Here is a 54114-nt window from a genome sequence, read left to right on the forward strand (position 1 = left end):
GTTGCACCTTGAAGCTGCTGGCAGGAAATGAATCTGAAGCCCAGCGCGCCGGCCTGCTGGTGGCGGGCATGGACGGGGCAGAGGTGATGCCCCGCATGGATCTGAGTTCGGTGGCCCGCCTGCTGGCGGGTTCGCGCCTGATGGTGGGCCTGGACAGCGGCCTGACCCATTTGTCCGCCGCCCTGGGCCGCCCCACCATTGGCATCTACCGCGCCTCCACTCCCGTGAGAACTCCGCTGGTCGGTTCGAACTACACCGCCAGCCTGGGCGACCGCGGCGCGTCGCCGTCGCGTGAAGCCGTGATGGCGGCGGTGGAGCAGGCATTGGCCGCCCAGTGACATGAACCGCGGCGTCTACTCTCTGGCGCTCAGGGCATTGTCACCGCTGGTCTGGCTGTGGATGGCCCGTCGGGCCAAGCGCGCCGGCGGCGAATGGGGAATCTTCTCGCCAGAACGGTTTGGCCGTGCCGCAGCGCCGTCGCCGGCGGCAGCCGACGCCGTGCCTTTTTCGTCCTGGACGGCGCCCGTGTGGGTGCATGCCGTCAGCCTGGGCGAGACCCGCGCCGCCCAACCGCTGCTGCAGGCGTTGCTGGACCGCGGCCTGCCCGTCTTGTTGACCCACATGACGGCGACTGGCCGCGCCGAGGGCCAGCGCCTGTTTCCCCAGGCCATTGCCTGCGGACAATTGCGCCAGACGTGGCTGCCCTACGACTTTCCCGGTGCGACGCGTCGCTTCATGGATAGCTATCACCCCCGGTGCGGCCTGCTGATCGAACGCGAGATCTGGCCCAACCTGCTGGCGGCGGCCCGGCGCGTGCGCGTGCCGATGGCGCTGGTCAGCGCCCGGTTCTCGGCCTCGTCGCTGCGCCAGGCGAGCCGGATGGGCGGCGTGATGCGCGAAGCGCTGGCCGGCCTGGACCTGGTGCTGGCACAGACTGCCGAAGACGCAGGCAGGCTGGCGCAGGCGGGGGCCGCCGCGCCCATCGTCACGGGCAATCTGAAATTCGATCTGGCCTTGCCGGCACCGCAGGTGCAGGCGGGCCGGGCGTGGCGGGCGCAGTTGGGCAGGCCCGTCCTGGCCGTGGCCAGCACCCGGGAGGGCGAGGACAGCGGTTTCATCGCCGCGATCAAGCGGCATGCCGCCGCGCCGCGGGCGCCGGACGCCCCGTTGTTCCTGTTGATTCCCCGGCATCCGCAGCGTTTTGACGAGGCGGCGCGCCAGTTGGCAGAGGCGGGGCTGGCGTTCGTGCGGCGTTCTGAGGGCACCGAGCCCGATCCGGACACCGTGGTGGTGCTGGGCGATACGCTGGGCGAGATGGCGTTCTATTACGCGGCGTCGGACGTGGCCATCGTTGCGGGCAGTTTTGCGCCGCTGGGCGGCCAGAATCTGATCGAAGCCTGCGCCGCCGGCGTGCCCGTCATCGTTGGGCCGCACACGTTCAATTTCAAGCAGGCGGCGGAAGATGCGATCGCAGCGGGCGCGGTCTTGCGCGCGGCGGATACGGGGCAGGCGGTGGACAGCGCGATGGCCGTGCTTGCCGATGCGACGCGCCGGCAGGCAGCGAGTCAGGCGGCGCGTGCCTGGTTTGATTCGCATGCCGGGGCAACGCGGCGGACCTTGGCCGCGCTTGCGCCCTGGCTGGACCGACCCGGCAGCACCTGATCGGGCTTGCCCCGGGGGCAGGCCTACGGCGCTTTACGGGGAACCAGCGTCACCGCGCCCGGGTTCAGCTCCTGGCTGAAACGGCGGGTGTCGCGGCCTTCGTCTTCGGGCCGTATGCCGATCCAGCCTTGGCCCAGCGCCGCTATCCACAGATTGGCCAGCAGGATCAGGATGAAAAGCACTCGCATGGCGGGCCTCGCTCAGGCGTTGGCGTCCAGGGTGGCGCGCGCCACCGCGGCCAGGCCGTCCAGGACGGGGTGATCCAGGTAGACCGGCACCGGAGCGGCGCCGAACGCGCCGCCGGCATCCGCCAGCAGGCGCTCGATTTCCTGATGCACTTCCGGCCAACCGCCGCCCGCCGCGTAGATCTGTGGGGTCTGGCCATAGCGCTGACGGCCGGCCAACCATTGGCGCACGACGGCGCCGGCCTGGGCCGCGGCGATGCCCGAGGCGATGGCTTCGTGCGTGTCGACGGGGTAGGCCACGACCTGGCCCTCGGCGATGGGCAGGTTGGCGGTGCCGTGGGCGAGCGACGTGCGCATCATGGCCGGGCCGGGCAGGATCAGGCCGCCGGCGAAGACGTTGTCGGGGCCCACCGTATCGATGGTGGTGGCGGTGCCGAAGCTGGCCAGCAGGAAGGGCGGGTGCGCGCCGGGCAGGCGCGACAGCACGCCCAGGAGCGAAGCCCAGCGGTCCGCGCCCAGTTGCGTGGGCACGCGGTAGCTGTTGACGAGTCCCAAGGTGCTGGCCTGTGAAGGCGACCAGGTGACCGCACAGCCGTGTTTTTGCAGGATGGCGGAAATGGCGGTGCCGCGGGCGTCGCCCGCCACGTTCACGCCCACCGCGCGCACCGGGCGGCGCGGCAGGGCGGCCAGCCAGCGGTCCAGCGCATCCAGGTCCAGGCCGTCGAACGCGACCGCCGCCGGTTCGCGCGGCATGTCGGGGTTGCTGGCGTCCAGCCAACCCACCTTGAGACGGCTGTTGCCGGAGTCGATGAGAATAATCATGCTTGGCGTCGAATCGAAATTTCGCCGACCGAAATCGGTGTGGCGCCCTCGGGCGTGCGCACCAGCAGGCGGCCTTGCTCGTCCACACCGCTGGCAGCGCCGCTAAGCAGGATATCGCCTTTCTCCAGCACGTTGACCGTACGGCCCGCCAGGGCGTCCACCTGGTCGAAACGCTGCCGGAATGCCGCGAAACCGCTGCGCTCCAGCGCCTGGACGGCTTCGTGCCAGGCGGTGGCGCTGGCGCAAATCAGGTCGGCGGCGGTGGCCAGCCGGTGCGATTGGGCCTGCACTTGCGTCCAGTCGGCGACCTCGCGGCCCAGCGTCCGGGACAGTTCGGCCGCGTCGATCAGGTTTACGCCCATACCTATGACGACGGTGTAGCCGGCCTCGCGGCCGCCGGGGTTGCGGGTGGTTTCCACCAGCACGCCCGCCAGTTTGGCGTCATGCCATTGGACGTCGTTGGGCCACTTCATGCACAGGCCGCGGGCGTCCGGGCCGGCGACGGCGCGCAGGGCTTCGCAGGCGGCGACGCCGGCCAGCGGGGACAGTGCGGGCAATTGCGCGGCCGGCAGGTGCACGTCGAACGCGCACGAGAACATCAGCGTGGAGCCCGATCGGTTCTGCCAGGGGCGGCCGGCGCGGCCGCGGCCGGTTTCCTGCAGATGGGTGCCCAGCAGCCAGGGCTTGCCGACGCCGGCGCCCGAGCGGGCGCGGGCCAGCAGGTCGGCGTTGGTCGACCCGGTGCTGCCTGTCCAGGCAATGTCTTGGAATACGGGCAGGCGCGAGCCTAGCTCCCGGGCCAGGGCTTCCGGCGCGGGCAGGTCGATAGGGCGGACGTGATCGGACATGGCGGCGATTGTAGGGCACGCGGCCCCCCTCACGCGGCCTTTCGGCCTTCAAGCGTTTATGATTGGCGATACATTTTGCATCGGTCCCCTGCCTACATGCCGCAAACCGCTTCACCCGCGTCCGCCGCCGCACCATTCCGTCAGGACGGGAACGCCTGCCACGTCGCGGGCGACTGGAGCGTCCTGGCCCTGGCCGAGGCGGGCGAAGTCGAACGCCGGCGCTCGGCATTGGCCCGCGCCGTCCAGGACGGCGTGCGTTGGGATCTGCACGGCATCAGCCGGCTGGACACCATCGGCGCCTTGCTCATCTGGCAGGCCTGGGGCGAAAAGCTGCCCGAACGGGTGCGCTGGTCGGCCGGCCAGCAAGACGTTTTCAACGCGCTGGCCATGAACAAGGGCGGCGCCCGGGCGCCCGAGCCCAAAGCCGAATCCTGGGGGTGGGTGCGCGCCCTGGGCGGCGCGATCTTCCGGGGCGCCGAAAACGGCCGGGCGCTCTTGGTCATGCTGGGCCAGCTGGTGCTGGATTTCGGCGCCATGCTGCGCCGTCCGCGGCTGGGCCCCTGGCGCGAGATCTCGGCGCAGGTGTACCGCACCGGCGCGCAGGCGCTGGGCATCACGGCGCTGGTCGGCTTCCTGATCGGGGTGGTGCTGTCCTACCTGTCGGCGCAGCAACTGCAGATGATCGGCGCCGACCGCTTCATCGTGCGGCTGCTGGGTGTCTCCATCGTGCGCGAACTGGGGCCCGTGCTGGCCGCCATCCTGGTGGCAGGGCGATCGGGGTCGGCCATCACAGCCCAGATTGGCGTCATGCGCGTGACGCAGGAACTGGATGCGATGCTGGTCATGGGCATCTCGCACGGCCAGCGGCTGATCCTGCCGCGGGTGCTTGCGCTGGCCGTGACGATGCCGCTGCTGGTGCTGTGGACGGACGCGATGGCGATCCTGGGGGGCATGCTGGCTGCCCAGATGCAGCTGGGCGTATCGGCGCAGTGGTTCCTGACATCGTTGCCGGACGCCATCTCCCTGACCAATTATTGGATCGGCATCCTCAAGGGGGTGACCTTCGGCATCTTGATCGCACTGATCGCGTGCCATTTCGGCCTGCGCATCCAGCCCAACACGGAAAGCCTGGGCCGCGGCACCACCACGTCGGTCGTGACCTCGATCACCGGCGTGATCCTGCTGGATGCGCTGTACGCCATCATCTTCAGCTCGGTGGGCATCTGATGAACGGCGCCGCCCAGCACCGGTTATTCACCGACGATAGCGTCACGGTCGAACCCGTCATCTCGGTGCGCGGATTGCGCACCGCCTTCGGCGACCACGTGGTCCACGACAATCTGGACTTGACCGTGTTTCCGGGTGAAATCCTGGTGCTGGTGGGCGGATCGGGCACGGGCAAGACAGTGCTGCTGCGCCAGATCATCGGCCTGGACCAGCCCGCGGCCGGCATCGTGAAGGTGCTGGGGCATTCGCTTTTCGAGCTGTCGCCCGCCGAACGCAGGCGCCTGTCCTATCGCTGGGGCATGCTGTTCCAGGCGGGGGCGCTGTTCTCGGCGCTGTCGGTGTTCGACAATGTGGCCCTGCCGCTGCGCGAGCTGCGCACGGTGCCGGAAGACCTGGTGCGTGACGTCGTCATGTGCCGGCTGGCGATGGTGGGCCTGTCGGCGCAGGACGCCGGCAAGCGGCCGTCGGACCTGTCCGGCGGCATGGTCAAGCGCGTGGCGCTGGCGCGTGCGCTGTCGCTGGACCCCGAACTGGTGTTCCTGGACGAGCCCACCGCCGGCCTGGACCCGTTGCGGTCGGACGAATTCGTGGACCTGGTGCGCAGCCTGCACCGGCAGTTGGGATTTACCGTCGTCATGGTGACGCACGATCTGGACACGCTGCTGGCGTTGGCCACGCGTGTCGCCGTGCTGGCGGACAAGCGGGTGATCGTGTGCGACACGGTGCCGGAAGTACTGAAGGTCGACCACCCGTTCATTCACACATTTTTCCTGGGCGAACGCGGTTTGCGCGCGCTTGGGGATCTGGCGCCGAAGGGAATGCATCATGGAAAACCGTAGTCATGCGCTCATGGCCGGGATTTTTACGCTGGTCTTGCTTGCCGCCGCCGCGTTGGTGGCCGTCTGGATCGGCCGGGACCGGACCAAGCTGCAAACGTACGAAATCGTGTCGGCCACGGCGGTCAGCGGGCTGAATCCGCAGTCGGCCGTGCGCTATCAGGGCGTGCCGGTGGGCAAGGTGCAGTCGCTGGCGCTGAACCCCGATAAGCCGGGGCAGGTGCGCATCCGCATCGGCGTGGCGCCGAACACGCCCATCACCGAGTCGACCTGGGCCGAGCTGGGCGTGCAGGGCGTGACCGGCATGGCCAACGTGGAACTGCGTGACGACGGCACGTCGCTCAAGCGCCTGGCGTCGTCGGCCGAGCATCCCGCCGCCATTCCGCTGCGTCCGGGTTTCCTGGACCGGATCGAGCAGCGCGGCGGAAAATTGATTTCGAACGTGGAAGAAGCCACCGAGCAGCTGCGCCGCGTGCTGAGCGAACAGAACGTGCAGGCGCTGACTGCCAGCCTGCAAAACGCCACCGACATCACGCAGTCGCTGCGCGATGCCAGTCGTGATCTTGGACCCACGCTGGCCAAGCTGGGGCCGCTGATGGATTCGCTAGGCAATACATCGCGCCAGGCGGACCGCGCCGCGCGGGAGATCGCCGATCTGGCGCAGCAGTCGCGACAGGCGCTGGCGCGGCTGAATGCACCCGACGGCCCCTTGTCGGTAGCCACGCGCAGCCTGAACGACATCGCGCTGGCCGCGGCCCGGCTGGATGGCGAGACCCTGCCCGCCGTCACCAACATGGCCGCCAGCGTCAGCGCAGCTGCGCGTGGCGCCACCAACACCCTGCGCCGTGTGGACAGCACGCCGCAATCGTTTTTGTTCGGCCCGGCGCCCGTTGCGCCCGGACCCGGCGAAGCCGGATTTGCCGGTTTCGGGAGACAGCCCAAATGAAGATGCGCCGCGCCGTACTGATCTTGACCCTGACAATGACCGCGGCCCTGGCCGGCTGCAGCATTGGCCGCGTGGGCGCGCCGCCCTCGGTGTTCGATTTGGGGCTGGACGCCAAGCCCGTGCCTGCGTTGCCGGCACGCGCGCCAATCGCCATGAGCCTGCAAGCCGCGCCTGTTCTGTCGGACACCAGCATGATCTGGCGGGTGGGCGACAGCGCCGCGCCCAAGGCCTACGCGACGTTCCGCTGGGCATCGTCGCCCACGGAGCTGGTGCGCCAGCGCATCACTGACCGTCTGTCGCGCCAGGGGCCGGTGCTGGCTGATCGCGTCAACCTGCAGATGCCGCAATTGCAGCTGTCGTTGATGCAGTTTGAACAGGTGTATGCCGAAGACGGGCAGTCCAGCGAAGGCCGCATCCTGTTGCAGGCGGTGCTGCTGAATGGCCGCGCCGTCGTGGCTCAGAAGCGCATTCAGGTGCAGACGCCCGCGCCCACGCAAGACGCGGCGGGTGGCGTTGCAGCGCTGCGGCAAGCCACGGATGAGGCCGCGGACCAACTGGCGCAATGGCTGGCCGAGGTGGTGCAAGGCGCACCCGAATCCACCCCTCGACGCGGATTCGGCCCCAGACCAGGCCCGTCGTACGAACCGGCATTCGATATCCCCGCCAAGTCCTCCGGCGCCTCGCGGTCCGCCAACTAAATCGATTTTCCTTTTTGCACGTTGAGTCCTGCCATGTCCTCCGCTCGTACTGATACCCACGCCTTTACCGGGGCCGCCGGCCGCATCGATTGCGCCGTCGACTGGCCCGCGGGCACGCCGCGAGGCTGGGCCCTGGTCCTGCACCCGCATCCGCTGCAAGGCGGTGCGCGCGAGAACAAGGTGGTCACGACCCTGTCCCGCGCCTGCGTGCAGCACGGCCTGGTGGCGGTGCGCCCCAACTTCCGCGGCGTGGGCCTGTCGGAAGGCGCGTTCGACAAATCGGTCGGCGAAACGCAGGACATGCTGGCGGTCGTGGCACAGATGCGCGAACTGCACCCTGAATTGGCCGAGGCCCCGTGGGTGCTGGCCGGGTTTTCCTTCGGCACTGCCGTGGCCGCACAGACCTATGCGGCGCTGGCTGAGGCCGGCGACGTGGTGTTGCCGGCGGCGCTGATGCTGATGGGGCCGGCCGTGAACCGCTTCCAGTCGCATGAAGTGCAGGTTCCTGACGACACGCTGATGGTGCATGGAGAAGAAGACGAAGTCGTGCCGCTGTCCGAAGCCATGGACTGGGCGCGCCCGCGTTCAATTCCCGTGGTGGTGGTGCCGGGGGCGTCGCACTTTTTCCATGGCAAGCTGCTGGTGCTGCGCCAGCTGGTGCAGGCGCGCCTGAAGGTCGCTCTGGACTAATCGACCGTTGCGGCCGGGCCGCAGGTTGCATCAGGTTGCATGATTTAAATGCTGCGGAACCCTGCGCGGGGCGGACCGGTCCAATGGGCTGCCTATAATTGTCAGCCATTAGCCCCGCGCCGGCGGGCGTCTTTCCTGGACCCACGTTGCCGATGAAGAATTTGCCTTACTCCGCTCAATCCCCCGTTGTCTTGACCCGCCGCTTGCTGTCTGGCGCGGTGCTGTCGGCGATGCTCGCGGCCTCCATGCCGGTCTGGGCACAACAGGCGCCCGCCACTGCTCCGGCCGCCGCAGGCGCCACGGCGCCGGCTCCGACGGCTTCGGGTGCGGTGCCGGTGGGTGACGTGTCGTCCGTGCCGGCGCCCACCATCGCGGCCAAGGCCTGGATCGTGATCGACGTGAACAGCGGCCAGACGCTGGCCGCCTCCAACCCCGACATGAAGGTCGAGCCGGCTTCGCTGACCAAGATCATGACGGCCTACGTCGTCTTCAACGCGCTGGATGAAAAGCGCCTGACGCTGGAGCAGACCGTGCCCGTGTCCGAGCACGCCTGGCGCACCGGCGGCTCGCGCATGTTCATCGAGCCGCGCAAGCCCGTCACTGTCGACGAGCTGAACCAGGGCATGATCGTCCAGTCGGGCAACGACGCCTCCGTGGCGCTGGCCGAGGCCGTGGGCGGCAGCGAAGCCGCCTTCGCGTCGCTGATGAACCAGGAAGCCGAACGCCTGGGCATGAAGAACACGCACTTCATGAACGCGACCGGTCTGCCGGACCCGCAGCACATGACGTCCACGCGCGACCTGGCCACCTTGTCGTCGCACCTGATCACCGATCACCCGGACTTCTTCCACTACTACAAGCAGAAGAGCTACACCTACAACAAGATCACGCAGCCCAACCGCAACCGCCTGCTGTGGGCCGATCCCTCGGTGGACGGCATGAAGACCGGCCACACCGATTCGGCCGGCTACTGCCTGGTGTCGACGGCGGTGCGCGGCGACCGCCGCATCCTGGTGGTCGTGGTGGGCACGGACAGCGAGGCCACGCGCGCCGAAGAAAGCCTGAAGCTCTTGAACTGGAGCTTCCAGAACTTCGACACCGTCAAGCTGTTCGACAAGAGCCAGCCAGGCATCGATGCGCGCGTCTGGGAAGGCACGGCTGAAAACGTCAAGCTGGGCCCGCCCAACCCGGTGTCGATCGCCGTGCCGCGCGGCAAGGCCGGCGACTTGAAGCCGGTGGCGCAGCGCACGGATCCGCTGATCGCCCCGCTGGCCAAGGGCCAGCAGGTCGGCACGCTGCAATTCACGCTGGATGGCAAGGTGCTGCGCACCGAGCCGCTGGTGGTGCAGGACGCCGTCGAACGCGCCGGCTTCTTCGGCCGCATGGTCGACACCGTCAAGCGCTGGTTCCAGTAAGCGGGCGCGCCACAGGCGCGGCCCCGGGTGTAAGCTAGCAGCGGGCGTTTCGTACGTGAAACGCCCGTTTTCCATTTTGGGACGGACCGGGCGGTTCGTCCTTCGCCATTTCACAGGAGTGCCTCATGATTCCGGGCGTGCCGGGCGAAAGCCAGGTGTATCTCAACGGTGAGTTCCTGCGTGTGGACGAGGCCAAGGTCTCCGTCCTGGATCGCGGCTTCATTTTCGGCGACGGCATCTACGAAGTCGTCCCCGTCTACCAGGGCAACGCGTTTCGCATGGCGGAGCACTTGAACCGCCTGGACCGCAGCCTGGCCGCCTTGCGCATCGCGCAGCCTTTCGACCGCGAAGGCTGGGTCAACCTGATCGAGCAGTTGCTGGCGCGCTCGAACCTGGAGACCTGCATCGTGTACCTGCAGGTGACGCGCGGCGTCGCCCGTCGCGACCACCAGTTCCCGGCCACACCGGTCACGCCCACCGTGTTCGGCATGATTTCGCCGTGGGCGCCGCCGTCGGCCGCGCAGCGCACGCAGGGCCTGACCGCCATCAGCATCCCGGACGAGCGCTGGCTGCATTGCGAGATCAAGTCGGTGTCGCTGCTGGGCAACGTGCTGGCCAAGCAGCAGGCCGTGGACGCGGACGCCGACGAGGTCGTGCAGTTCCGCGACGGCTACCTGACCGAAGGGTCGTCCACCAACATCTGGGTGGTTTCCGGCGGCAAGCTGTTGGCCCCGCCGAAGAACAACCTGATCCTGGAAGGCATCCGCTATGGGCTGATGGGCGAACTGGCGGCCGAGGCTGGCGTCCCCTTCGAGGCGCGCCGCATCACGCGGGACGAGGTGGAATCCGCCGACGAACTGATGCTGTCGTCGGCCACCAAGGAAGTGCTGCCGATCGTGGCGCTGGACGGCAAACCGGTGGGATCCGGCAAGCCCGGCCCCGTTTTCGAGCAATTGCGTGCGGGTTATGATGCCCGCATCGCCGCGCTGTAGACCGTTGTTCCGGGCGGCCCTCCGGGCCGTCCCGCCCCCAGCGGACACTTGCCAACGCACCGGTTGCCCCCATATAAGAACATTCAGGGGCAACACCCACTCTAGGCAAATCATGCATATTCCGCCCGAAGAATCGCTTATCGAATATCCCAGTGACTTCCCCATCAAGGTCATGGGCAAGCACCATCCCGAATTCGCGCAGACGCTGACCGAAGTCGTGTTGAAGTTCGACCCGGGCTTCGATGCCGCCACCGTCGAGATGCGCCCCAGCAAGGGCGGCAACTACATGGGCCTGACCTTCACCGTGCGCGCGACCTCGCGCGAACAGCTCGACAGCCTCTACCAGGCGCTGCACGGCCACCCGATGGTGTCCATCGTTCTGTAAGCGGGATCGCCGTGATCAAGTGGCTCGCGCGGCCGGCGGACTATCTGCCGGTCTGGCAGGAAATGCAGGCGTACACCAACCAGCGCGGCGCCGATACGCCTGACGAGATCTGGCTGTGCGAGCACGCGCCGGTCTACACCCTGGGCCAGGCCGGCCTGCCGCAGCACGTGCTCAACCCCGGCAACATCCCCATCGTCCACTGCGACCGCGGCGGCCAGGTGACCTACCACGGCCCGGGCCAGGTAATGGCGTACGCGTTGTTCGACCTGCGCCGCGTGGACATGTACGTGAAGGAATACGTCAACTTGCTGGAAGGCGCCGTCATCGACACGCTGACCCAGCATGGCGTCGACGGTGCTTGCCGCAAGCCTGGCGCACCGGGCGTGTACGTCCCGGACCCCGATGGCGGCGAACTGGCCAAGATCGCCGCGCTGGGCATCAAGATCCGCAACGGGCGGGCTTATCACGGCGTGTCGCTGAACGTGGCGATGGACCTGGCGCCCTTTTTAGGCATCAACCCCTGTGGCTACGAAGGGCTGCGCACCGTCGACATGGCGGCCTGTGGCGTGCGACGCACGCCTACCGACGTGGGCGACGCGCTGGCGCAGAATCTGGCGGCCGCCTGGCGCCGCGCAAGGAACCCGATATGAAGACATTCAGCGCCGCCGACGTCGCCGCGACGTCCCCGGAACAGCTGGCGCTCCTGCGTGAAGGGCCGCCCGAAGACTACGCCGCCTGGATCCGGGCGGCCGCCGAACTCGGGCTGGTCGAAGCGCAGACCATCTACGGGCAGATGCTGCTGGACGGCGTGGGCGTCGAACGCCAACCGGAAGAGGGCCTGGCGTGGTTCAAGCGCGCCGCCAACGCCGATCACCCGATGGCCATCAACATGGTGGGCCGCTGCTACGAAAACGGCTGGGGCGTGCCGCGCGACGATACGGTGGCGGCGTACTGGTTCCGGCTGGCCGCCGACCGCGGGCTGGATTGGGGCATGTACAACTACGCCCATATGCTGCGCAGCGGCCGGGGCGGGGTCACGCAGAACAAGGCGGCGGCGCTGGCCCTGTACCAGCAGGCGGCGCAGACCGGCCACGTGAAGTCGATCGGCGTGGTCGGGCGCTTCTATGAAGCGGGCGATGTGGTCGAACAAGACCTGGAACGCGCCTTCGACTGCTACCAGCGTTGCGCCGAAGGCGGCGACTTCCGGGGCATGTTCCACCTTGGGCGCCTGCTGTTGCTGCGAGGCAAGAAAGAAGAGGGGGTGCAGTGGCTCGTTCGCGTGCCGGAAACGTCCACCCCGGCGTTTCTAAAGGAAGCCAACGCCATGCTGCAGGATTGCGGATTCCCGGCGCTCTACGAGGTGTGACGTAGCCCGGCAGTCAGAACGCTCGCGCTACACCCATCCTACGTGCTCAACCGGGTTTCGAAGACAGCTTCCAGCGTGTCGCCCTGGCCGACGCCGCGTACGCCGGCCAGGCGGTCCAGCAGCAATTGGGCTGCCCGCCTGCCCAGGTCGGCGGCATCCACGCCCAGCGTCGTCAGGCCTTGCGCCCATTGCGCCGCGCTGCCATCGTCCGTGAAACCCAGCACCGCCAGGTCCTGCGGTACGTGCAGGTCGCGGTTGTGTGCTTCGGAGACCGCGGCGGCGGCCAGTAGGTCCGACGTGCAGAACACCGCGTCGAAGATCGTGTTGGTGGCCAGCAAGCGCAGGAAGGCCATGCGGCCGTCGTTCATCTGCTGTACCTCGGGCTGCACGATGTCGGCAACCCGGTCCAGGCCCAGCGCGGCAGCCGTACTGAGGAAACCGTCGCGCCGCGCGCGCTCCCAGGGGTTATCGGCGCTGATGCAGGCCACCATCGCATGGCGCTTTTCGGCCAGATGGCGCGCCGCGGCGCGTCCGGCTTCCTCGTTGTCGATCACAACCGCGCTGTCCAGCGGCCGGGCCGAGGCGCTCCAGGTTTCCACCACCGGTATTTCCAGCGCGGCCAGGCCGGCCCGCAGGACGGGCTCGTCCAGGGAGCCGATGACCAGGGCGGCGGCCGGGCGCAGGACGGCCAGCTGGGGCAGCATGGCGGCATCGTGCCAGGGGCCGGCGGCCAGGTAATAGCCCGCGGGCGCCAGGCGTTCGGCGCAGGCCTGGATGGCGCGGCCAGCGGGCAAGGCATCCAGGCGGGGCGCGATGAGCGCCACGGGGCGCAGCGTAGGCAGGGAAGACATGGGGGAATTTCAGGGGATTCGTCAGGCGTGACGATAACCCAGCCGCGCGGGTGGCGCCGGGCGCGGGCGGGCGTTCGCGGCGGATCCCGGCGCGGGGGGGTAAAATGCCTCTTTTGTCTCAGACCGGGCCGTCTTGCGCCCCGGTTTCGAAGGTGCCCAATGTCTACGCTCGCCGAGTCTCCTGTTCCCTCGAACGAATCCGCCGCCGCGCCCGCGGACACGGCCTACGATCCGACGCAAAAGCAGAAATCGCAGGCCAAGACGGCACGCATCCCCATCAAGATCATTCCGGCCGAACGCCTGAAGAAGCCCGAGTGGATCCGCGTGAAGGCCGCCGCGCCCGGCTCGCGCTTCTACGACATCAAGCGCATCCTGCGTGAACACAACCTGCACACGGTGTGCGAAGAAGCGTCCTGCCCGAACATCGGCGAATGCTTCGGCAAGGGCACGGCCACGTTCATGATCATGGGCGACAAGTGCACGCGCCGCTGCCCGTTCTGTGACGTGGGCCACGGACGCCCCGACCCGCTGGACACCAAAGAACCCGAGAACCTGGCGCGCACCATCGCCGCATTGAAGCTGTCTTACGTCGTGATTACGTCGGTCGACCGCGACGACCTGCGCGACGGCGGAGCCGCCCATTTCGTGGATTGCATCACGCACATCCGCGAACTGTCGCCCACCACGCGTATCGAGGTACTGGTGCCTGACTTCCGCGGCCGCCTGGACCGTGCGCTGGCGATCCTGAACGCCGGCCCCCCGGACGTCATGAACCACAACCTGGAAACCGTGCCGCGCCTGTACAAGCAGGCCCGCCCGGGTTCGGACTATATGCACTCCTTGAAACTGCTGGCCGAATTCAAGAAGCTGCATCCGGAAGTGCCCACCAAGTCCGGCCTGATGCTGGGCCTGGGCGAGACGGACGAAGAAATCCTGCAAGTCATGCGCGACATGCGCGAACACAATGTGGACATGCTGACGATCGGCCAGTACTTGCAACCGTCGGAGCACCACCTGCCCGTGCTGCGCTACGTGCACCCGGACACCTTCGCCATGTTCGAGCGTGAAGCCTATGCAATGGGCTTCTCGCATGCGGCAGTGGGCGCGATGGTGCGGTCTTCGTATCACGCGGACGAGCAGGCGCACGCGGCCGGGGTGAACTGAGTCAGCCTGAGTCAGCCCGTTTCGGCGTCGTTCAGGGACACGCCGTTAGCGTCCTTCGCGGACAACAACGGCGTCATGCTGCCCGGCCAGGTAATGCCCACGGCCGGATCGTCCCAGCGGATGCAGCGCTCGTAGTGCGGGGCGTAGTAGTCCGTCGCCTTGTACAGGACGTCGGCGGAATCCGACAGCGTCAGGAAACCGTGGGCGAATCCTTCGGGGATCCACATCTGGCGCTTGTTCTCTGCCGAGAGCACCACGCCAACCCATCGCCCGAAGGTCGGCGACGTGCGCCGCACGTCGACCGCCACGTCGAATATCTCGCCCGCGCATACGCGCACCAGCTTGCCTTGCGGCTGCGTCACTTGATAGTGCAGGCCGCGCAAGACGCCCTTGGCCGAGCGCGAATGGTTGTCCTGCACGAAGCGGCGCGAGAGGCCGGTCGCGGCTTCGAAAACGTCCTGGTTGAAGCTCTCGAAGAAGAAGCCGCGCGCGTCGTTGAACACGCGGGGTTCCAGGACCAGCACGTCTGGAATGGCTTGCGCAAGGGATTTCATCAGAACACCTTATCCACCAGGACACGCATCAGGTATTGGCCATAGCCGCTTTTGGACAAGGGCGCGGCCAGCTTTTCCAGGGCGTCGGCGCTGATCCACTGCTGGCGGAAGGCGATTTCTTCCGGACACGCCACCTTCAATCCCTGGCGGTGTTCCAGCGTGGCGATGAACTGGCTGGCTTCCAGCAGCGATTCGTGGGTGCCGGTGTCCAGCCAGGCAAAGCCGCGTCCCATGATCTCCACGCTCAGCTTGCCTTGCTTCAGGTAGTGCTGGTTCACGTCTGTGATCTCGAGTTCGCCGCGCGCGGACGGCCGGATGCCGCGGGCGACGTCGATCACATCGTTGTCGTAGAAATACAGGCCGGTGACGGCATAGCCGGATCGGGGGCGGGCGGGCTTTTCCTCGATGGACAGCACCTTGCCGTCGCGGTCGAATTCGGCCACGCCGTAGCGCTCCGGGTCCTGCACGTGATAGGTGAACACGGTGGCGCCGTCCGGGCGTCCGTTGGCGTTTTGCAGCAGCCGGGGCAGTTCGTGGCCGTAGAAGATGTTGTCGCCCAGGACCAGCGCGCACGGGTCTTGCCCGATGAAGGGTGCGCCGATCAGGAACGCCTGCGCCAACCCGTCGGGCGAGGGTTGCACCGCGTAGGCAAGATTCAAACCCCATTGCGATCCGTCGCCCAACAATTGCTGGAACCGCGGCGTGTCCTGCGGCGTCGAGATGATCAGGATGTCGCGGATGCCCGCCAGCATCAACGTGGTGAGGGGGTAGTAGACCATCGGCTTGTCGAAGACCGGCAGCAGTTGCTTGCTGACCGCCAGCGTCGCCGGATGCAGTCGTTCGCCGGCGCCGCCGGCCAGCACTATGCCTTTACGCATCATGTGAATTCCCCGCGCGCCGAAAGTTGATCCAGGAAGCGGTCCGCGCCTTGCGTCCAGGAGGGCAGCGGCAGCGCCAGTGCGGCCGAGAGCCGCGTGGTGTCCAGCCTTGAATTGTGCGGGCGTTTGGCCGCGGCGGGGTAGTCTTTCGAGGCGATGGCGCGGATCCGATCCGGAGTCAGTGCCAGGGCCGCGCCCCGCGCCGCAGCGCCGGAAACCAGATAGCGCGCGAAGGCATGCCAACTGGTGGCGCCGCCGGCAGCCAGATGATAGATGCCGGCCGGCAGCCGCTGTTGTCGGTGGCGGGCCACGGCCTGTGCCGTGACGTCGGCGATCAGCGAGGCGGAGGTCGGTGCGCCGATCTGGTCTGCCACGACATCCAGATGGTCCCGGGTCCGAGCCAGACGCAGGATCGATGTGGGGAAGTTGCGGCCGTGCGGCGCGTAGACCCAGCTGCAGCGGAACACCAGCGCGTCGCAGCCGCTTTCCAGCACTGCCGACTCCCCTGCGAGTTTGGTGGCGCCATAGACGTTCAGCGGGCGGGGCGTATCGGTTTCCGTGTACGGCTGGTCGCTGTCGCCGTCGAAGACATAGTCGGTGGAATAGTGCACCAGCAGGGCGCTTGCGTCCTTCGCGTACTGCGCCAGCGCGGCGACCGCCTGCGCGTTGACCTGACCAGCCGCCTCCCGATCGGTTTCGGCCTGGTCCACGGCGGTATAGGCCGCCGCGTTCACGATTACATCGGGACGGTGCGCAGCCAAGGCGCGCAGCAAGGCATCCTGATCGCGCAGGTCGACGTCGCCGTGGCCAAGCGGGACGACCTCGCCCAGTGCGGGCAAGGCGTGCCGCAGTTCCTGACCAATCTGACCCGCTTTGCCCAGCAGTAGGATCTTCACGCGGTTCCGCTAAATCGTGGAGTGGGTGCGATAAGCGCCGCTGGCAACATTTGCCACCCATTGCGCTTCGTCCAGGTACCACTGCACCGTCTTGCGGATGCCGGATTCGAAGGTCTCGGCCGGTATCCATCCCAGGTCGCGCTGCAGGCGCGTCGCGTCCACGGCATAGCGGCGGTCATGGCCGGCCCGGTCCGGCACGTGGACGATCTGCGATGCGTACGACTGGCCGTCGGCCCGCGGCCGGCGCTCGTCCAGCAGCGCGCACAGGCCTCGCACCAGATCCAGATTGGTCTTTTCGTTCCAGCCGCCCACGTTGTAAGTCGCGCCCGGAACACCGGCTTGCAGCATCCGGCGGATGGCGTCGCAGTGGTCGGCCACATACAGCCAATCCCGCCGCTGCAGGCCGTCGCCGTAGATCGGCAGCGGCTTGCCGGCGAACGCGTTGTGGATCACCAGGGGAATCAGCTTTTCCGGAAACTGCCGCGGGCCGTAGTTGTTCGAGCAATTCGACGTCAGGACGGGCAGCCCGTAAGTCTGGTGATAGGCACGCACCAGGTGGTCGCTGGCCGCCTTGCTGGCGGAATAGGGGCTGTTCGGCGCGTAGCAGGTCAGCTCGGTGAACGCAGGGGCGTCTTCGTCCAGCGAGCCATAGACTTCGTCGGTGGAAATATGCACAAAGCGGAAATCCGCCTTGTCGCCGTCGTCCAGCGCCGACCAATAGTGGCGTACGGCCTCCAGCAGGTGGAAGGTCCCGACGACGTTCGCCTGCAGGAACGTGCCCGGATCGGCGATGGACCGGTCGACGTGGGTCTCGGCGGCGAAATTGATCAGAGCGCGAGGGCGGTGCGTGTGCAACAGCGCCGACACCGCCGCCTGATCGGCGATGTCGCCGTGGACGAAGGTGTGCCGCGCGTCGAGCGCCAGCGATGCCAGATTGTCCAGATTGCCGGCGTAGGTCAGCTTGTCCAGCGTGACGACCGGTTCGTCGCTGCGGGCAAGCCAGTCCAGGACGAAGTTGGACCCGATAAAGCCGGCGCCGCCGGTGACGATAATGCTCATGTGCTTGGAAATCTGAAGGCCGGGGACGTCCGGCGTGTCGCAGCCACGCCTTAGCGGCGCGCCTGGGCTCCCGCCCAGAACGTGTCTTTCTGCCCCGCATGCTGGTTTATACAACGGGCCAGCACGAACATCAGGTCCGACAACCGGTTCAGGTACTGGCGCACCGGAGGATTCACAGATTCGGCCCCCGCCAGCGCCACCACCGCCCGTTCTGCCCGCCGGCACACCGTACGCGCCACGTGTGCCTGCGCTGCGGCGCGAGTGCCGCCCGGCAGAATGAATTCGCGCAGCGGGGCCAGCGTCGCGTTGTAGTGCGCCAACCGCGCATCCAGGCGGGCGATTTGCGCGTCAGTCACGGCGGCGTGGCCGGGAATGCAGAGTTCCGCGCCCATGTCGAAGAGGTCGTGCTGGATCGCCATCAGGTCCAGCGAAATCTCGGGCGGCAGGGGGTCAGTCAGCAGCAGGCCAATGGCGCTGTTCAGTTCGTCGACGTCGCCCAGCGCCGCGATGCGGGGGCCATCCTTGGGAACGCGTGATCCGTCCCCCAGCCCTGTCGTGCCGTCGTCTCCGGTGCGGGTGGCAATGACGGATAAGCGGTTGGCCATGGGGAGTGTCCTGAATCGGGGAAAAGGAAGGGGCGGATTGCGTCCGGGGGTAAGCGCACGCCCGGGCGGACGGCCGCTTCGCAATCAACTGTAAGGATTGTTGCGTCGACCCCGCCGGAACTGTTGCATAACGGCGGTATCCTAGCATTGTGGAAAGCAGGAAGGGCGCGGGTTTCGGCCCCTCGGCTTTCGCTGTCAATGGAGGACGCCTGTATGGCTTTTGACCGCAAATATGCAATGCCCATGGCTATCGCTACCGCGATGGCCGTCGTGACCCTGGCTACGCCCTTGGCGTTCGCGCAAACGGCCGACGCCAGCGGCGAAGTGCGCCGGGTGGATCCGGCCGCGGGCAAGGTCACGATCAAGCACGACGAGATCAAGGCCCTGGACCTGCCGGCCATGACGCTGGTCTATGAGGCCGATCCGCCGGCCCTGCTGTCCAAGATCAAGGCGGGCGACAAGGTCCGCTTCACGGCCACCCGCAAGGACGGCAAGTATGTCGTGACGGCGATAACGAACTGACGCCGCGCCATGAAAAACGCCGTTTACCGCAAAATTGCGATAAACGGCGTTGATCCGAAGGGAGCGCGCCAGGCGCGCCGCCCGACTTACAGCACGTAGCGCGCCAGGTCCTGGCTGCTGGCGGCTTCCGCCAACTGCGAGTTGACGTAGGCGGCGTCGATCTTTACGTGCTTGTCCTGGCTGGACGTCGCGTCGAACGACAGCTCGTCCAACAGCTTTTCCATCACCGTGTACAGACGGCGGGCGCCGATGTTCTCGGTGGTCTCGTTCACGTCGTAGGCCAGTTCGGCCAGGCGGCGCACGCCCTCATCCGTGAACTCCAACTGCACGTCTTCGGTGGCCATCAGCGCGGTGTACTGCTTGGTCAGTGAGGCGTCTGTGTCGGACAGGATGCGCACGAAGTCTTCGGCGGTCAGCGATTCCAGTTCCACGCGGATCGGGAAACGGCCTTGCAGCTCGGGAATCAGATCCGACGGGCGGGCCAGGTGGAATGCGCCCGACGCGATGAACAGGATGTGGTCGGTGCGGACCATGCCGTAGCGCGTGTTGACGGTCGTGCCTTCAACCAGCGGCAGCAGGTCGCGCTGCACGCCCTGGCGCGATACGTCGGCGCCGCCCGATTCCTGGCGGGCCGCGATCTTGTCGATCTCGTCCAGGAAGACGATGCCGTTCTGTTCGACGTTGTTGATGGCCACGGTGCGCAGGTCTTCTTCGTTGACGCGCTTGGCGGCTTCTTCGTCGACGATCAGCTTGAAGGCTTCGCGCACCTTCATCTTCTTGGGCTTTTTCTTGTCGCGGGCCATGCCGGCGAACATGCCGCGCAGCTGCTCGGCCATTTCTTCCATGCCGGGGGGCGTCATGACGTCCATCTGCGGCGCGGCCTGGGCCACTTCGATCTCGATTTCCAGATCGTCGATCTTGCCTTCGCGCAGGCGTTTCCTGAATGTCTGGCGGGCGCTGTTGTCTTCGCCACGTTCCGGTTCGCCGGAGGCGCCGCGAGCGGGCGGGACCAGGGCGTCCAGGATGCGGTCTTCGGCGGCGTCTTCGGCCTGGGTGCGCACGCGGCGCATTTCCAGTTCACGCGTCTGCTTGATCGAGTACTCGGTCAGGTCGCGGATGATGGTGTCGACGTCGCGGCCCACATAGCCCACTTCCGTGAACTTGGTGGCTTCGATCTTGATGAAGGGCGCGTTGGCCAGCTTGGCCAGGCGGCGCGCGATCTCGGTCTTGCCCACGCCGGTGGGGCCGATCATCAGGATGTTCTTGGGGTGGATTTCGTGGCGCAGGGGCTCGGCGACCTGCTGGCGGCGCCAGCGGTTGCGCAAGGCCACGGCGACCGCGCGCTTGGCGCGGTTCTGGCCGACGATGTATTTGTCGAGTTCGGAGACGATCTCTCCGGGCGTCATGTTGGATGCGGACATGAGGGCGAATCCTTGAAGCTAGGGCGGGCTGGGGAGGCGGCCGCGGCGCACGGGGTGCGCCGCGTGGCGGGCGTCAGTCGCCCAGCGTTTCGATGACGTGGTTCTGGTTGGTGTAGATGCAGAGATCGCCGGCGATTTCCAGCGATTGCTTGACGACGGTCTCGGGCGACAGATCGGTGTTGCGCAGCAACGCCAGGGCAGCCGATTGGGCGTAGGCGCCGCCGGAGCCGATGGCCGCCAGGCCGTGTTCGGGTTCCAGCACATCGCCGTTGCCGGTCAACACCAGGGTGTGCTCGGTGTCGGCGACGATCAGCATGGCTTCCAGCCGGCGCAGGACGCGGTCGGTGCGCCAGTCGCGGGTCAGTTCGACCGCGGCGCGCATCAGGTTGCCCTGGTGCTTTTCCAGCTTGGCTTCGAAACGTTCCTGCAACGTGAATGCGTCGGCGGTGGCGCCGGCGAAACCGGCCAGGATCTTGTCGTGGTACAGGCGGCGGATTTTGCGGGCCGTGCCCTTGACGACGATGTTGCCCAGGGTGACCTGGCCATCGCCGCCGAGCGCGACGCGGTTGCCGCGGCGCACACACACGATGGTGGTGGCGTGAAATTGTTCCATGCGTTCCTTCCTTTGAAAGGACTAGCTGGGGGCGGTTGACCGGAAATCAAGGCTGCGGGCGTGCATCCTCTGGGTCGGCAAAAAGGACAATAAAAAAGGCTATGCCGGAAACCAGCATAGCCTTTCAGGGCATGGTGTGAAATACGGGACGGATTAGTCGCCGTACAGCTTTTGGCGCATTTCACGGCGTTCCTGCGCTTCCAGCGACAGGGTGGCCGTGGGGCGGGCCAACAGGCGGGGTACGCCGATCGGTTCGCCCGTTTCTTCACACCAGCCGTATTCGCCGCTGTCGATGCGGGCGATGGACTGTTGCACCTTTTTCAGCAGCTTGCGCTCGCGGTCGCGGGTGCGCAGCTCCAGGGCGTGTTCTTCCTCGATGGTGGCGCGGTCGGCGGGATCGGGCACGAACTGCGTTTCGCGCAGGTGCTCAGTCGTTTCGCCGGCGTTGGCCAGGATGTCCTGTTCGAGTTGTTTGAGCCGTTCCTTGAAGAAAGCCAGCTGGCGTTCGTTCATATAGTCGGACTCGGGCATGGCCAGCAATTCCTTCTCGCTGGGCAGATCAATCGCCGTATCGCTCGTCGACTTGCTTGATTTTTTGGTTGCTGCCTTGGTAGCCATGAAAACACTCCACTATGAATCGATCCTGGCGCGGGCGTCCTTTCCCAGTCCGTGTTGCTTGCTGCTTACGCTATTCGTACCTCACAGTACTGCCTTCGTCGCATCGCGTCACGTCGGGAAGGGGGATTACCCCGCCAGGCACTGCTCCAAGCCCCGGGTGAAAATCTCCTGGGGCAGCTTACGTCCGATGAACACCATCTTGGTGGACGGTTTTTCGGCCGCGGTCCACGGCTTGCCGGGTTCGGCGCCCATCATCATGTGCACACCCTGGAACAACATGCGGCGGTTGATGCCCTTCATGTACAGGATGCCCTTGTAACGCATCAGGTCGGGACCATAGACCTGCACCACGCCACCCAGGAATTCCTCAAGGCGCGCGGGATCGAACGGCTTGTTGGAACGGAACACGAACGCGCCGATTTCGTCGTCGTGCTGGTGGTGGTGATGATGGTGGGCATGATTGCAATGCGCCCCGCAGTCGCCGTCGTGCTCATGGTCGTGATCGTGGGCATGGCCGTGATCGTGCCCGTGGTCATGCCCATGGTCGTGGGCGGCGTCGGGGTGTTCATCGGCCAGGAATTCCGGGTCGATGTCCAGAATGGAATTCAGGTTGAAGCCGCTGATGTCGATGATGGACTTCAGGTCGACTTCGCCGAAGTTGACCGGCGTGATCGGCGCGCGCGGGTTCATGTGAACCAGGCGGTGGCGCAGCGCTTCGTAGTCGACTTCGTTGACCAGGTCGCGCTTGGAGATCAGGATGCGGTCGGCAAAACCGACCTGCTTCTGGGCTTCCGGTTGCGCGTCCAGCGTAGCCATGCCGTGCTTGGCGTCGACCACCGTCACCACCGCATCCAGGCGGTAGTACTCGGCGATGTCGTCATCCATGAAGAACGTCTGGCAAACGGGACCGGGGTTGGCCATGCCGGTCGTTTCGAGGATGACGCGTTCGAAATTCAGTTCGCCGGCTTCGCGCTTGGCGCGCAGCTCGGACAGGGTGCGCATCAGGTCGCCACGGACCGTGCAGCAGACGCAGCCGTTGGACAGTTCGATGATTTCTTCATCGCTGTCTTGCACGAGCAGGTCGTTGTCGATGCTTTCCGGTCCGAATTCGTTTTCGATGACCGCAACGCGGCGGCCGTGGAATTCGGTCAGGATGCGTTTGAGCAGGGTGGTCTTGCCCGCACCGAGAAAGCCGGTGAGGATGGTGACGGGAACCATTTTGTCCAAACTGCGCGGGGTGTTCATGGCGAAGCTGCTAGCGTGAGGTCAAGGCTGAAGTCTAGGCATTCAACTCATGGGCCTGGCAGGGGATTTTTCCCGTGCAGGATGATGTTTGCCACAGGCTGCGAAGGCCGCCAACAGCGGCCGGACGCAGGATTACAGCACAGTCGGGGGCAGGGGGCAAACCCCGGGTCAACCCAGGGGCCGAAGCCGTCCGGATCGCGGCTGTACGCCGTCAAGTATCGGGCGATATCACTATTTTGGGACGGTTTGCCGGATTTCAAGGGCGGCGGCGGCCCTGGCCCGATGAGGGGCAGAGGGCGGCGGTGAGGCGTCCTTCCTCCCGCGGGCGGGGCGCGCCAGGCGGACGCCGTCCGCCGGATGGCGCCGATGCCTAGTGGTGATGGTGGTGATGGCCGGCGTCAGCGGGCTGCTTCTGCTGGCATTGGGGACACAACGCGCGGATCTCGGTTTCGTGGGTGGCCAGGGCGTAGCCCGTTTGGGCGACGCGTTCGGCCAGCTGGCGGCTCATGGCCGGATCGGACACTTCCGCCACGGCGCCGCAACCGGTGCAGACCACCAGCAGGTCGTGGGGGGCGCCACCGGCGTCATGACAGGCGCTCCAGGCGTTGACGGCGTCCAGCCGGTGGATCAGGCCTTCGTCCATCAGAAAGTCCAACGCCCGGTACACCGTCGGAGGCGCGGCGCCCGGGTGGACTTCGCGCATGGCGTCCAGCAATTCGTAGGCTTTCAGGCTGCGGCCGTGACGCAGCAACAGTTCCAGCACCTTGCGGCGGATGGGCGTGAGGCGGCGTCCGCGCTGCTCGCACAGCGTCTCGGCGACGCTGAGCTGAGCGCCGACGGTGTCGCTGCGGGGGGATCGGGGCGGAGCGGGCATGGCGGGCTTTACCTGAATGAGGAACGCGCGCGACGCGCGCGAGATGCCTGGAAGGTAGCAGAAAACATGGATATGCGGGCGTCCAGGGCGGATTCAAGCCTTATTGGTTATGATATAACATAATAAAACCACGTGGCATCGCATTTCCACCGCCTTTCGAACACCGCTTTCCCATGTCTCACTTCTCGCTTCTGCCTGCGCGGCCCGGCGCCGCACCCCGGCAAGGCGCCATCCCGCGTTCCGCCTTCCTGGTTTCCGCCTGGCGCCGCATGGCGGCGGCACTGGCGGCGGCCGCCGCCCTCTGGGCCCTGACCGGCTGGGCGCTGGACTGGTGGCCGCGATGAGCGTGGCGCCGGTGCACATCGAACTGGATGACGCGTCGTTCGGCTGGCATGGCCATCCGGCGTTGAAATCGGTGTCGGGCCAGTTTGCCGCCGGCGGCATGACGGCCGTGGTGGGTCCTAATGGGGCAGGCAAGTCGACGTTGATCAAGGGAATCATGGGCGTGCTGCGTCCCATGACGGGCAGCGTGCGCATCAGCGGCGCGGGCCGGTCCGAGCTGGCCTGGTTGCCGCAGGCGGCTGAACTGGACCGGTCGTTCCCCGTGACGGTGCTGGACCTGGTGGCGATGGGGGCGTGGCGCCGAGTCGGCGGATGGCGCCGGTATGGCGGCGAAGAACTTGACCGCTGCATGGATGCGCTGGAGACGGTGGGGCTGGCGGATGCCGCCGGACGCGGCGTGGATACGCTCTCGGGCGGTCAGATGCAGCGCACGCTGTTTGCGCGGATGCTGATGCAGGATGCGCCGGTGCTGCTGCTGGATGAACCGTTCGCGGCCGTGGACAGCCATACCGCCGACGACTTGATGGCGTTGCTGTGCGGACTGCACGGCCAGGGCCGGACGGTGATCGCCGTCCTGCACGACCTGGACCTGGTGCGTGACCACTTCCCCGATTGCCTGCTGCTGTGCGGATCGGTCGTGGCCTGGGGCGCGACGCAAGACACCTTGAACGACGCGCATCTGAAGATGGCGCGGCAATGGCACACGAGGGCCTACGCATGAGTCTGGCGCAATGGGTGGTCTCGCCCTTTCTGGATTACGGCTTCATGCGGCGCGCGCTGGCGGGCGCCAGCGCCTTGTCGCTGGGCGCCGCGCCGTTGGGCGTATTCCTGGTGCTGCGGCGCATGAGCCTGATGGGCGACGCCATGTCGCACGCCATCCTGCCGGGCGTCGCGGCCGGCTTTCTGCTGTCGGGTTTGTCGTTGGGCGCGATGATGCTGGGCGGCATCGCCACCGGCCTGGCCGTGGCTCTCCTGGCGGGACTCGTGGCGCGATTGACGCCCTTGCGCGAGGACGCGAGTTTTGCGGCTTTCTATCTGATCTCACTGGGGCTGGGTGTGCTGCTGGTGTCGTTGCGCGGCTCCAATATGGATCTGCTGCACGTGCTGTTCGGCACGGTGCTGGGCCTGGACGACGCGGCGCTGCTGCTGGTGACCATCACGGCCAGCGTGACCTTGCTGGTGCTGGCGGCGATCTACCGCCTGCTGGTGGCCGAATGCCTGGACCCCAGCTTTCTGCGCGCCAGCGGCGGCGGGGGCGGCTGGGTCCACATGGGCTTCCTGGTGCTGGTGGTCGTGAACCTGGTGGCGGGCTTTCAGGTGCTGGGCACCTTGATGGTGGTCGGGATCATGATGCTGCCCGCGGCCGCCGCCCGCTTCTGGGCGCGTTCGGCGGCCCGGCAGATTCCGCTGGCCGCGGCGTTTGGCGTGCTGGCGTCCGTCAGCGGGCTGCTGGTCTCGTACCACTACAACGTGCCGGCCTCGCCCTCGATCATCCTGGCCGCCGGCGCCTGTTACCTGTTTTCCATCGTTGGCGGCCCGCATGGCGGGTTGCTGCGGGCGCCGCGCCGCATGCGCCGGGCCTGAGTTCACTAGGAGATTCGCTATGCGTTCCATTCTGCCGGCGCGCCGCCGCGCCCTGTTGGCCGTTGCCGGACTGTGCCTGTCGGCCGTTTTCGGCGCGGCGCACGCCGCCGACCCCGTGAAGGCGGTCGCCAGCTTTTCCATCCTTGGGGACATCGTGCGCGAAGTGGGCGGCAACGACGTCAGCCTGACCACGCTGGTGGGCCCCGACGGCGATGCCCATGAATACGAACCCACTCCGGGCGACGCGAAGAAGCTGTCCGCCGCGCAGGTGCTATTCGTGAACGGCCTGGATTTCGAGACCTGGCTGCCCAAGCTGACGAAGGCCTCGGGCTTTGCGGGCAAGACCGTGGTGGCCTCGCAGGGCGTGACGCCGCGCAAGTTCGCCGGGCACGGCGATGCGGACAAGCACGACGATCACGGCCATGACGATGACCACGGGCACGGCCACGACCACGGGCATGACCGCGAGGGCGGCCACCATCATCACGGCGATGCCGACCCGCATGCCTGGCAGAACCTGGCCAATGGCGTGATCTATGCGCGCAATGTGGCCGAGGGCCTGGCCGCCGCCGACCCGGCGCATGCCGACAACTACCGCCAGCGTGCAAACGCCTACATCGCCAAGCTGCAAGCGCTGGACGCCAATGTGAAGAAGACGTTTGCCGCCATTCCCGCCGAGCGCCGCAAGGTCGTGACCTCGCATGATGCCTTCGGCTATTTCGGCGACGCCTACGGCGTGGCGTTCATTTCGGCAATGGGTGTGTCGACGGACGCCGAGCCGTCGGCGGGCGAAGTCGCCGCCATCATCGAACAGGTCAAGCGCGAACGCGTGCCGGCCGTCTTCGTCGAGAACATCACCAGCCCCAAGCTGGTGCAGCAGATCGCGCGCGAGACCGGCGCCAAGGTGGGTGGTACGCTTTATTCCGATGCGCTGTCCAAGTCCGGACAGCCCGGCGCCACCTATCTGGAAATGTTTGAATGGAACGTACGTCAGCTTGCCGCGGCCTTGCAACCCTGAGCGCCGTGACGGCCATGCTGGCGGCGGGCGCCGCCAGCGCGCATCCGCACATGTGGATCGACGCTCGCGCCACCATCGATATCGACGCGCAGCACCGCATCACGGCAGTCCGCCAGGTCTGGTTGTTTGACGAGATGTTCGGCGCCTATGCCACGCAAGGCCTGAAGACGGGCAAGGACGGTTCCTTGCCCGCCGCAACCTTGAAGGGCATGGCCGATGACTGGATGAAGGCGCTGGGCGAGCCGATCTCGCACTATTTCACCCGGGTCACCGCGGACGGCAAGATGGCCGCGTTCGCGGCGCCGCGCGACGCGCGCGTCGATTGGAACGCGAAGACCAAGCGGCTGACGCTGTCGTTCACGTTGCCGCTGGCCGCGCCCGTGGCGCCGGGTGCCGACGGCGCGCAAGTTGATATCTACGACCCCACGTATTTCGTCGCGTACGCCTTCGATGAAAAAGGTGCTGTGGCGCTGGGCGGCCCGGCTGCCGCAGCGTGCACGTCCGAATACCGCAAGCCCAAGGAACTGGATTGGAAGACCATGCAGCAACTGGCCGCGATCCCGGCCGACCCGGACGCGTTGCCCGACGAGCTTTTCGCCATCACGAAGGGGCTGACGCACCGCATCGAAGTGCGGTGCCCGTAGTGCGACGTCCGAGCGTCGCTGTGATTTCCGCGCTGCGGTTCGCGGTGGCTTTGGTGCTGCTGGGCGGCATGGGCGCGGCTGTCGCCCAGGGTGCACATCCCTTTGGCGTGCCGGAAAGCGGTTCGGGGTTGGCCGGGCCGGGATGGCTGGCCAGCTTCTTTGGGCAGGTGTCGGTCTGGCAAAGCCATTTCTACCGTCAGCTGACGGGCGCGGTGCGGGCCTGGCAGGCGGAAGGCGGCGCGGCCTGGGCGCTGATCGGCCTGTCTTTCGCCTATGGCGTGTTCCACGCCTTGGGGCCCGGGCACGGCAAGGCGGTGATCTCTTCCTATGTGCTGGCCAATCGGCAGACGGCGCGCAACGGCGCGCTGCTGGCGCTGGCTTCCGCGTTGATCCAGGCGCTGGTTGCGATTGCGATGGTGGCGGTGCTGGCGTTGGTGTTCAACGCCACCGCGGCGACGATGAACCAGGCAACGCGTTGGCTGGAGCTGGCGTCCTATGCACTGGTGACGCTGCTGGGCGCATGGTTGGTGTGGGTGAAGGCGATCCGGCCGTTGCTGCGGCGCCGGGCAGGCCAGGGAGTCGCGCCGGCGCCGGCCGTCGCTGCGCCCATGCCTCCCCCACCTGCGCTGAAGGGCGCCGCCGCATTGCGGGCGATTGCCGTGCATGCGCCCACCGCGCCGGCGCCTGCGCATCACCATCACCACGATGACGACTGCGGTTGTGGCCACGCGCACGTGCCGGCGCCTGATCAGGTTGCGGGCCCGTTGAACTGGCGTCGTGCGGGATCGGCGGTATTGGCGGTGGGATTGCGGCCGTGCAGCGGCGCGCTGATCGTGCTGGTGTTCGCCTTGTCGCAAGGCTTCTTCCTGGCCGGCGTGGCGTCGGCCCTGGCGATGGGCGTGGGCACGGGCCTGACGGTTGCGGCGCTGGCTTGCCTGGCAGTGGCGGCCGGCAGCGCCGCAACGCGTATCGGCCACCGCTTGTCCAGCACGGGCGCGGCGCGCTTGCGCTACGGCGTGGAAGCGCTGGCGGCGTTGGCGGTGCTGTCGCTGGGCGTCATGCTGCTGGGCGGCATGGTGGCGGCAGGCGGCTAGGCGTTCAGGATTTGCGGCCGGCGCGCGGGTGCGCCTGGTCGTAGGCCTTGGCCAGATGCTGGAAATCCAGCCGGGTGTAGACCTGGGTGGTGGAGATGTTGGCGTGGCCCAGCATTTCTTGCACGGCCCGCAGGTCCTGCGCCGATTGCAGCACGTGGCTGGCGAAACTGTGGCGCAGTACGTGCGGATGCACATGCGTGGGCAGTTCGGCGTCTTGCGCGATGCGCGCCAGTTGCAGCTGCACGACGCGGGGCGAAATGCGTTTGCCGCGGGCACCCAGAAACAGGGCCGCAGCGTCTTCCGGCTGGGGGGCGGGCAGCGCCAGTTGGGCCCGCACGTCGATCCACTTCTGCAGCGCCGCCACGGCGGCCTGCCCGACCGGCACCGAGCGGCGCTTGCCGCCCTTGCCCAGCACTTCGACTTCGGCTTCGTCCAGCTTCAGCCAGCCGCGGGATTCATAGCCGGCCGAGCGCGTGTAGCGCAGATCCAGCCCCACCAGTTCAGACAGCCGCAGGCCGCTGGAATACAGCAGTTCAAGCATGGCCTGGTCGCGCAGCGCGGCGGGCTCGTTCGCGACCTTGGCCGGTGCACGGTCCAGCAGCGCCTGCGTCTGTTCCACCGACAAGGCCTTGGGCAAGCCGCGCGGCGCCTTGGGGGCGCGCACGCCGGCCACGGGGTTGCCGGCCAGTTCGATCGACGGCGCCCACCATTGATAGAAGCCGCGCCAGGCCGCCAGCGTGCGTGCCAGGCTGCGCGGGCCGCGGCCCTGGGCATGCAGGCGCGCGACGAACTGGCGGATGTGGCCGTTGGCGATCTTGTCCAGCGGCAGACCGGCCTTTTCGGCGAGTTCGCGCAGGAAATGCAGTTCGCGCCGGTAGCCGTCGAGCGTGTGGGGAGAATAGCGGCGGTTGGTTTCCAGATGACGCAGCCAGGCGTCCATCGGATCGGGCAAGGCTTGCCCGCCCGCAGCAGGCGGCGGGAAGTCGGGCGGGGGCGCGTCGCGCGTGGTGGAATTCATGTCCGCCCGCCCTGGCGTTGTCTTACGCCTTCGGCGACGCCGGATTCAGGCGATGCAGCGCCGCCGAAGCCAGTTGGCCGATGGATTCGAGGAATGCCGTGCCCATTTCCGGGGTGAATCGCTCGGGGTCGTCGGAGCCCAGCACCAGCAGGCCGACGGCGGCGCCGTCGGCTTCCAGGCGCAGGGGCACCAGCGCCAGCGATTTCGGCGTGCTGTCCAGCCAACCCGCGGCTTCGAACGCGGTATCGGTGCCGCAGTACGGCGTCTTCAGGCTGTCGGTGAACGTGCGCACGTCTTGCGAGACGGGTTCGCCGTAACCGGTGGCGGGCAACTCGGACAGATTCCACAGGCGCAGCGCCACGTGGTTGAGTTCGAACTGTTCCGCCAGCCCCAGGGCAATTTCGCCCGGTACGCGCTGGGCGTCGTTTTCGGACAGCAGGCGGCTGCACCATTTGGCCACGTGCGTGCCGATGCTTTCGTTGGCGGTGGCATTGCGCACCAGCTCGTTCAAGCGCCATTCCAATTCGCGGTTGCGTTCGCGCAGCGTGAGGATCTGGCGTTCGCCCAGCGAAATCGCGCGCGAACCGTGCGGATGGGGCACCTGCATGGTGGCGAAGACGTCAGCGTGCTCGTCGAAGAAGCCGGGGTGTTCTTGCAGGAAGGCGGCGATGTCCTGGGCGGTGAATGCGGTATCAGTCATAGGGTCAGCGGTTCAGCGCCATGGAGAAGACGAGCTTGTCGATGTCGACCTGCCCCGTGAAGACGGACTCGGCCGGGCCGGTCATGCGCAGCTGTTCGCCGTTCCAGGCAATAGTGAGCACGCCGCCGCGCGTTTGCACGCGCACGGGCGATTCCAGCAGGCCGCGGCGGATGCCGGCCGCAACGGCCGCGCAGGCGCCGGTGCCGCAGGCGAGGGTTTCGCCCGCGCCGCGTTCAAACACGCGCAGGCGGATGTTGTGGCGGTCCACCACTTGCATGAAGCCCGCGTTGACCCGGCGCGCAAAGCGCGGATGGGTTTCGATCAGCGGGCCCTGCACGGCGACGGGCGCGGTGTCGACGTTGTCGACGACTTGCACGGCATGCGGGTTGGAAATGGCCACGGCCGACAGCAGCACCTTGGCGGGCACGCCGGCGGGCGCGTCCAGTTCCAGTTCCCAGAGCGTGTCTTCGCCTTGGCGTTGCGAGGCCAGGCCGGCGGTATCAAACGGCAGCGCGGCGGGATCAAAACGGGTGCTGCCCATTTCAACCGTGACCTGTTCGTCGTCACCTTCGTCCAGGACGAGGATGCCGGTGGCGATTTCGGCGCGCAGCGGATTGCGGTCGGACAGGCCTTGCTCGTGCACGAAGCGCACGAAGCAGCGGGCGCCGTTGCCGCAGTGTTCGACTTCGCTGCCGTCGGAATTGAAAATGCGATAGCGGAAGTCGGCATCTGGCCGGGTGGCGCGTTCGACCAGAAGGATCTGGTCGGCGCCGATGCCGAAGTGCCGGTCGCCCAGGGCGCGCGCCCGTTCGGGCGTCATGTCGATGGTCTGGCGGACCCCGTCGAGCACGACGAAATCGTTGCCCGCGCCATGCATTTTGGTGAAGTTCCAGTTCATTCCTGGATTATCGCCCATTATTGGGGTGCGGGCAGCGCGTGCCGGGTCCTCAATAGACTTTCGGTTCGCCCGGGGGGCGGGTCTTGAAGCGCCGGTGCACCCAGTAATACTGGCTGGGGCAGCGGCGCACCCAGGATTCCAGCTCGCGGTTCAGTCGGGCGGTGGCGGCTTCCAGCGAGTCTTCGCCGGGGAAGTCCTCCAGCGCCGTCAGCACGTCGACGTGGTAGCGGCCGGTCTGCGGGTTCCAGAAACCCACCACCGGCAACACGGCCGCGTTCCACTTCTGGGCCAGCTGGGCGGTGGCCAGCAGCGTGGCAGCGGGAACGCCAAAAAAGGGCACGAACACCGAGCCCTGGCGGCCGAAATCCATGTCGGGCAGGTAATAGACCGGGCGCGGGGCGCGCAGGTGGCGGATCAGGTCGCGCACGCCGTCCTTGCGGCTGACCAGGAAGACCTCGTTGAAGCGGGCGCGCCCGGCGGCCACGACCGCGTCGATGTGCGGGTCGCTCTGCGGGGTGTACATGGTGGCCGCGCTGGGCACTTCCATGGTCAGGCGCGTGGCGGCCGCGTCCAGAGCGATGAAGTGGGGCGCCAGCAGGATCACGGCACGGCCTTGGGCCGTCAGTTCGTTGATGCGGTCGGCGCCCGTTTGCGTGACCAGGTCCTTGACGGCCTCGGGCGTGCCGTACCAGAGCACGCCGCGGTCCACGATGGATTGCGCCAGCGCCCGGAAGTGGTCAGCAACCCATTGTTCGCGCACGGACGCGGGCTGGTCAGGAAAGCACAGTTCCAGATTGCGACGCACGATGTGGGCGCGGGACCGGGCCAGGCGGGGGGCCAGCCAACCCAGGACAGCGCCGATGCGCTGGCGCGTCGACGGCTTGATGCGGCCGAACCATTTCAGCAGGGTGACCAGCGTACGCGTTTTCGATTCGTTCATGGAGTGGTGGGGGTAAGACCGGGCTACTTGGGACGGCGGGGCTTTCAGGGAGCGGCCGGGGGCGCCGTGCCAGCATCTGGCGCTGCCGGGGCGCCGCGCGGGGTCTTGTAGCGGTTGTAGCTCCAGAGGTATTGCTGGGGGCAGCGCCGGATCAGTGTTTCCATCGCGGCGTTGATCAAGGCGGCCTGCGCCTGCGGGTCGGCAGGCAGGGGCTCCGGCACGCGCACATAGTGGATGCGCCAGCCCCGGCCATGGGGCAGGCGTTCGCCCGCCGTCAGGATGATCGGCACATTGGTTTGCGTGGCCAGTTTGCTGGGCAGCGTCATCGTGTAGGCCAGGCGGCCGAAAAACGGGACCCACACGCCGTCGCCCACGCTGGGCGCCTGGTCCGGCAGCATGCCGACGGATTCGCCGCGGCGCAGGGCGCGTACGAACTCGCGCACGCCTTGCATGGTGGCCGGCACGGCGTTGACGTCCGAGCTGTTGCGCGCCGTTTCCAGCAGCGGGGCCAGGATGTCCTTGCGCGGGGGGCGGAACATCACCGTCATCGGCATCTGGCGCGCCAGGTAGCGGGCGGTGATTTCAAAGCAGCCCAGGTGGGGCGTCAGGAACAGGATGCCGCGGTTTTCAGCGCGGGCGGCCGTGACGACGTCGTTGTCGTCAGACACTACCTGCGCCAGGCTTTGCTCATTCTTGAACCAGACCCGGGGGTTCTCCAGGATCATGGCGCCGGTCTCGGCCGCGGCCTGGCGGGCGAACGCCGCGCCAGGGTAACCGGCCTGGGCCGCGTTGGCCTGGAGCCGGCGGCGGTACTTCCCGGGCCAGGCGTAGACCGCAAGCCCCGCCAGGCGCCCGATGGCGTGCGCGACGGGTAGCGGCAAGGCGGCGAAGAGTCTGAACAGGGCAAGCAGCATTCGGTAAATGGAGAAGGACGGGTACGGCCATGCCGGGGGATGCCGGGCTTGCGGGAATATGTTTACACCCTGGCCGTAAGCATAAGAACGGCATTTTCGCTTAAAATGAGCTCAGTCGCCGAGTTAACCGACAACTTGCGGGGCGACGGCAAGGGTGCGGCGCCATGCGCGGCCTTTGCTGAATCCGCTAAAGCGTCGCGCCCAGATTAGCGTATGCCATGCAGTCCGGGGTGCAACGCGCCTCGTGAACCTATGCGCCGGCCAAGCCGGACACTAAGGACGCATCTGTGGCCAATAACGATTTTCTCTTCACCTCCGAATCCGTCTCTGAAGGGCATCCCGACAAGGTTGCCGACCAGATTTCCGATTCCATCCTGGACGCCATCTTCACGCAGGACCCCAACGCGCGTGTCGCAGCCGAAACGCTGTGCAACACGGGCCTGGTCGTCCTGGCTGGTGAAATCACCACCACCGCCAACGTCGACTACATCCAGGTCGCGCGGGACACCATCCGCCGCATCGGGTACGACAACACCGAATACGGGATCGACTACAAGGGCTGCGCCGTGCTGGTTGCTTACGACAAGCAATCGCCCGACATCGCCCAAGGCGTGGACCGCAGCTCGGAAGACTATCTGAACCAGGGCGCGGGCGACCAAGGCTTGATGTTCGGCTACGCGTGCGATGAAACGCCCGACCTGATGCCGGCCCCGATCTGGTACGCGCACCGCCTGGTGCAGCGCCAGAGCGAGCTGCGCAAGGATGGCCGCCTGCCGTGGCTGCGTCCGGACGCCAAGTCGCAAGTGACGTTCCGCTATGTCGACGGCCGCCCGGCCGAAGTCGATACCGTGGTGCTCTCGACCCAGCACGCCCCGGAAGTCACGCAAGAGACCATCCGCGAAGCCGTCATTGAAGACATCATCAAGCCGAGCTTCCCCGAAGGCCTGATCACCCCGAATACGAAGTTCCTGGTCAACCCGACCGGCCGCTTCGTCATCGGTGGCCCGCAAGGCGATTGCGGCCTGACCGGCCGCAAGATCATCGTCGACACCTACGGCGGCGCATGCCCGCACGGCGGCGGCGCGTTCTCGGGCAAGGATCCGTCCAAGGTCGACCGTTCGGCCGCCTACGCCGCGCGCTACGTGGCCAAGAACATCGTGGCCGCCGGCCTGGCGCGCCAGTGCCAGGTGCAGGTCAGCTACGCCATCGGCGTGGCTGAGCCGATCAACATCACCGTCTACACCGAAGGCACCGGCGTCATCCCCGACCACGAGATCGCCAAGCTGGTTCGCGAGCACTTCGACCTGCGTCCGAAGGGCATCGTGAACATGCTGGACCTGCTGCGTCCGATCTACGCGAAGACCGCCGCCTATGGCCACTTCGGCCGTTCGGAACCGGAATTCTCGTGGGAAGCCACGGACAAGGTCCAGGACCTGAAGAAAGCGCTGTAAGCCGCTTCTTCAAAGAAAAAGCCCCTGCGGAAGGTTCGCAGGGGCTTTTTTTCGTCTTGCACCCCGCCCGGGCTAGGCTGGGTGAGACGGTTTTCGCGTGACGCGCCTACAGTCCCCAGGCCGACAGGTCCGGCACGCGCGGCGCGGGCAGCAGCACGGGTTCCAGCGCGGCGGCGCAGTCCAGCAGGGCGGCGTCGCAACCGGCGGGGGCCAGCAGCTGGACGGCGATGGGCATGCCTTCGTTGTCGAAGCCCGCCGGCAGCGAGATCGCGGCCGCGCCCAGGAAGTTGGCGGGGCGCAGCAGCTTGCCCAGTCCGACGTGGCGGACGTCTTCGGCGTCCAGCGCTTGCGCGGCCTGGTCGCAGGCGGGCATCAACAGGGCATCGACGCCACGCATGGCGCTGGCGAACGCGGCCATGTCGGCCTGACGGCGGCGCAGTGCGGCGTCGTAATCAGCCTGCGATATCCGTCCGCCCGCCGCAATGCGCGCACGCACGATGTCCCACAAGGGCGCTGCGGGGTTCTCGGCCAGCGCGCCGTAGTAGCGATAGGCCTCGTAGGCCAGCACCACCGAGTTGTCGTCCGCCATGCGCGCAAACGACAGCGAGGCGGGCGGGTGCCAGGCGGTGGGGGTGAGGCCGGCTTGCTCCAGGCGCGCTTGCGCCTGATGCCAGACCTGCAGCCCGGCTTCAGTCAGCGACGCGGGCCAGGCTTGGGGGGCCAGCACGGCGACCGCGCCCGGCCGGCGCGGGGCGGGGTGGCGCAACGCGGTGAAGCTGGCGGGGGGTAACGCCAGGGTCGTGGCGTCGTCCACATCAGGGCCGGCCAGCAATTGGGTCAGCAGACGAGCGTCCGCCACGTTGCGGGCCAAGGGGCCCAGCACGTCCAGCGTGTCTGACAGGGGCAGGCAGCCGGCCCGGCTGATCACGCCGGTCGACGGCTTGTAGCCCACCACGCCGTTCAACGCCGCCGGGGCGCGCACGGAGCCGCCCGTGTCGCCGCCCAGCGCGATCGGCGCCAGCCCGGCCGCCACCGCCACACCCGATCCGCTCGAGGACCCGCCTGGCGCACGCGCGACGCGGGCGTCCCACGGATTGCGCGCCGTGCCCTGGGTCGGGTTCTGGCCCGACAGCCCGAACGCGAATTCGGTCATGCGCGTCTTGCCCAGAATCACCATGCCTTGCGCGGCCAGCGCGCGAACGGCGGCCGAGGTCTCGCCGCTGATGACGCCGCGCCGGGTCTGCGAACCGCCGGTGGCCGGCGTGCCTTGCCACTGGATGCTGTCCTTTACCGCCACCGGCACGCCGTGCAGCGGGCCCATGAGGATGCCGGCGTCTTGCAGGCGGTCCGCCGCGTCGGCCTGCGCCAGGGCGCGTTCGGCCGTGACTTCGCTATAGGCCGCAAGCGCCGGGGCGCGTTCGATGCGGTCCAGGAAGTGCGTGGTGACCTGGCGCGAACTCAGCTCGCGTTGGCGGATGGCGCGGGCAAGTTCGCGGGCGTCTCGGAAATGCAGGTCGGTGTGGTCTTGTTCTGGCATGGGTCTCATGGAAAAAGAAAAAGCTCTCCGGCCCTTGCGGAGCCGGAAAGCGTTTACACGGGTGCCTGGCCGCTACTTCAGCGTCTGGCCCTTGGTCTCGGGCATGCGGATGAAGGTAATCAGCGTGATCACGGCGCCTGCCAGCACGTAGTAGAAGAACCAGCGCTCCATGCCCTTGCTTTGCAGCCAGGTCAGCAGGTAGGGCGTGGTGCCGCCCAGCAGCGCGACAACCAGGTTGTAGGGCGTGCCGATGCCGACAGCGCGCACGCTGGTGGGGAACTGCTCGGACATGATGGCCGGGGCGATCGCCGTGTACATGGCATACAGCACCAGGCCGAACAGCTCCACTGCCAGGATCGAACCGAAGGACGGGCCCAGCGTCGTCATCAGCGGGTAGAAGAACACCAGGTAGCCGGTGGCGAAGAAGATCAGCTGCGGCTTGCGGCCGATGCGGTCGGACAGGATGCCGAACAGCGGCTGGACCAGCATGAACACGATCAGCGCGACGGTGTTGGCGGCGAACGCGGTCTTGGGGTCGGCGCCCACCTGGCGGATGGCGTAGGTGGGGACGTAGGCCACGAAGATGTAGAACGCGAAGGTCGTCAGGATGGAAAAGCCCACGATGCGCAGCACTTCGCGCGGGTGGTCACGCAGCAGCGTGCGCAACGGCTGCTTTTCGACGCCGGCCTTCTTGGCGTGCGAGAAGGCTTCGGTTTCCGGGATGGCGCGGCGGATCCACATGCCGGCCAGGCCGCCCAGCGCGCCCAGCAGGAAGGGGATGCGCCAGCCCCACGATGCCATGTCGGCCTTGGTCAGCGTCGAGGTCAGGATCCAGCCCACGGCGGAGGCGGCCAGGATGCCGACGGCGGCGCTGAAGAAGACGAAGCTGGAATAGAAGCCGCGCTTTTCCGGCGGGGCCATTTCCGCCAGGAAGGTCGTAGCCGAGGCATACTCTCCGCCCAGCGACAGGCCTTGCAGCAGGCGGGCGCCGGTCAGCAGCAGCGGGGCGGCAATGCCGATCGTGGCGTAGGTGGGGGTGATGGCGATGATGAGCGAGCCGCCCGCCATCATCAGGATCGTCAGGCCGAGCGCGGCTTTGCGGCCGTAGCGATCGGAGAAAATGCCCAGGACCCAGCCGCCCACCGGACGCATGAAGAAGCCCACGGCGAAGATGCCGAAGGTGGCCAGGAGCGCGGTGGTTTCATTTCCAGGCGGGAAGAACTGGCTGGAGAAGAAGATGGCGAAGGAGGCGTAGATGGTCCAATCGAACCATTCGACTGCATTGCCTACACTACCGGCCAGGATGGTGCGGGCGCGGGATACGGGCGCTGCGCTGGCTGATGCGGCGCTTGCTCCTTGCTTGCTGCGCAAGGTCGCGGATGGGCTGCTCATGACGTCCTCAAAATAAGAATTTATTTTTGGTCAAAAATACCGTTTAATTTTATGTTTTTATCAATGCGCGAACGTTAGATTAATGAATATGGTCACGTCAAGTAAGGGTAAGCCCCTAATGCCAGCGCTCGATGACACCGATCTGGCCTGCCTGATTGCCTTGCAGTCGGATCCCCGCGCGTCCTGGCGCGAACTGGGTGCGGCCACCGGCATCGCCGAGCGGACCGTCGCGCGCCGCATCCGCCGCCTGATGGACGCCGACGCGCTGCGGGTCATCGCCGAGCCCGACCCGCTGGCCATGGGCCAGGGGGTGGTGCTGCACGCCTGGGTGCGCTGCCGGTCGGGCCGCGTGCCGGACGTTGCCGATCAGCTGGCGCGGCTGGACATCAGCCAGTTGGTGGTCACCCTGGCCGGTACCGCGGACCTGATGGCCGAACTGACGCTGGCGGATGCGGCCGACATGCCGGATGTGGTCACGCGCGTGCTGCCCTCCATCGACGGCGTCGAGCACGTGGAGGCGCGGCTGGTGCTGCGGCCGTTCCGCCGCGCCGGGCAATGGCGCATTCAGGCCCTGCCGGACGCTGCCCCGGAAGCGCCGCAGGCGCAGCCGCCGGCGGCGCTGACGGAACCCGAACAACGCATGGTCGCCCATCTGATGCGCGACGGGCGGGCAAGCCTGGCTGAACTGGCCGAGCACGCCAGCGTCAGCGAACCCACGGCGCAGCGTCTGCTGCAGCATCTGGTCGAGCGGCGCGCGCTGAGCTTCCGCGTGGAAGTGGAGCCGGCCTTGGTGGGGTTTCCGGTAGAGGCCGTGATTTCGGTGCAGGTGCGCCCACAAGCGGTGGACGCGTTGGCCGCGCATCTGGCCCTGGATCCGAATACGCGCTGCCTGTTCGGCACCAGCGGCGCGTCGCAGTTGTTCTGGCACGTGCTGTGCCGCGACAGCCTGCATCTGTGGGACGTCGTGACGCGCCGGCTGGGGGAACTGGACGGCGTGCTCAATAGTGAAGTCGGCGTGGTGATGCGCGCACACAAGCGCTGCGGCATCATGCGCGCCGGCGCGCGGCTGGAAGCGGACGCCGAATAACGTCCGCCGGCCAGGGGCGCGCAGCCGGTACTTCGCGCCGCTACGCGCCCAGGTAGGCGCGGGCCAGTGCTCCGTCCTCTGCAATCTCCGCGGCCGTGCCTTGCGCGGCGACGCGGCCCGACTCCAGCACATAGGCGCGGTCTGCCAGCGATAGCGCCAGCGCGGCCATCTGATCCACCAGCAGGATCGTCATGGACTCGGCGCGCAGCCGGTCCAGCGCCTCGAACAATTCGTCGATGATCTTGGGCGCCAGGCCCAGCGACGGTTCGTCCAGCAGCAGGATCACGGGCTTGGACATCAGGCCGCGCGCAATCGCCAGCATCTGCTGTTCGCCGCCCGACAAGAGGCCGGCGCGTTGATGCAGGCGTTCGCGCAGGCGCGGGAAGCGCGTCAGCATCTCTTCGACGCGCGCCTCGCGGTCTTGCGGGTGAAGGAAAGCGCCCAGCCGGATGTTGTCCAGCACGCTCAGGCCCGGAAAGACCTGGCGGCCTTCGGGCACCAGCACCAGGCCGCGTGCCACGATGCGGTCGGCCGCCAGGCCGTTGAGCTCTTGCCCCTGCAGATGCATGCCGCCTTGCGCCGGCCGGTGCAGCCCGGCCAACGTGCGCATCAACGTCGATTTGCCCGCGCCGTTGGCGCCCAGCAGGGCCACCATCTCGCCCTGCCGCACTTGCAGGTCAATGCCGTGCAGCACGGGGTTGGCGCCGTAGCCGGTGACCAGATTGCCCACGCCCAGGACTTCCGGCGCGATGGGGGTGCCTGCGGGGCGTTGCCGCGCGGCGGGCGCGCGACGGGCGGCTTCGTCGCCCAGATAGGCCTGGCGCACGGCGGACGATTGCTGGATCTGGGCAGGATTGCCCTGCGCCAGTTCGCGGCCGGCGTCGATGGCGACGATGTGGTCCGACACCCCCATCACCAGCGCCATGTCGTGTTCGACGAGCAGCACGCCCGCGCCGGCCTCGGCGATGCGCCGCAGCAGGCCGGCCAACCGCGTCTTGTCTTCGCGCGACAGGCCCGCAGCGGGTTCGTCCATCAGCAGGATGTCGGCGTCGGTGGCCAGCGCGCGGGCGATCTCCACCAGGCGCCGGTCAACGTGCGGCAGGTCGGCGGCGGGCACGTCCAACGCGCCCTCGTAGCCGCAAAACGCCAGCAGGGCACGTGCCCGTTCGCGCACGTCGGGCGCCAGATACCGGCGCGACGCCAGCAGCCCGCCCAGCCGGCCGCGCACCATGCCCAGCGCCACGTTGTCTTCCACGCTCAGCGTGTCGAACAGTTGAGAGGTCTGGTAGGTGCGGCCGATGCCGCTGCGCGCCACGCGGTAGGCGGGCATAGCGGCCAGCGGCGCGTCGCCCAGCGCGACCGCGCCGCTGGTGGGCTGGTAGTAGCCGCTAAGCATGTTGATGACCGTGGACTTGCCCGCGCCGTTCGGCCCGATTAGCGCCGTGACGGCGGCCGGCGGCACGGTGAACGACACCGATTGCACGGCACGCACGCCGCCGAACGTCATGGTCAACGCGTCTGCGCGCAGCACACGCCGGGGGCGGCCACCGGCAGGCATGGCGCCGCCCTGGCGGGGCGTCAGCGCGTGGCCCGCTGAATGGCGGCGCCAGCGCGACACCAACCCGGCCACGCCGTCCGGCGCAGCCCACAGCACCACCAGCAGGAAGACGCCGAAGAACAGCAGGCGGTATTCCTCCAGGCTGGACAGCATTTCCGGCAGCAGGCCGACGACGACCGCGCCCAGCAAAGGTCCAGCCAGCGATCCCGCGCCGCCCAGCGTCACCGCCAGCACGAACAGGATGGACTGCATGAAATTGAAGTTGTGCGGCGTGATCATGCCGGCTTGCGGCGCGTAGAGTCCGCCCGCCAGGCCCACCACCGCCGCCGACACCATGAAGGCCACGGCCTTGACCGCCAGCGGATTGATGCCGATGGATTCACTGGCCGTTTCACTGTCCTTGACCGCGCGCATCGCCGCACCCCAGGTGCCGCGCGACAGCAGCGCGTAGGCCGCCAGCGCCACGAATACCGCCACGATGGCCAGCATGGCCACGCCGCGGTCCCCGCCGATGCCGGCAACGGACGGCTGCACGATTCCCATCAGCCCGTTCTGGCCGCCAGTAACGTCGCCGCCTTCGATGAGCGCGTGCTCGACGATGAAACCGAAGGCGATGGTGATCATCGCCAGGTAAGGGCCCTTCACGCGCAGCGCGGGCAGCGCCAGCAGCAACCCGAACGCGCCGGCCACAAGTGCCGCCGCCGGCCAGGCCAGCCAGAAGCTCCAGCCGGCCTGGCCGGTCAGGATGGCCACGGTATACGCGCCAATGGCGTAGAAGCCCGCATGGCCGAACGACATCTGCCCGGTCAGCCCCAGCAGCACGTTCAGCCCGATGCCGGCCAGCGCCAGCAGCGCCACGTTGCCCAGCACGAACACGTAATAGCCGTTGACGGTGGCCGCCAGGGCCAGGCCGGCCACGGCCAGCAGGGCGTAGAGCGCCAGCGGGAGCCAGCGCGATGCAAGTCGTTTATTCATCAGACCTTCCTGACATCGGCGCGTCCGAACAGTCCATTGGGACGCACGGCCAACATGACGATCACCAGCGTGAAGCTGATGATCTGGGTGTATCCGGAGCCCAGGGCCACGGTGATCAGCGCTTCGACCACACCGAACAGCAGTCCGGCGATCATCACGCCCCAGGCGCTGGTGATGCCGCCCAGAATCGCAACGACAAAGGCTTTCAGGCCGAAGAGCGTGCCCATGTCGGCCTGCACGTTGAACAGCGGTGCGACCAGGGCGCCCGCCACGCCGGCGAACAGCGTGGACACGGCAAAGGCGGCCATGATGGCGCGGCGCACCGGGATGCCCATCAGCCGCGCGGCGCCGGGGTTCTGCACCACCGCCAGGAGCGCCACGCCCCAGCGAGTGCGGCGCGACAGGGTGTGCAGCGCCGCCGCCAGCACCAGGCCGACCAGCGGAATCAGCAGCTGCAGCGGATAGATGCCCAGGCCCAGCCCGCCGATCTCCAGCGGCGCTTGCGCCAGTGGCGACGGCAGGCTGCGCGGCTCTTTGCCGAAGGTGAACATCACGACGTTGTCCAGCACGATGCCGAGCGCCACCGTGGACATCAACCAGGCGTTGGAGCCCCGGCTGGCGAACGGCCGCACGGCCAGCCGTTCGACTGCGAGACCGTACAGCGCACACAGCGCGAAGGCCGCCAGCAAGGCAGGCACCAGCGGCCAGCCCAGCGTCTGCGCGAACGTATAGGTCAGCACGGCGCCCAGCATCATGGAACTGCCCTGGGCGAAGTTCACCGTGCCCGACACGGCGTAGGTCAGGTAAAAGCCCAGGGCCATCAGTCCGTACATGCTTCCCAGACCCAGGCCGCTGACGATGGCGGACATCAACAACATGCGCGTCTCCCGCGTGAACGTGCCGTTTACTGGGCGCCCTTGACGGGCAGGATGCGGTTGTCGATGAACTGCGTCCACACGTAGTCGTTCTCGCGCAGCGCGTCGTGCGAGGCCGGCGTGAAGGGCTGTTCATAGGTCTTGATCAGGCCGTCGTACTTGCCGATCTTGTAGAAGCCCTGGCGCACCGCGTCGCCATCGGTCGAACCGGCTGCCGCGATGGCCAGCGCAGCCAGCTGCATGCCGTCATACGCGTTGGCCACACCCACGGCAGGCGTGATGTCCTGCGGGCCCTTGATGTCGGAATACTTGGCCTTCAGCGCCTGCATCACCTTGTCGCCCACCGGCCCTTGCTTGCCGAAGAAGCTGTAGGTCTGCACGAAATGCACGTTCTTGGCATTGGGGCCGGCCAGCTCAGTGAAGCGGCCGCCCGCGGGGCCCCAGTGCGACACGATCGGCACCTTCCAGCCCATCCGGTCCAGCGATTTCACGACCTGCGCCGACGGGCCGACGTTGCCCACCAGGAACAGTGTGTCCGCGCCCTCGGCCTTCAGGCGGCTCAACTGGGGCACCACGTCCAGATCGTTGGGCTGGAATTTTTCGACGCCGGCGGGCGTGACCTTGGCCGCAGCCAACGCCGCGTTCAAGCCTTTCTCGTTGGATTCGCCCCAGGGGTTGTTCACCAGGATCATGCCCGGCTTGGCGCTCTGGAACGTCTTTTGCGCGTACTGGACCATCGCGCTGTCCACGATCTCGTCCATGGCCGACACGCGGAACACGAAGTTCGGGTTGCCCTTGTTCTGCGTGATCGCCGTGCCGGCGGCCCACGGCCCCATGAAGGGGACCTTTTCCTGGTTCACGATGGGCACGATCGCCATGGAAACCGGCGTGTCCAGGCCGCCGAACAGCACGGCGACCTTTTCCTTGAAGATCAGTTCGCGCGCGGCCGCCATGCCCTTGGCGGGATTGCCTTCGTCGTCGCGCCGCACCAGCACGATCTGGCGGCCGCCCAGGAGGCCGCCCTTCGCATTGATCTCGTCGATGGCGATCGTCATGCCGCGCGTCAGGGCTTCACCTGCGCGCGCCGACTCGCCGGACAGCGCCGTGATCAGGCCGATCTTGATGGGGTCGGCGGCAAGCGCCGGTTGCAGGGCGAGGCCGGCCGTGAAGAGGGCGGCGGCGGTGGCGCGAAGCAGAAAGGAACGGCGGGTCGGGACCATCGGGCACTCCTGGAAAAGTGGAACGGATCTTGCATGGGGTTAAGTGCTGCTTTGCTTCCCTATGCAAGATCCATGCCATCTGGTCCAAGTCGGTCGCCGGGGGCGGCGATCACCCTGCTACGAGGCGGATGCAGCGTCTTTGGGCGTGGTTTGTCCGCATCAGATTCAAATTTTGTGTCCAAAGGCTCATGGATTTTGTTAACAATCATGCATCAGGATTTGCACCAAAATGAATCCAACCTTGCTTTCAAGCACTAATCCGGGGCGCGGCGACGCGTCCGCGTGGACGCCCGCGCCGCTGGCCTGCCATGGCCGCTTCGCCTACCAGCCGATCACCGGGCGAGGGGACTACGCGTGGCCGAACGGGGCGCGGCTAGCCGTGTACCTGGGCTTCAACATCGAGCATTTCGCGTTCGGGGAAGGGCTGGGCGCGGAACTGGGGCCGGCCTCGCCGCATCCCGACGTGCTCAACTACGCGTGGCGCGAATACGGCAACCGGGTGGGCGCGTGGCGTTGCCTGGAGCTGTTCGAGGAATTGCGCCTGCCCGCTGGCGTGCTGCTCAACACCGCGCTGTATGAGCATTGCCCCGAACTGATCGACGCCTTCCTGGCGCGCGGCGATGAACTGATCGGGCACGGCTACAGCAATGCGCACCGGCAGGGCGGCCTGCCCGAAGCCGAAGAAGGCGCGCTGCTGGCGCATTGCCGCGACCGCATCCGCCAGCACGCGGGCCGCGCGCCGGCGGGCTGGCTGTCGCCGTGGATTTCGGAAAGCCGCGCCACGCCCGACCTGCTGGCCGAAGCGGGCTACCGCTATACGCTGAACTGGTGCCATGACGATCAACCCATGCGCATGCGGACCCGCGCGGGTGACCTGTGGGCGATTCCGTATCCGCAGGAGCTCAACGACATCCCGATGATCATGGGCCGCAAGATGGATGCACGCGACTTTGCCGATATGATTCTTGACCAGTTCGAGGAAATGCGTACGCAGGCCGCACGCCAGCCGCTGGTGATGGGCATCGCGCTGCATCCGTATATCGTCGGGCAGCCGTACCGGCTGCGGCACCTGCGCCGGGCGCTGGCGCCGCTGGCCGCGGCCCGCGACCGGGGCGAGATCTGGTTCACCACGCCCGGCGAAATCTGCCGCCATGTGGACAGCTTGCCGTCCGGCGCGCGCTGAGCCTCCTACGTTCCGATCCCTTCTTTCGTCTGCCCATTCGAGTCCCGCAATGCCTACCCGTCCAACAGCCAAACCCCGCGCCAAGCCCGCCGCCCCCAGCAGGATCGCCGTCGACCCCGCCGCGACGGATGCCGCCGGCAGTACCGAGGCGGTCCCGGACAGCGACATGGAGCGCCGCATCTGCGAAGCGGTGTACGAAAGCGTGATGAGCCAGCGGCTCACGCCCGGCACCAAACTGCCCGAGGCCGCCATCTGCGAGCTGTTCGGCGTGTCGCGCTCGGTGGCGCGCAAGGCCTTGCAGCGGCTGGCGCACGAACACGTGGTGGACCTGCATCACAACCGCGGCGCGGTGGTCGCCGAACCCACACCCGAAGACACGCGCCAGATCTTCCAGGCGCGCCGCGCGCTGGAGGCGGCGCTGCTGCCCTTGGCCGTGGCCCGCGCCACCAAGGCCGACTACGCGTCGCTGCGCAAGCAGCTGCGCGACGAACACGCCCTGCTGCATCGGGCCGGCCAGCCCGCGTGGGCGCGCCAGGCCAGCGCGTTTCACGTGCGGCTGGGCGAACTGTCGGGCAACGCCATCCTGCACGGGTACCTGGCGGAACTGGTGTCGCGGTGCTCGCTCATCGTGGCGCTGTACGAACCGCCCGGCAACGCCGCCTGCGAACACGGCGAGCACGTGCTGATCGTCGACCTGATGGAACGCGGCGACGTGGCCGAGGCCGTGAAGATCAATGACAACCACCTGGCGGACCTGGAGCGGCGCATCAGCCTGGAGCGCCCGCAGCCCGCCCAAACCCTTGCCCAGATGCTGGGACTGGCCTGACATGGAAATCGATTTCGACGCAATCACCGAATACCAGCGCTACAAGCTGATGGCCAGCCTGATCGTGCCCCGGCCGATCGCGCTGATCACCACCTTGTCCGAGACCGGCGTGGTCAACGCGGCGCCCTTCAGCATGTTCAACATGCTGGGCGAGGACCCGCCCATCGTCATGGTCAGCATCAACCGCCTGGAAGACGGCGGCTTGAAGGACACGGCGCGCAACATCGCTCGTGACAAGGAATTCGTGGTGCACCTGACCGACGAGGCGATGGCCGAGAAGATGCACCGCTGCGGCGACCGCCTGCCGGCGGACGTCAGCGAGCTGGCCCACGCTGGGCTGGACGCCGCGCCCAGCCACCACGTCAAGCCGCCCCGCATCGTGCAGGCGCCCGTGGCCTTCGAATGCACGCTGTACGAAACGATGGAAACCGCCAGCCGGCAGATCTTCATCGGGCAGGTGCGCTGGCTACACGCGCGCGACGGCCTGATCGACACGGAAACCTGGCGCGTGCGCCTGCAGGACTATTTTCCTGTGGGCCGATTCGGCGCCAGCTTCTACGTCACCACGCGGGACCGCTACGCGATCGGCGCGGGCGATGCGCCGGCGGGCACGGCGGCCAGCACGGCCATCGACGAGATCTGAGCCGGCCGGCCTTCACCACACGGCGTCGTGCCCGCCCGGCGTGCGCAGATGCCGGGCGAAGCGCTGCGACAGGAAGTCCACGAACGCAACGGTCTTGGCCGGCAGGTTCAGGCGTTCGGGGTACAGCGCATGGATGTCGGCGGGCGGCGTGCGCCAATCCGTCAACACCTCGCGCAGCCGGCCGGCGCGCAGGTAGGCGGCGGTCTCCCATTCAGACCGCATCACGATGCCGTGGCCGTCCAGCGCCCAATCCAGCGCGCTCTGGCCGTCATTGGAGCTGACCGGGCCGCGCACCTTCACGGTTTCAGCGCGCTGGCCGGATTCCAGCCGCCACGTGCCGTAGGCCACGTCGTTTTCGCGCACCACGATGCAGCGATGGCGTTGCAGATCGCCCGGCGTGCGCGGTTCGCCATAAGTATCCAGGTAACGGGGGGAGGCGCAGAGCAGCCGCCGATTGGACGCGATCTTGCGTGCGGTCAGCCGGGCGTCGGGCAGGTCGCCGAAACGCACCGCCACGTCGAAGCCTTCTTCGATCAGGTTCAGCGGCCGGTCCGTCAGCCGCATCAACACCTCCACGTCCGGATACTGGCGCGCGAAGTCCGACACGGCCGGCACGATGTGGGCGCGCCCGAAACCGAACGTGGCGTTCAGCCGCAGCAGGCCCTGGGGTTGGGCGCGGGCGCTTGAGACCGACCGTTCCAGCGCCTCGAGGTCGGCCAGGATGCGGCCGCCCTCGGCCAGATACAGTTCGCCCTCTTGCGTGACGCTGACCCGGCGCGTGGTGCGGTTCAGCAGCCGGACGCCCAGCCGCTGCTCCAGCCGGGCCAGCCGGGCGCTGATGGCGGGCGGGGTCAACCCCAGTTCGCGCGCGGTGGCCGACAGGTTGCCGTGCTTGACCACCAGCGAAAAGAAGGCGAGATCGGAAAGGGCGTCCATGGGGGCCTCCAGCCGCTATTTATAAATCTAATTTAATAAAGATTTAGTTTGATCAGTAATTATAAGAATTAAACCGGCTTATACACTGGCCTTACCGACATAGAGCCGCAATGACGCGGCCAACCGAGGAGACCAGGAATGAAGATCAAACCCGTGGCCGGCGCCGTGTGCGCGGCCCTTGCCGCCGCATCCTGTTGGACCTTTCCGGCGGTGGCCGCCAATGCGTTTCCCGAACGCGCGGTGACGCTTGTCGTGCCGTTCGCGCCCGGCGGCAGCGTGGATATCGCCGCGCGGCTCATCTCGGACGCCTGGGGCCGTGCTCTCGGCCAGAGCGTGATCGTCGAGAACCGGGCCGGTGCGTCCGGCAACATCGGCATGGCGGCCGTGGCGCGCGCCCAGCCCAACGGCTACACGCTGGCGATCAACACCATGTCGCTGGCCATCAATCCCGCGCTGTTCAAGGACATGCCGTTCGACACGAAGCAGGACCTGCGGTCCGTGGGCACGGTGGGCACGTCCCAGCACGTGCTGACCGTCACCAACGCCTTGCCGGTCGCCAGCGTGAGCGAACTGCTGGCTTATGTGCGCGCGCGGCCGGCCAATGACCTGAGCTTCGGTTCCGCCGGCACGGGCAGCACGTTCCACATGGCCGCGGAACTGTTCAAGTCCGTATCGAAGACGCAGATCCTGCATGTGCCGTACAAGGGCGGCGGACCGGCCATGGTGGACACCATCAGCGGCCAGGTGCAGATGAGCTTTCCGGTGCTGTCCGCGGCCAAGCCGCAAGTCGACGGCAAAAAGCTCCGCGCGCTGGGCGTGACCGGCACCACGCGTTCGCCGCTGTTGCCCGACGTGCCCACTATCGCGGAATCCGGCTTGCCGGGCTACGAGTTCAACACCTGGTTCGTCGTCAGTGCGCCGGCGGGCACGCCGCAGCCGGTGATCGATACCCTGAACGCCAAACTGGCCGAAGCGTTGCAGTCACCCGCGCTGAAAGAACGCATGCAGAAGGAAGGATTCGATCCCCTGATCTCCACGCCGGCCAAGACGGACGCCATGGTGGCCGCCGAGATGACGCGCTGGGCGGGCATCGTGAAGGACGCCGGCATCCAGGCCAACTAGACCGCAAGATGCGCCCGCGCTCCGCCGCGGGCGCCGCAATCAAGGACGAAAGACATGCCCGGCATGACGCTGTACGACAAACTGGTGGCCAGCCATGAAGTGGCCCGCATCGACGACGAGCACATCCTGCTGTACGTCGACCTGCACATCATGAACGAATACACCAGCCCGCAAGCCTTTAGCGGCCTGGCCGCACGCGGCCGGGACGTGCTGCGTCCCGGCCAGCAGATGGCGGTGGTGGACCACATCATCCCCACGCACCCGGTGCCGGCGGCGTTGCGCGTGATCCCCGACGACGCCTCGTCGCGCCAGGCGCTGAACCTGAAGCGCAATTGCGACGAACAGCACATCGCGCTCTTCGACACCACCGACCCGCTGCAGGGCATCGAACACGTGATTGCGCCCGAGCACGGCATGATCCTGCCCGGCATGGTGGTGCTCTGCGGCGACAGCCACACCACCACCTATGGCGCCTTGGGCGCCTTGGGCTTTGGCATTGGCACGTCGGAAGTCGAGCACATCCTGGCCACGCAGACGCTGGTCTACCGCGTCGCGCGCAACATGCGCATCCGTGTCGACGGTGTACTGGGCGCGGGCGTTTCGGCCAAGGACCTGGTCATTTACGTGGTCCACCGCATCGGCGCCCAAGGCGCGCGCGGCCACGCGGTGGAGTTCTGCGGCACGGCGATCGACGCTTTGACGGCCGAGGCCCGCATGACTTTGTGCAACATGACGGTAGAGGCCGGCGCGCGCGCCGCGCTGATCGCCCCGGACGCCGTGACCGACGCGTACGTCACCGCCCACGCGCCGCAACTGCGCGGCGAAACGCTAGCCGCCGCGCGCACCTATTGGTCCACGCTGCGCAGCGACGACGACGCCGCCTTCCACGTGGAGCACGCGTTTGACGCTGCCGACATCGCGCCGTTCGTCACCTGGGGCACCAGCCCCGACCAGGCCATGCCGGTGACCGGCCGCGTGCCGGATCCGCAGGCCGAGCCCGACACGCTGGCCCGGCTGGCGCTGGAAAAGGCCATGGACTACATCGGCCTGGCGCCGGGCATGCCGATTGCCGGCGTGCCGATCGACCGCGTGTTCATCGGCTCGTGCACCAACGGCCGCATCGAAGACCTCCGCGTGGTCGCCGCGATGGTGCGTGGCCGGAAGGTCGCCGCCGGCGTGCGCGCGATGGTCGTGCCGGGTTCGGGCGCCGTGCGCGCGCAGGCGGAAGCCGAAGGACTGGCCGCGCAGTTGATCGACGCCGGCTTCGAATGGCGCCAGCCGGGCTGTTCGATGTGCCTGGCCATGAACGACGACGTGCTGCGCCCCGGCGAGCGCTGCGCCTCCACCACCAACCGGAATTTCGAAGGGCGCCAGGGGCGGGCAGGGCGCACGCACCTGATGAGTCCGGCCATGGCGGCGGCAGCCGCGCTGGCCGGCCGTATTGTTGACGCCCGCGACTGGGAGCAAGCCAAATGAATCCGTTGATCGAAGGCATCGCCGCGCCGTTGCCGTTCTCCAATCTGGATACCGACCAGATCATGCCCAAGCAGTTCCTTCGCATCATCGACAAGGCGGGGCTGGACCGCGGCCTGTTGTATGACCTGCGCTTTGACGAGCATGGTGCGCCCCGTCCCGGCTTCGTGCTGAACCAGCAGGCCTACACGGGCGCGTCCGTGTTGGTGGCCGGCCCGAACTTCGGTTGCGGGTCCAGCCGTGAACATGCGGTGTGGGGCCTGCAGCAGTTCGGCATCCGCGCCGTGATCGCGCCGAGCTTTGGCGAGATCTTCTACTTCAATGCCGTCAACAACGGCCTGCTGCTGGTCAGCCTGCCGCCGGCCGAGGTCGACGCCTTGCTCGCACGGGTGTCCAATACGGATCTGGCCGGCGGCAACCGCGTGGCTGTCGATGTGATGGCAGGCCAGGTCCGCGTCGCCGACGGCTGGACGGCGAACTTCACCTTGCCCGAACGGCATCGCCGCATGTTCGCGCAAGGCCAGGACATGGTGGGTGCGTCGCTGGCCCAGTTGCCCGAGGTGGAACGCTTTGAAGCCGCCCACTGGGCGCGCCATCCCTGGATGAAGGACGTGGCGCGCACGGTGCGCGACCGCCTGGACGCCGGGCACGAGTAAACGCAACAGGAGGCAGTACCCATGACCGCATTCTTCGACTTGCCCGTGCGCCGCATCCAGGGCGATGGCATTGAAATCGCCGCGCGCATCGACGGGTCGGGGCCGCCGCTGCTGTTGCTGCACGGCCATCCGCAGACGCATGCCATCTGGCACCGCGTATGGCCCGAACTGACGCGGCACCGCACGTGCGTGGCCGCGGACCTGCGCGGCTACGGCGATAGCGGCAAGCCCGCAGCCACGGCGGCCCACTCCGCCCATTCCAAGCGCCAGATGGCGGCCGACATGATCGCGGTGATGCGCGCGCTGGGCCATGAGCGTTTCGAGGTGCTGGCGCACGACCGTGGCGCCCGCGTGGCGCACCGGCTGGCGCTGGACCATGCCGACGCCGTGTCCCGCATGATGCTGCTGGACATCGCGCCCACGCTGGACATGTACGAGGGCACGACGCGGGCGTTCGCCCAGGCGTACTACCACTGGTTCTGGCTGATCCAGCCCGCGCCCGGCCCCGAAACCATGATCGAGCACGACCCCGTGTTCTACCTGCGCTCGGTGATGGGCGGCCGGCCGGGCGGGCTGGTGCATTTTTCCGACGAAGCCATGGCGGAATATGAACGCGCGGCCCGGCAGCCGGGCTGGGCCACCGGCATCTGCGAGGACTACCGCGCCTCGGCCACGCTGGACCTGGATCACGATCGCGCGGGCCGCGCCGCTGGCGAGCGCCTGCGCATGCCGGTGCGGGCGCTGTGGGGCGAGCGCGGCGCGGTGGGCAAGAATTTCGACGTGCTGGCGCTGTGGCGCGCCGTGGCCGACGAAGTCTCGGGCGCGCCGTTGCCCGGGGCGCACTACCTGGCCGAAGAGACCCCCGACGCGCTGCTGGCCGAGGCCGGCGCGTTCTTCGGATGGCGGTAGCGGGCGGCTGTCAATCAAGCCACGGCGGGCGATAGGGCTATCCAAAAGGGGACACACCCCTGGTGTTAACCTTCGCCCCATGAATCGTTACTTCGCCGATCTTTCCGAATTGCCCGAGCCTGAAGACGCCCAACGCGTCTTCAAGGCGACCGACTCCCCCTGCGTGGCCGTGTGCTCGACCCTGTTCGACGATATCTGCCGCGGTTGCGGCCGTACGGCCATGGAAGTCGCCAATTGGGTGTTCATGACGGAAGAGGAAAAGCGCGAAGTCTGGATCCGCATCAAGGCGCAAGGGTATCCCCGGCGCAACAACTGAGCGCGGGCGGCGGCCTGGATTTTCCGGCCGTCTTGGGCATGTCATATCACGCGGGCTAAATCGCGTTATCGCCCACTTCCGGCCCTATCATGCGCATCGTCCTGGTTACGGATGCCTGGCATCCGCAAGTCAACGGCGTCGTCCGCACCTGGACGACCATGCAGCAGATCCTGAGTGAATGGGGCCACGAGCTGATCGTGGTGAACCCGCAGGGCAGCCGGACCGTTCCGGCCCCGTCCGAGCCGGACCTGCGGCTATGCCTGCAGCCGGGGCGCCAGTTGCGGCGCATCCTGGGCGACACCATTCCCGACGCGCTGCACATTGCCACCGAAGGCCCGCTGGGCCTGGCCGCGCGCCGGATGGCGCTGGCCCGGGGCTGGCAATTCACCACCTCGTTCCATACGATGTTCCCCGATTACCTGCAAGCGCGCATGGGCATCCCCGCGGCTTTGCCGTGGCGCTATCTGCGGTGGTTCCACCGGCCCTCGCAATGCGTGCTGGTACCGACCCCCACGGTGCGCGACATCCTGGTGCAGCGCGGGCTGGCGAACCTGCGGGTCTGGTCGCGCGGCGTAGACCCGCGCAAATTCCAGCCGGCCGACAGCGCAGCGTTCGCGCACCTGCCGCGGCCGGTCTACCTGAGCGTGGGCCGCGTCGCGCGGGAAAAGAACCTGGATGCCTTCCTCTCGCTTGAGCTTGCGGGCAGCAAGGTGGTGGTGGGCGCAGGCCCGGACGAGGCGCGGCTGAAAAAGAAATTCCCCGGCGCGGTGTTCCTGGGCATGCAGCAGGACGATGCGCTGCCAGGGTTCTACGCTGCCGCCGACGTCTTCGTGTTCCCCAGCCTGACCGACACGTTCGGCCTCGTGATGCTGGAGGCGATGGCCTGCGGCACCCCCGTGGCGGCGTTCCGCAGCGAGGCGCCGCTGGCGGTCGTGATCCAGGGCGTCACCGGTTGCCTGGACGATGACCTGGCCCACGCCTGCCGCGCCGCACTGCCGCTGGACCGCCACGCGGTGCGGGCGCACGCGTTGACCCGCAGCTGGGATTCGGTGGCGTCGGACCTGCTGGATTCCCTGGTGCCGCTCGTGGCGGGCGCGCCGTCGCGGCCGTCGCTGGCTCGCGCCGGGTGAGGGTTGGGGAAATTTTTGGGGGACGGGTTTCCGCACCGCACCCCAAACCGGTACAATCCTTCGCAATCCTGAGGAGCGTTGCGACGACCCTGCGGTTCCCGCCGTGCTGTGATCCAAAACAGCCACGCCACGCGGAACCCGGCTCGCCAGGCTCAGGAATCCTTGTTCAAGCGCCGCGCCCTGCGCGTCGCTACAGCAACGGCGCTCACCTTTGTCGCATATGGCGGGAAAGGCGAGCACTCGACTGTCGTGGTGTATTCGCGTTGTCCGGCCATATCGTGCGCCGTTCGATATTCACGTGGAGCCTACACACACCATGAACGCTGTGACTGATAAATCCTTCTCCGATTACCTGGTTGCCGACCTGTCGCTGGCAGGCTGGGGCCGTCGCGAACTGGCCATCGCCGAAACCGAAATGCCCGGCCTGATGGCCATCCGCGAGGAATTCGCCGCTGCGCAGCCGCTCAAGGGCGCGCGTATCGCCGGCAGCCTGCACATGACCATCCAGACCGGCGTGCTGATCGAAACGCTGGTTGCCCTGGGTGCCGAAGTGCGCTGGGCCTCGTGCAACATCTTCTCCACGCAAGACCACGCCGCCGCCGCGATCGCCGCGTCCGGCACGCCGGTCTTCGCCGTAAAGGGCGAAACGCTGGAAGAGTACTGGCAGTACACCCACAAGATCTTCGAATGGCCCAACGGCCAGAACGCCAACATGATCCTCGACGACGGCGGCGACGCCACGTTGATGCTGCACTTGGGCACCAAGGCCGAGAAGGATCTCTCGGTGCTGGCCAACCCGGGCAGCGACGAAGAGCGCATCCTGTTCGCCGCCATCAAGGAAACGCTCAAGCGTGATCCCAAGTGGTATTCGACCCGCCTCGCGCTGATCAAAGGCGTGACGGAAGAAACCACGACCGGCGTGCACCGCCTGTACCAGATGTCGCAAAAGGGCGAGCTGGCCTTTGCCGCCATCAACGTCAACGACTCGGTCACCAAGTCCAAGTTCGACAACCTGTACGGCTGCCGCGAATCGCTGGTGGACGGCATCAAGCGCGCCACCGACGTCATGGTCGCCGGCAAGATCGCCGTCGTGGCCGGCTACGGCGACGTGGGCAAGGGCTGCGCCCAGGCGCTGGTCGCGCTGCGCGCGCAAGTCTGGGTCACCGAAGTCGACCCGATCTGCGCCCTGCAGGCCGCGATGGAAGGCTTCAAGGTCGTGACGATGGAAGATGCTGCCGCCCACGGCGACATCTTCGTTACCGCCACCGGCAACTACCACGTCATCACGCGTGAGCACATGAACGCCATGAAGGACCAGGCGATCGTCTGCAACATCGGCCACTTCGACAACGAAATCGACGTCGCCGGCCTGGCCGACTGCCAGTGGGAAGAGATCAAGCCGCAAGTCGACCACGTGATCTTCCCGGACGGCAAGCGCATCATCCTGCTGGCCCAAGGCCGCCTGGTGAACCTGGGTTGCGCCACCGGCCACCCCTCGTTCGTGATGTCGTCGTCGTTCGCCAATCAGACCATCGCCCAGATCGAGCTGTTCACGCGCAACGAAGCGTACAAGTCCGGCGAAGTCTACGTGCTGCCCAAGCACCTGGACGAGAAGGTCGCCCGCCTGCACCTGAAAAAGCTGGGTGTGAAGCTGACGACGCTGCGCCAGGATCAGGCCGACTACATCAACGTGCCGGTGGAAGGCCCCTTCAAGCCTAACCACTACCGCTATTGATGCATGTAGCAAAATAGGAAGGTGCCGCGCCATGTTGGCGCGGGCTTTCCGAACCGCGGAGCTCCCCCGGGCTCGCCTGGCGATCAAGGGGCCGCGGAGCGTTAATACAGGAGAACGAACATGGTGACTTTGATACTCGTCTGGATCCTGAATGCAGTGGCCTTGCTGGCCGTTGCCTACCTGTTGCCCGGCATCGCCGTGGCCAGCTTCGGATCTGCGCTGATCGCCGCGCTGGTGCTGGGCCTGGTGAACATGCTGGTCAAACCGGTGCTTGTGCTGCTGACGCTGCCCATCACGATCGTCACCCTCGGGCTCTTTCTCATCGTCATCAACGCCTTGTTGTTCTGGTTCGTCGGCTCCGTGCTGAAGGGCTTCCAGGTCAACGGGTTCTGGTGGGCCGTGGGCGGTGCGATTCTGTACAGCATCATCTCTGGTCTGCTTACCAAACTGATCCCCTAATGTCCGACTCGACTTCTCCCGCCTTCAGTCTGGAATTCTTTCCCCCGCGCGATCTGGCCGGTCAGGAACGGCTGGTCCGCGCGGCCAAGCAGATGCTGGCGATCCAG

General features: G+C 67.2%; 59 protein-coding genes and 1 riboswitch (2 of these 60 only partly in view). Of the genes, 34 read left to right on the forward strand and 25 right to left on the reverse strand.

From position 1 onward, the window contains the following. Positions 1-338, forward strand: the 3' end of a protein-coding gene (gene waaC / locus CEY09_RS10705; protein WP_035213102.1) for a lipopolysaccharide heptosyltransferase I. The gene continues 694 nt to the left of window position 1, outside the view; 338 of the gene's 1032 nt are visible here — the last part of the coding sequence; its start codon lies beyond the left edge, outside the window; the stop codon is at positions 336-338. A 1-nt stretch (position 339) separates the two neighbouring features. Beyond that, complete coding sequence (locus tag CEY09_RS10710; RefSeq protein ID WP_088588615.1) at positions 340-1662, forward strand: 3-deoxy-D-manno-octulosonic acid transferase; 1323 nt, start codon at positions 340-342, stop codon at positions 1660-1662. Between the two features lie 23 nt (positions 1663-1685). Here CEY09_RS10710 and CEY09_RS32275 read toward each other — a convergent pair whose 3' ends face one another. Genes CEY09_RS32275 through CEY09_RS10725 form a run of 3 tightly spaced genes read right to left on the reverse strand, consistent with a single transcriptional unit; the run spans position 1686 to position 3517 of the window. After that, positions 1686-1850 (reverse strand): hypothetical protein, encoded by a 165-nt coding sequence (locus CEY09_RS32275; RefSeq protein ID WP_006224857.1) that lies wholly within the window; start codon positions 1848-1850, stop codon positions 1686-1688. A gap of 12 nt (positions 1851-1862) precedes the next feature. Then, entirely contained in the window at positions 1863-2669 is an 807-nt protein-coding gene (locus CEY09_RS10720; RefSeq protein ID WP_088588616.1) for a type III pantothenate kinase, read from the reverse strand. Further along, positions 2666-3517, reverse strand: coding sequence for a biotin--[acetyl-CoA-carboxylase] ligase (locus CEY09_RS10725; RefSeq protein ID WP_088588617.1), 852 nt, complete (start codon positions 3515-3517; stop codon positions 2666-2668). Before CEY09_RS10725 ends, CEY09_RS10720 begins: the two co-directional genes overlap by 4 nt. A gap of 96 nt (positions 3518-3613) precedes the next feature. Here CEY09_RS10725 and CEY09_RS10730 point away from each other — a divergent pair, with 96 nt between their 5' ends. The 10 genes from CEY09_RS10730 to CEY09_RS10775 all read left to right on the forward strand — a co-directional run bounded on the left by CEY09_RS10730 (position 3614) and on the right by CEY09_RS10775 (position 12072). Further along, positions 3614-4744, forward strand: a complete 1131-nt coding sequence (locus CEY09_RS10730; protein WP_035213101.1) for an MlaE family ABC transporter permease — start codon at positions 3614-3616, stop codon at positions 4742-4744. After that, positions 4744-5583 (forward strand): ABC transporter ATP-binding protein, encoded by an 840-nt coding sequence (locus CEY09_RS10735; protein ID WP_006224853.1) that lies wholly within the window; start codon positions 4744-4746, stop codon positions 5581-5583. The genes CEY09_RS10730 and CEY09_RS10735 overlap by 1 nt, the downstream gene beginning before the upstream one ends. Next, positions 5570-6526 (forward strand): MlaD family protein, encoded by a 957-nt coding sequence (locus tag CEY09_RS10740; protein WP_175216746.1) that lies wholly within the window; start codon positions 5570-5572, stop codon positions 6524-6526. Before CEY09_RS10735 ends, CEY09_RS10740 begins: the two co-directional genes overlap by 14 nt. Then, positions 6523-7224 carry an ABC-type transport auxiliary lipoprotein family protein gene (locus CEY09_RS10745; RefSeq protein ID WP_088588619.1) on the forward strand — a complete coding sequence of 234 codons (702 nt, stop codon included), beginning with the start codon at positions 6523-6525 and terminating at the stop codon, positions 7222-7224. Before CEY09_RS10740 ends, CEY09_RS10745 begins: the two co-directional genes overlap by 4 nt. Positions 7225-7257: 33 nt before the next feature. Then, positions 7258-7914 carry an alpha/beta hydrolase gene (locus tag CEY09_RS10750; RefSeq protein WP_088588620.1) on the forward strand — a complete coding sequence of 219 codons (657 nt, stop codon included), beginning with the start codon at positions 7258-7260 and terminating at the stop codon, positions 7912-7914. Positions 7915-8066: 152 nt separating this feature from the next. Next, positions 8067-9329 carry a D-alanyl-D-alanine carboxypeptidase family protein gene (locus CEY09_RS10755; protein WP_088588621.1) on the forward strand — a complete coding sequence of 421 codons (1263 nt, stop codon included), beginning with the start codon at positions 8067-8069 and terminating at the stop codon, positions 9327-9329. A gap of 125 nt (positions 9330-9454) precedes the next feature. Then, complete coding sequence (locus CEY09_RS10760; RefSeq protein WP_167390058.1) at positions 9455-10321, forward strand: D-amino acid aminotransferase; 867 nt, start codon at positions 9455-9457, stop codon at positions 10319-10321. A gap of 112 nt (positions 10322-10433) precedes the next feature. Further along, positions 10434-10706 (forward strand): YbeD family protein, encoded by a 273-nt coding sequence (locus CEY09_RS10765; RefSeq protein WP_006224847.1) that lies wholly within the window; start codon positions 10434-10436, stop codon positions 10704-10706. Positions 10707-10717: 11 nt separating this feature from the next. Then, positions 10718-11356 carry a lipoyl(octanoyl) transferase LipB gene (gene lipB / locus CEY09_RS10770; RefSeq protein ID WP_088588623.1) on the forward strand — a complete coding sequence of 213 codons (639 nt, stop codon included), beginning with the start codon at positions 10718-10720 and terminating at the stop codon, positions 11354-11356. Then, positions 11353-12072: a tetratricopeptide repeat protein gene (locus CEY09_RS10775; protein WP_088588624.1), complete on the forward strand. Its 720-nt coding sequence runs from the start codon at positions 11353-11355 to the stop codon at positions 12070-12072. The genes lipB and CEY09_RS10775 overlap by 4 nt, the downstream gene beginning before the upstream one ends. A 38-nt stretch (positions 12073-12110) precedes the next feature. On the opposite strand, the gene CEY09_RS10780 is transcribed toward CEY09_RS10775, so the two are convergent. Further along, on the reverse strand, positions 12111-12923 hold the full coding sequence (locus tag CEY09_RS10780; RefSeq protein WP_088588625.1) for a substrate-binding domain-containing protein: 813 nt from the start codon (positions 12921-12923) through the stop codon (positions 12111-12113). 159 nt (positions 12924-13082) lie between these two features. Here CEY09_RS10780 and lipA point away from each other — a divergent pair, with 159 nt between their 5' ends. Next, on the forward strand, positions 13083-14087 hold the full coding sequence (lipA, locus tag CEY09_RS10785; RefSeq protein ID WP_088588626.1) for a lipoyl synthase: 1005 nt from the start codon (positions 13083-13085) through the stop codon (positions 14085-14087). Between the two features lie 11 nt (positions 14088-14098). On the opposite strand, the gene rfbC is transcribed toward lipA, so the two are convergent. The 5 genes from rfbC to CEY09_RS10810 are packed head-to-tail and all read right to left on the reverse strand — an operon-like array spanning position 14099 to position 18079. Next, positions 14099-14641, reverse strand: coding sequence for a dTDP-4-dehydrorhamnose 3,5-epimerase (rfbC, locus tag CEY09_RS10790; protein ID WP_088588627.1), 543 nt, complete (start codon positions 14639-14641; stop codon positions 14099-14101). After that, positions 14641-15522 carry a glucose-1-phosphate thymidylyltransferase RfbA gene (gene rfbA / locus CEY09_RS10795; protein ID WP_035213097.1) on the reverse strand — a complete coding sequence of 294 codons (882 nt, stop codon included), beginning with the start codon at positions 15520-15522 and terminating at the stop codon, positions 14641-14643. The genes rfbC and rfbA overlap by 1 nt, the downstream gene beginning before the upstream one ends. Beyond that, positions 15519-16415 carry a dTDP-4-dehydrorhamnose reductase gene (rfbD, locus tag CEY09_RS10800; RefSeq protein WP_088588628.1) on the reverse strand — a complete coding sequence of 299 codons (897 nt, stop codon included), beginning with the start codon at positions 16413-16415 and terminating at the stop codon, positions 15519-15521. Before rfbD ends, rfbA begins: the two co-directional genes overlap by 4 nt. Before the next feature lie 9 nt (positions 16416-16424). Next, entirely contained in the window at positions 16425-17474 is a 1050-nt protein-coding gene (gene rfbB / locus CEY09_RS10805; RefSeq protein ID WP_088588629.1) for a dTDP-glucose 4,6-dehydratase, read from the reverse strand. Positions 17475-17524: 50 nt separating this feature from the next. Beyond that, positions 17525-18079: a cob(I)yrinic acid a,c-diamide adenosyltransferase gene (locus CEY09_RS10810; protein ID WP_088588630.1), complete on the reverse strand. Its 555-nt coding sequence runs from the start codon at positions 18077-18079 to the stop codon at positions 17525-17527. 213 nt (positions 18080-18292) lie between these two features. On the opposite strand from CEY09_RS10810, the gene CEY09_RS10815 reads away from it, so the two are divergent. After that, a complete protein-coding gene (locus CEY09_RS10815) occupies positions 18293-18601 on the forward strand; it encodes a copper-binding protein (RefSeq protein WP_006224837.1) in 309 nt (102 codons plus the stop codon). An 86-nt stretch (positions 18602-18687) separates the two neighbouring features. On the opposite strand, the gene hslU is transcribed toward CEY09_RS10815, so the two are convergent. From hslU to CEY09_RS10840, 5 genes are all read right to left on the reverse strand, one after another. After that, a complete protein-coding gene (gene hslU / locus CEY09_RS10820; RefSeq protein WP_035213095.1) occupies positions 18688-20022 on the reverse strand; it encodes an ATP-dependent protease ATPase subunit HslU in 1335 nt (444 codons plus the stop codon). A 73-nt stretch (positions 20023-20095) separates the two neighbouring features. Next, positions 20096-20635: an ATP-dependent protease subunit HslV gene (hslV, locus tag CEY09_RS10825; RefSeq protein WP_006224835.1), complete on the reverse strand. Its 540-nt coding sequence runs from the start codon at positions 20633-20635 to the stop codon at positions 20096-20098. 153 nt (positions 20636-20788) lie between these two features. Beyond that, positions 20789-21253, reverse strand: a complete 465-nt coding sequence (gene dksA / locus CEY09_RS10830) for an RNA polymerase-binding protein DksA (protein WP_006216410.1) — start codon at positions 21251-21253, stop codon at positions 20789-20791. Positions 21254-21379: 126 nt separating this feature from the next. Beyond that, the gene (locus CEY09_RS10835) at positions 21380-22498 is read right to left on the reverse strand and encodes a CobW family GTP-binding protein (RefSeq protein WP_088588631.1); all 1119 of its coding nucleotides are present in this window, start codon (positions 22496-22498) and stop codon (positions 21380-21382) included. Between the two features lie 370 nt (positions 22499-22868). After that, entirely contained in the window at positions 22869-23372 is a 504-nt protein-coding gene (locus tag CEY09_RS10840) for a Fur family transcriptional regulator (RefSeq protein WP_006224833.1), read from the reverse strand. A 173-nt stretch (positions 23373-23545) separates the two neighbouring features. Between CEY09_RS10840 and CEY09_RS32280 the strand changes: the two genes are divergently transcribed. Genes CEY09_RS32280 through CEY09_RS10865 form a run of 6 tightly spaced genes read left to right on the forward strand, consistent with a single transcriptional unit; the run spans position 23546 to position 28054 of the window. Next, on the forward strand, positions 23546-23716 hold the full coding sequence (locus tag CEY09_RS32280; RefSeq protein ID WP_167390059.1) for a hypothetical protein: 171 nt from the start codon (positions 23546-23548) through the stop codon (positions 23714-23716). Next, positions 23713-24435 carry a metal ABC transporter ATP-binding protein gene (locus CEY09_RS10845; protein WP_088588632.1) on the forward strand — a complete coding sequence of 241 codons (723 nt, stop codon included), beginning with the start codon at positions 23713-23715 and terminating at the stop codon, positions 24433-24435. Before CEY09_RS32280 ends, CEY09_RS10845 begins: the two co-directional genes overlap by 4 nt. After that, complete coding sequence (locus CEY09_RS10850; protein WP_088588633.1) at positions 24432-25298, forward strand: metal ABC transporter permease; 867 nt, start codon at positions 24432-24434, stop codon at positions 25296-25298. The genes CEY09_RS10845 and CEY09_RS10850 overlap by 4 nt, the downstream gene beginning before the upstream one ends. A gap of 19 nt (positions 25299-25317) precedes the next feature. After that, the gene (locus CEY09_RS10855; RefSeq protein WP_088588634.1) at positions 25318-26316 is read left to right on the forward strand and encodes a metal ABC transporter substrate-binding protein; all 999 of its coding nucleotides are present in this window, start codon (positions 25318-25320) and stop codon (positions 26314-26316) included. Next, positions 26277-26960, forward strand: coding sequence for a DUF1007 family protein (locus CEY09_RS10860; RefSeq protein ID WP_088588635.1), 684 nt, complete (start codon positions 26277-26279; stop codon positions 26958-26960). Before CEY09_RS10855 ends, CEY09_RS10860 begins: the two co-directional genes overlap by 40 nt. Before the next feature lie 23 nt (positions 26961-26983). Continuing rightward, complete coding sequence (locus tag CEY09_RS10865; protein WP_175216748.1) at positions 26984-28054, forward strand: nickel/cobalt transporter; 1071 nt, start codon at positions 26984-26986, stop codon at positions 28052-28054. Positions 28055-28058: 4 nt separating this feature from the next. Here the strand turns inward: CEY09_RS10865 and xerC are convergent, their stop codons facing one another. The 5 genes from xerC to CEY09_RS10890 all read right to left on the reverse strand — a co-directional run bounded on the left by xerC (position 28059) and on the right by CEY09_RS10890 (position 32524). After that, a complete protein-coding gene (gene xerC / locus CEY09_RS10870) occupies positions 28059-28994 on the reverse strand; it encodes a tyrosine recombinase XerC (protein WP_088588892.1) in 936 nt (311 codons plus the stop codon). Positions 28995-29094: 100 nt separating this feature from the next. Next, positions 29095-29772: a DUF484 family protein gene (locus CEY09_RS10875; RefSeq protein WP_006224826.1), complete on the reverse strand. Its 678-nt coding sequence runs from the start codon at positions 29770-29772 to the stop codon at positions 29095-29097. Between the two features lie 4 nt (positions 29773-29776). Then, positions 29777-30688 carry a diaminopimelate epimerase gene (dapF, locus tag CEY09_RS10880; RefSeq protein ID WP_088588636.1) on the reverse strand — a complete coding sequence of 304 codons (912 nt, stop codon included), beginning with the start codon at positions 30686-30688 and terminating at the stop codon, positions 29777-29779. Positions 30689-30719: 31 nt separating this feature from the next. Next, a complete protein-coding gene (locus tag CEY09_RS10885) occupies positions 30720-31610 on the reverse strand; it encodes a lysophospholipid acyltransferase family protein (protein WP_088588637.1) in 891 nt (296 codons plus the stop codon). Positions 31611-31654: 44 nt separating this feature from the next. Next, positions 31655-32524, reverse strand: coding sequence for a lysophospholipid acyltransferase family protein (locus CEY09_RS10890; protein WP_006224823.1), 870 nt, complete (start codon positions 32522-32524; stop codon positions 31655-31657). A 287-nt stretch (positions 32525-32811) separates the two neighbouring features. Here CEY09_RS10890 and metK point away from each other — a divergent pair, with 287 nt between their 5' ends. After that, positions 32812-33975: a methionine adenosyltransferase gene (metK, locus tag CEY09_RS10895; protein ID WP_006224822.1), complete on the forward strand. Its 1164-nt coding sequence runs from the start codon at positions 32812-32814 to the stop codon at positions 33973-33975. Between the two features lie 106 nt (positions 33976-34081). Here metK and CEY09_RS10900 read toward each other — a convergent pair whose 3' ends face one another. Together CEY09_RS10900 and CEY09_RS10905 are read right to left on the reverse strand one after the other, a co-directional pair. Continuing rightward, positions 34082-35512, reverse strand: coding sequence for an amidase (locus CEY09_RS10900; RefSeq protein WP_088588638.1), 1431 nt, complete (start codon positions 35510-35512; stop codon positions 34082-34084). 72 nt (positions 35513-35584) lie between these two features. Continuing rightward, positions 35585-36904, reverse strand: coding sequence for an MFS transporter (locus tag CEY09_RS10905; protein ID WP_088588639.1), 1320 nt, complete (start codon positions 36902-36904; stop codon positions 35585-35587). An 82-nt stretch (positions 36905-36986) separates the two neighbouring features. Here CEY09_RS10905 and CEY09_RS10910 point away from each other — a divergent pair, with 82 nt between their 5' ends. Then, positions 36987-37991 carry an Lrp/AsnC family transcriptional regulator gene (locus CEY09_RS10910; RefSeq protein WP_088588640.1) on the forward strand — a complete coding sequence of 335 codons (1005 nt, stop codon included), beginning with the start codon at positions 36987-36989 and terminating at the stop codon, positions 37989-37991. Between the two features lie 40 nt (positions 37992-38031). Here CEY09_RS10910 and CEY09_RS10915 read toward each other — a convergent pair whose 3' ends face one another. From CEY09_RS10915 to CEY09_RS10925, 3 genes are read right to left on the reverse strand one after another with little or no spacing between them, the layout of a single operon-like run. Beyond that, positions 38032-40524: a branched-chain amino acid ABC transporter ATP-binding protein/permease gene (locus CEY09_RS10915; protein WP_088588641.1), complete on the reverse strand. Its 2493-nt coding sequence runs from the start codon at positions 40522-40524 to the stop codon at positions 38032-38034. Continuing rightward, complete coding sequence (locus tag CEY09_RS10920; protein ID WP_088588642.1) at positions 40524-41402, reverse strand: branched-chain amino acid ABC transporter permease; 879 nt, start codon at positions 41400-41402, stop codon at positions 40524-40526. Before CEY09_RS10920 ends, CEY09_RS10915 begins: the two co-directional genes overlap by 1 nt. 26 nt (positions 41403-41428) lie before the next feature. Further along, entirely contained in the window at positions 41429-42619 is a 1191-nt protein-coding gene (locus tag CEY09_RS10925; RefSeq protein WP_088588643.1) for an ABC transporter substrate-binding protein, read from the reverse strand. Positions 42620-42848: 229 nt separating this feature from the next. Between CEY09_RS10925 and CEY09_RS10930 the strand changes: the two genes are divergently transcribed. Genes CEY09_RS10930 through CEY09_RS10940 form a run of 3 tightly spaced genes read left to right on the forward strand, consistent with a single transcriptional unit; the run spans position 42849 to position 45271 of the window. Next, positions 42849-43802, forward strand: coding sequence for a polysaccharide deacetylase family protein (locus tag CEY09_RS10930; RefSeq protein ID WP_175216747.1), 954 nt, complete (start codon positions 42849-42851; stop codon positions 43800-43802). A gap of 49 nt (positions 43803-43851) precedes the next feature. After that, complete coding sequence (locus CEY09_RS10935) at positions 43852-44628, forward strand: GntR family transcriptional regulator (protein ID WP_088588644.1); 777 nt, start codon at positions 43852-43854, stop codon at positions 44626-44628. A 1-nt stretch (position 44629) separates the two neighbouring features. After that, on the forward strand, positions 44630-45271 hold the full coding sequence (locus tag CEY09_RS10940; protein WP_050446162.1) for a flavin reductase family protein: 642 nt from the start codon (positions 44630-44632) through the stop codon (positions 45269-45271). A gap of 12 nt (positions 45272-45283) precedes the next feature. Here the strand turns inward: CEY09_RS10940 and CEY09_RS10945 are convergent, their stop codons facing one another. Beyond that, complete coding sequence (locus CEY09_RS10945; protein ID WP_088588645.1) at positions 45284-46207, reverse strand: LysR family transcriptional regulator; 924 nt, start codon at positions 46205-46207, stop codon at positions 45284-45286. A gap of 138 nt (positions 46208-46345) precedes the next feature. Here CEY09_RS10945 and CEY09_RS10950 point away from each other — a divergent pair, with 138 nt between their 5' ends. From CEY09_RS10950 to metF, 9 genes are all read left to right on the forward strand, one after another. Next, entirely contained in the window at positions 46346-47329 is a 984-nt protein-coding gene (locus CEY09_RS10950; protein WP_088588646.1) for a tripartite tricarboxylate transporter substrate binding protein, read from the forward strand. A gap of 54 nt (positions 47330-47383) precedes the next feature. Next, complete coding sequence (gene leuC / locus CEY09_RS10955; protein WP_088588647.1) at positions 47384-48805, forward strand: 3-isopropylmalate dehydratase large subunit; 1422 nt, start codon at positions 47384-47386, stop codon at positions 48803-48805. Beyond that, positions 48802-49458, forward strand: coding sequence for a 3-isopropylmalate dehydratase small subunit (gene leuD / locus CEY09_RS10960; protein WP_088588648.1), 657 nt, complete (start codon positions 48802-48804; stop codon positions 49456-49458). Before leuC ends, leuD begins: the two co-directional genes overlap by 4 nt. A gap of 21 nt (positions 49459-49479) precedes the next feature. Beyond that, entirely contained in the window at positions 49480-50367 is an 888-nt protein-coding gene (locus tag CEY09_RS10965) for an alpha/beta fold hydrolase (RefSeq protein ID WP_088588649.1), read from the forward strand. 79 nt (positions 50368-50446) lie between these two features. Next, positions 50447-50683: a DUF1289 domain-containing protein gene (locus CEY09_RS10970; protein ID WP_006224807.1), complete on the forward strand. Its 237-nt coding sequence runs from the start codon at positions 50447-50449 to the stop codon at positions 50681-50683. 89 nt (positions 50684-50772) lie between these two features. Further along, positions 50773-51813 (forward strand): glycosyltransferase family 4 protein, encoded by a 1041-nt coding sequence (locus CEY09_RS10975; protein WP_088588650.1) that lies wholly within the window; start codon positions 50773-50775, stop codon positions 51811-51813. A 64-nt stretch (positions 51814-51877) separates the two neighbouring features. After that, positions 51878-52027: riboswitch (S-adenosyl-L-homocysteine riboswitch) on the forward strand. Positions 52028-52129: 102 nt separating this feature from the next. Continuing rightward, on the forward strand, positions 52130-53548 hold the full coding sequence (gene ahcY / locus CEY09_RS10980; RefSeq protein WP_088588651.1) for an adenosylhomocysteinase: 1419 nt from the start codon (positions 52130-52132) through the stop codon (positions 53546-53548). A gap of 123 nt (positions 53549-53671) precedes the next feature. Then, positions 53672-54007: a phage holin family protein gene (locus CEY09_RS10985; protein ID WP_006224804.1), complete on the forward strand. Its 336-nt coding sequence runs from the start codon at positions 53672-53674 to the stop codon at positions 54005-54007. Next, on the forward strand, positions 54007-54114 hold the 5' end (the start) of the coding sequence (metF, locus tag CEY09_RS10990; RefSeq protein ID WP_088588652.1) for a methylenetetrahydrofolate reductase [NAD(P)H]. 735 nt of this gene lie beyond the right edge of the window; the window shows 108 of its 843 coding nt (coding positions 1-108); it begins with the start codon at positions 54007-54009; its stop codon lies beyond the right edge, outside the window. The genes CEY09_RS10985 and metF overlap by 1 nt, the downstream gene beginning before the upstream one ends.

It is taken from the genome of Achromobacter marplatensis (genome assembly GCF_002209535.1).
Taxonomy (GTDB): domain Bacteria; phylum Pseudomonadota; class Gammaproteobacteria; order Burkholderiales; family Burkholderiaceae_B; genus Achromobacter; species Achromobacter marplatensis.

What these genes read in the sequence shown, in the direction of transcription:
- CEY09_RS10730 (WP_035213101.1), top strand. Translation starts at nt 3,614, where the DNA reads ATGCCGCAAACCGCTTCACCCGCGTCCGCCGCCGCACCATTCCGTCAG.
- CEY09_RS10760 (WP_167390058.1), top strand. Translation starts at nt 9,455, where the DNA reads ATGATTCCGGGCGTGCCGGGCGAAAGCCAGGTGTATCTCAACGGTGAG.
- rfbC (WP_088588627.1), bottom strand. Translation starts at nt 14,641, where the DNA reads ATGAAATCCCTTGCGCAAGCCATTCCAGACGTGCTGGTCCTGGAACCC.
- CEY09_RS10945 (WP_088588645.1), bottom strand. Translation starts at nt 46,207, where the DNA reads ATGGACGCCCTTTCCGATCTCGCCTTCTTTTCGCTGGTGGTCAAGCAC.
- CEY09_RS10935 (WP_088588644.1), top strand. Translation starts at nt 43,852, where the DNA reads ATGCCTACCCGTCCAACAGCCAAACCCCGCGCCAAGCCCGCCGCCCCC.
- CEY09_RS32280 (WP_167390059.1), top strand. Translation starts at nt 23,546, where the DNA reads ATGTCTCACTTCTCGCTTCTGCCTGCGCGGCCCGGCGCCGCACCCCGG.
- CEY09_RS10755 (WP_088588621.1), top strand. Translation starts at nt 8,067, where the DNA reads ATGAAGAATTTGCCTTACTCCGCTCAATCCCCCGTTGTCTTGACCCGC.
- hslU (WP_035213095.1), bottom strand. Translation starts at nt 20,022, where the DNA reads ATGTCCGCATCCAACATGACGCCCGGAGAGATCGTCTCCGAACTCGAC.
- leuD (WP_088588648.1), top strand. Translation starts at nt 48,802, where the DNA reads ATGAATCCGTTGATCGAAGGCATCGCCGCGCCGTTGCCGTTCTCCAAT.
- CEY09_RS10855 (WP_088588634.1), top strand. Translation starts at nt 25,318, where the DNA reads ATGCGTTCCATTCTGCCGGCGCGCCGCCGCGCCCTGTTGGCCGTTGCC.
- CEY09_RS10765 (WP_006224847.1), top strand. Translation starts at nt 10,434, where the DNA reads ATGCATATTCCGCCCGAAGAATCGCTTATCGAATATCCCAGTGACTTC.
- CEY09_RS10970 (WP_006224807.1), top strand. Translation starts at nt 50,447, where the DNA reads ATGAATCGTTACTTCGCCGATCTTTCCGAATTGCCCGAGCCTGAAGAC.
- CEY09_RS10840 (WP_006224833.1), bottom strand. Translation starts at nt 23,372, where the DNA reads ATGCCCGCTCCGCCCCGATCCCCCCGCAGCGACACCGTCGGCGCTCAG.
- CEY09_RS10965 (WP_088588649.1), top strand. Translation starts at nt 49,480, where the DNA reads ATGACCGCATTCTTCGACTTGCCCGTGCGCCGCATCCAGGGCGATGGC.
- CEY09_RS10710 (WP_088588615.1), top strand. Translation starts at nt 340, where the DNA reads ATGAACCGCGGCGTCTACTCTCTGGCGCTCAGGGCATTGTCACCGCTG.
- hslV (WP_006224835.1), bottom strand. Translation starts at nt 20,635, where the DNA reads ATGGAACAATTTCACGCCACCACCATCGTGTGTGTGCGCCGCGGCAAC.
- dapF (WP_088588636.1), bottom strand. Translation starts at nt 30,688, where the DNA reads ATGGGCGATAATCCAGGAATGAACTGGAACTTCACCAAAATGCATGGC.
- xerC (WP_088588892.1), bottom strand. Translation starts at nt 28,994, where the DNA reads ATGGACGCCTGGCTGCGTCATCTGGAAACCAACCGCCGCTATTCTCCC.
- dksA (WP_006216410.1), bottom strand. Translation starts at nt 21,253, where the DNA reads ATGGCTACCAAGGCAGCAACCAAAAAATCAAGCAAGTCGACGAGCGAT.
- CEY09_RS10725 (WP_088588617.1), bottom strand. Translation starts at nt 3,517, where the DNA reads ATGTCCGATCACGTCCGCCCTATCGACCTGCCCGCGCCGGAAGCCCTG.
- CEY09_RS32275 (WP_006224857.1), bottom strand. Translation starts at nt 1,850, where the DNA reads ATGCGAGTGCTTTTCATCCTGATCCTGCTGGCCAATCTGTGGATAGCG.
- rfbB (WP_088588629.1), bottom strand. Translation starts at nt 17,474, where the DNA reads ATGAGCATTATCGTCACCGGCGGCGCCGGCTTTATCGGGTCCAACTTC.
- CEY09_RS10740 (WP_175216746.1), top strand. Translation starts at nt 5,570, where the DNA reads ATGGAAAACCGTAGTCATGCGCTCATGGCCGGGATTTTTACGCTGGTC.
- CEY09_RS10780 (WP_088588625.1), bottom strand. Translation starts at nt 12,923, where the DNA reads ATGTCTTCCCTGCCTACGCTGCGCCCCGTGGCGCTCATCGCGCCCCGC.
- rfbA (WP_035213097.1), bottom strand. Translation starts at nt 15,522, where the DNA reads ATGATGCGTAAAGGCATAGTGCTGGCCGGCGGCGCCGGCGAACGACTG.
- ahcY (WP_088588651.1), top strand. Translation starts at nt 52,130, where the DNA reads ATGAACGCTGTGACTGATAAATCCTTCTCCGATTACCTGGTTGCCGAC.
- CEY09_RS10815 (WP_006224837.1), top strand. Translation starts at nt 18,293, where the DNA reads ATGGCTTTTGACCGCAAATATGCAATGCCCATGGCTATCGCTACCGCG.
- CEY09_RS10860 (WP_088588635.1), top strand. Translation starts at nt 26,277, where the DNA reads ATGGAACGTACGTCAGCTTGCCGCGGCCTTGCAACCCTGAGCGCCGTG.
- CEY09_RS10910 (WP_088588640.1), top strand. Translation starts at nt 36,987, where the DNA reads ATGAATATGGTCACGTCAAGTAAGGGTAAGCCCCTAATGCCAGCGCTC.
- CEY09_RS10850 (WP_088588633.1), top strand. Translation starts at nt 24,432, where the DNA reads ATGAGTCTGGCGCAATGGGTGGTCTCGCCCTTTCTGGATTACGGCTTC.
- CEY09_RS10875 (WP_006224826.1), bottom strand. Translation starts at nt 29,772, where the DNA reads ATGACTGATACCGCATTCACCGCCCAGGACATCGCCGCCTTCCTGCAA.
- CEY09_RS10750 (WP_088588620.1), top strand. Translation starts at nt 7,258, where the DNA reads ATGTCCTCCGCTCGTACTGATACCCACGCCTTTACCGGGGCCGCCGGC.
- CEY09_RS10735 (WP_006224853.1), top strand. Translation starts at nt 4,744, where the DNA reads ATGAACGGCGCCGCCCAGCACCGGTTATTCACCGACGATAGCGTCACG.
- CEY09_RS10940 (WP_050446162.1), top strand. Translation starts at nt 44,630, where the DNA reads ATGGAAATCGATTTCGACGCAATCACCGAATACCAGCGCTACAAGCTG.
- CEY09_RS10925 (WP_088588643.1), bottom strand. Translation starts at nt 42,619, where the DNA reads ATGGTCCCGACCCGCCGTTCCTTTCTGCTTCGCGCCACCGCCGCCGCC.
- CEY09_RS10720 (WP_088588616.1), bottom strand. Translation starts at nt 2,669, where the DNA reads ATGATTATTCTCATCGACTCCGGCAACAGCCGTCTCAAGGTGGGTTGG.
- CEY09_RS10885 (WP_088588637.1), bottom strand. Translation starts at nt 31,610, where the DNA reads ATGAACGAATCGAAAACGCGTACGCTGGTCACCCTGCTGAAATGGTTC.
- CEY09_RS10950 (WP_088588646.1), top strand. Translation starts at nt 46,346, where the DNA reads ATGAAGATCAAACCCGTGGCCGGCGCCGTGTGCGCGGCCCTTGCCGCC.
- CEY09_RS10920 (WP_088588642.1), bottom strand. Translation starts at nt 41,402, where the DNA reads ATGTTGTTGATGTCCGCCATCGTCAGCGGCCTGGGTCTGGGAAGCATG.
- CEY09_RS10930 (WP_175216747.1), top strand. Translation starts at nt 42,849, where the DNA reads ATGAATCCAACCTTGCTTTCAAGCACTAATCCGGGGCGCGGCGACGCG.
- CEY09_RS10810 (WP_088588630.1), bottom strand. Translation starts at nt 18,079, where the DNA reads ATGGCCAACCGCTTATCCGTCATTGCCACCCGCACCGGAGACGACGGC.
- CEY09_RS10900 (WP_088588638.1), bottom strand. Translation starts at nt 35,512, where the DNA reads ATGCCAGAACAAGACCACACCGACCTGCATTTCCGAGACGCCCGCGAA.
- CEY09_RS10845 (WP_088588632.1), top strand. Translation starts at nt 23,713, where the DNA reads ATGAGCGTGGCGCCGGTGCACATCGAACTGGATGACGCGTCGTTCGGC.
- lipA (WP_088588626.1), top strand. Translation starts at nt 13,083, where the DNA reads ATGTCTACGCTCGCCGAGTCTCCTGTTCCCTCGAACGAATCCGCCGCC.
- CEY09_RS10915 (WP_088588641.1), bottom strand. Translation starts at nt 40,524, where the DNA reads ATGAATAAACGACTTGCATCGCGCTGGCTCCCGCTGGCGCTCTACGCC.
- CEY09_RS10890 (WP_006224823.1), bottom strand. Translation starts at nt 32,524, where the DNA reads ATGCTGCTTGCCCTGTTCAGACTCTTCGCCGCCTTGCCGCTACCCGTC.
- CEY09_RS10775 (WP_088588624.1), top strand. Translation starts at nt 11,353, where the DNA reads ATGAAGACATTCAGCGCCGCCGACGTCGCCGCGACGTCCCCGGAACAG.
- CEY09_RS10835 (WP_088588631.1), bottom strand. Translation starts at nt 22,498, where the DNA reads ATGAACACCCCGCGCAGTTTGGACAAAATGGTTCCCGTCACCATCCTC.
- leuC (WP_088588647.1), top strand. Translation starts at nt 47,384, where the DNA reads ATGCCCGGCATGACGCTGTACGACAAACTGGTGGCCAGCCATGAAGTG.
- CEY09_RS10905 (WP_088588639.1), bottom strand. Translation starts at nt 36,904, where the DNA reads ATGAGCAGCCCATCCGCGACCTTGCGCAGCAAGCAAGGAGCAAGCGCC.
- CEY09_RS10975 (WP_088588650.1), top strand. Translation starts at nt 50,773, where the DNA reads ATGCGCATCGTCCTGGTTACGGATGCCTGGCATCCGCAAGTCAACGGC.
- CEY09_RS10745 (WP_088588619.1), top strand. Translation starts at nt 6,523, where the DNA reads ATGAAGATGCGCCGCGCCGTACTGATCTTGACCCTGACAATGACCGCG.